We start from the raw sequence: 55577 nt of genomic DNA on the forward strand, positions 1-55577 counted from the left end.
CGACATTGAATGTCATCAGACGTTGGGCACTGCGAGAACAGATGTCCATCCGTGAGATTTCCAGGCGTACAGGCCTGGCTCGCAACACCGTGAAGAAGTACCTGCGATCCGACGAGAGTGAGCCTAAGTACGCAAGCCAAACCCGGTCCAGCAAGCTCGATCCCTACGCCGAGAAGCTGGCTTTGTGGCTAGGAATGGAGGTCACGAAATCGCGGAAACAGCGGCGCAATTTGAAGCAACTCCACACAAGTAACAGTTTTTTGGATTGATCTTTACGATTTGGATGAGTCTCAATTTGTCTGTCTAGAGGCACAGATTTGACGGATAGGTCACTATGAGATGCAGCAATTCGGGCGTGACTTCGGATTTCGACGTGTTTCCCTAATGAACGGCCTCAGGTGTTGCCAGTAAAAGCCATCAAAGTGCCGGGGAACAAGCCGGGGAACGTTCTCCCTTGCCTTGCGTTAAAATGACGGATTTGTGCGGGTTTTAACGCATCATTCGTGCGCTTTCACACCATAAGAAATGTCAAAAGCCTCTAAGTAGCGATACTTAGAGGCTTTTTTCATTGTCCGGCATGTATTCGAAAGAGGCCTGAAGCGAGAGTTTCCATGATCACCTTCTACAACCACCTCCACGCCCAGCACCACGGCAAAGTTGAAATGTTCCGTGGCGCGCTGGTGCCGTGTTTTGAAGTGCCGGCGCGTGCCGACCACGTGTTGGCCGAGCTGCAGCGGCGTACGCTGGGCGTGGTGCAGAACCCGCGCGCGTTTGACGACAACGCTCTTACCGGCATCCACAGCCCGCGCTACCTGAACTTCTTGGCCACGGCGTGGGACCAGTGGGTGGCGCTGGATCCCGCGAATGCCGAGAAGGACATCCTGCCGTCGGTCTGGCCCACACGCACTTTCCGGACGGATGTGGAGCCCGACAACTTTGCCGCCAAGGTGGGGCTGTATTCGTACGACGCCGGCTCACCGTTTACCAGCGGCACCTGGGTGGCAGCGCGGGCCGGCGCGCATTGTGCGCTAAGCGCCGCACAGCAAATCGTCAACGGCGACCGCGCGTCATTCGCGCTGAGCCGCCCACCTGGACATCACGCGGGCATGGACTTCTTTGGCGGCTACTGCTTCCTGAACAACGCCGCACTGGCCGCGCAGCACCTGCGCAATGCGGGCATGAAGAGGGTCGCTGTGCTGGACGTGGACTACCACCACGGCAACGGCACACAGGCCATCTTTTACGACCGACCCGATGTGTTCTTTGCCAGCGTCCACGGCGACCCGCGCACCGAGTACCCGTTCTACTTGGGTCATGCCGATGAGCAAGGGCAAGGCGCGGGGCTGGGTGCCAACCTGAACTTGCCGCTGCCGCGCGGCACGGACTATGCCACCTGGGCGCAGGCGCTGGAGACGGCGTTGGCAGCGATCCAGAAATTTGGCGCCGAGGCGCTGGTGGTGTCGCTGGGCATGGATACCTTTGAAGGCGACCCGATCTCCGGTTTCACGCTGAAGAGCGACGATTACCTGCGTGTCGGTGAGCGGCTGGCCAAGGCAGGCCTGCCCACCGTATTTGTGTTTGAGGGCGGCTACGCGGTCGAAGAGGTCGGTATCAATGCCGTCAATGTGCTGCAGGCGTTTGCCTGACTCACGGCAATTCGCCATTCGGTAAGGCACTTTGTTAGCGATGGATTGCTACTCTTTTAGTAGCTGCTTACGCACATTCCGCGGGCGTTACAGGCCTATTGAGCCCATAAAACCTGCTGCGCCCATTCCGGCAGCGGCTGCACCAGCTCTTTCGTCCAGGTTCCTTTGCACATCGCTACTGCCGTATTGGTACCCGGTGTGACGTCGTGCGAGTCGTACAGGACTGCGGCATCGGCCAGTCGCACGGCCTGGATCAGGTTGACCAGCGTACGAGGGTAGCGCGCCAATATGCGTTCTGCGGGCACCGCGTGTCCACCCTCGGCCACGCGCTGGGCGACGCGCGCTAATAGGCGATCGGGTTGGTCCAGCGCCACGACCAGCAGCATCACAAAGAAGCCCTTCGCTTGCGCGTCTTCAATCAACTTCAGTTTGGATGCGTGAGAAAACACGGTTTCGCTGACAAAGGACTGGCCGGCGTTCAGCAGCTCGGCGCGGCGTGCGTCTGCCCATAGGCGGGCCTGTTCGGAGCGGGCTTGTCTCTCGGCGATGTGTTGCAGGTGCTGTGCCTCATACACATCTGCATTCACAAACTCTGCGGCCTTGGGAATGGTGCCATTCAGAACCAGCGCTTGGTACAGCGTGGATTTGCCAGCGCCATTGGGCCCGGCCAGCAGGTAGAAGACCGGTTTGTCCGCCATGTCAGGCGGCTGCGCCTTTTCCTACGTCCATGGCCTTGTTGCGGTTGCTGGCCACGACCTCCCGCACGCGCTGTGCCAGGCTGCCGTCGATCTCTGCGGACATGAACTGTTGGAGCAAGGCGTCTGCTTGCGTAAGCGCAGGGCGGGCGCTTCGGGCTGTGGCCTCGTAGTTGGCGATGGCGGTTTGGGCCTCTTGGGCGGTCAGGCCGCTGTGTTCCACGATGCGGCCCAGCGTGGCCCAATACTCGACTTGGCCTGCTACGGAGCGGCGCATGGGCTGTGCGGCCTCACGGGCTTGGGCTACCAAGGTCGAGGGGAGCTTGACGGAGGCAAAGGCTGCGCTGGATGGGGGCATGGTATTTCTCCTTTATGGCGCATTTTGCGCCATTTTGGTTGTTTGTGGCAATACAGGGGCATTGTCGCCGGGTTGCTATTGTTTCTATAGCTGCTTACGCAATACCTGTGCGCGCTAGCGGCTGGTTTTATAGCGGGTGGGCCTAGGCCCTGATTCTGGATTTGGCTTCCGCCAGCAGCCCCGCACATCCGTCTTCCACCAAGTCCAGTACCCGCTCAAACCCCTGTACGCCGCCGTAGTAGGGGTCGGGCACGACGTCGCTCTTGTGCACGCTGCAAAACTCGGTCAGACGGCGTAGCTTGGACAGGTGCTGCGGCGGGCAGCGCTCTTTGACTTCTTCCAGGTTGTCCCAGTCCATCACGACGATCAGGTCGTGGGCGTCGAAGTCATGATCGCGGATCTGGCGGGCGCGCAGGTCGTGTAGCGCATAGCCACGTTTCTTGGCATGCTCCTGCGAGCGTTCATCCGGCGGGCTATTGGGATGGTAGTTGTGGGTTCCGGCCGAGTCGACGCGGATGGAGCGTTCCAGGCCTTGCGTTTTGACCATGTGCCTGAACACGCCGTGCGCCGTAGGGCTGCGGCAGATGTTGCCCATGCAGACAAAAAGAACAGAGAAAGTGCCTGGTCGCACCGGGGCCTGGCTCACAGGTCGAGCGACACGTGCTCCGAGTCCATGTTTTCCTCGGCGTCGTGCTCCTGGCCCTGGGAGGTCTGGAAGTGGATCAGGCCATGCAACATGACCAGGTCGCGAAATGCGGCGAGGTCAAAGCGCGCCGCATTCTTCTCGCCCGGTGTGATCAACACGCAGGCTTCGATCACGTCCATGACCTGCGGCGTGGGCCACAGTTGTCGGATGTGCGATAGCACGCCAGGGTAGGCCTCCAGGTTGCGGCCTTCGTCCCGGAACAGTGCGAACTCGGGGACGTTGACGTTGAAGACCTGCATCATCTCGTCGCGGAACTGCCGGAAGTCGGTTTTGAGGCTGTGCTGGTTCGCCACCCGGAGCAACTCCAGATACACAAGCGGGCAATCCTTGCTGTTTTCGCGGATGCGTTTTTCCAGCGCTTCAATGGCTTCGTCCAACTTGCCCAGCTTGGTGAAGAACTCGGCCTGCTGGCGCAGGTCGAACATCTTGCTGGTGTTGAAGTCAGGGTGGTCGAAGTTGGAATCGCCGCCAAAAGCCATGATGTCCGAGTCGGAGGCCATCAGCGGCGCATTCACCGTGACGTAGCTCTCGAACGGCCGTGCACCCAGATCCAACGGATGGCGCCCTTGCTGCTTCAGGCGCACTGGCTGAGGTTGCGCATGGGTGTCTGGGCCGGTTTCTTCAACGAACTGATCTTCCGCCACCGCGGCCATCCGCTGTGTACGCGCTGGAGCCGCGTTGTCAGAGTTAGCGAGACCAGAGCGCCATGCCGACGGGTCGCGCCGGTTCCACAGCACTGCAATGGCCGCAGCACATGCGGCCACCACAGCCAACAGCGCGTACACCAGCCAGGCGGGTACGCGGTCAGACTCGGCCCGGTCCATGCGTTCGCGCATGGCGATCAGGCTGGCTTCATTCTTGGTAGCCTGATCAAGCAGTGCTTTCACGCTGCTCTGCAACTGCTGGATGCGTTGTGAGTCGCGCACCATGTCTTCCAGCGGTGCGGCGGAGGTGGTGGCCTCCAGTGTCTTGATGCGTTCGGCCAGGTTTTCCAGCGGGTCAAGCCTTAGCCGCGCTTTGGGGGCTTTCGGCTCGGCGGAAGGTGCGGGCTTGCTCGACTTTGAGGGCTCGCGCACAACCGGCGGTTTGCTCTCGGGCCGTATCGGAGGGATGGGCTGGCTACGGGGCAGGGTGGCTTTGGGCGCAGCACTAGCGGCGAGCGATGGTTGACTGATGGTGGCGGGAACGGGTGTAGCTGTGGGCACCACTGTGGGAACAGGGGGCGGCTCCGGCGCGCGCTGGGGTGGGGATACGTTATCGGTGGGGAAATCCGCCAGCATCACATAGCGGCGTGTGGTCTTGGTGGCGCAACCGGCGCGCACATAGACGGTGACCACAGGCTCGTCGATCAGGGCGGAGGCGCTGATACGGATGATGGCGGTATCCGCCTGGGCGCTGGGCTCGGACGAAACCTGGACACGGCCACCGTCCAGTTTGCTGTCGGCGTAAAAAACATCGGCGTCCGCGCACAGGCCATTGGCGGCCTGGCCGGGCTCCATTTGCACGGTGACGGTCAACTCCAGAGGCTGGCCAATCAACGCCGCACCACGGGCGCGGCCCAATGTCAGCGCAGCACTCCCCAGGGTCACACCCGCTAGCGCCAGGCCAATGGTTGCTGTTCTTAGTCTCATCGACGCCTTTAACAATTCCTTACATTTTGCATGCAGGATTGAAAAAGGGCTACTGCTTCTAGGGCTTAGGGCGGGTTTTCGGCATAAAAGCAGCGTGCGCAGACCTGTTGGTAGCGGTTGTTGCCGCCAATTTCGACCTGCTCGCCTTCGCGCACGCGCTGGCCAGCGTCGTTGACGCGGATGTTCATCGTCGCTTTGCGACCACAGGCGCAGATGGTCTTGATCTCTTCCAGGTCATCCGCCAGCGTGAGCAGGTAGGCCGAGCCGTCAAAGGGCTTGCCCTGGAAGTCGGATCGCAGGCCAAAGCAGATAACGGGGATGTTGCGCGTGTGGGCGATCTGGTGCAACTGGCGCACCTGCGCCGCGGTCAAAAACTGCGATTCGTCGATCAAAACACAGGCCAGTCCGCTCTGGTCTTGCAGCAGGCTCCAGAAATCGGTGCTGGCGTCAAAGATGCTGGCGGGGCGTTGCAACCCCAGGCGAGAAGCAATTACGCCCACGCCTTCGCGGTCATCAATGCCCGCCGTATAGAGCTGCACGCGCTGGCCCTGTTCCTCGTAGTTGTAGGCAATCTGCAGCAGCGATGTGGATTTCCCGGCGTTCATCGCTGAGTAACGGAAGAAAAGCTTGGCCAAAAAATGCTCCTGTTTTGATAGCTGCCTACGCACGCTCTTCGGGCGTTGGAGGCACTTTTATTGTTGAATTCTGAGCGAACAGTTCGTTTGCGGTCTTGGCAACCTGCAGCGTATCGAAGTACGCATAGGCGCCAACGCCCACAGCGCCCAGCAGCGGCACAAAGCGCGCTGCGCCTTTGCTCAATACCTTTTGCGTGACTTTGACGCCCAGTGCCTGCGCGATGGATTGCAGCACCTTGGTCGTGGCCTCGCGCACGACCACCCGCTGTCCGATGCGCACGGCCACGTCGCGAAACAGCTGGGCCGATACGTGCTTGAACAGGCAATACAGCATCTCTTCGCGTTTGAGCGACTTTTGTTTGCCATAGACCGCCGCGATGTCCGACACCATTTGCGCCTGAATGCGCCACACACCAATCAGCTCCGGCAAAACGGTGAGCCAACCCAACACGCCCGGCGGCAATGCCAGCGAACTGGCCAGCATCGTGGCCTGGCGCGCGGCGGTGCGGCCAATGGCATGTGCGCGAGCGGCGGGGTGAAGCAGCGCCTGTTCCTTGCTGTCTGGCACATGCAAAACCAGATCGAGGATGGCGTTGCTGGCCTGGTCGCGCACAGTGAGGGCGTTCTTAGCCATGGATGGCCTCCGGCAGATGAAAGACCGATGGATCGCGCCCCGCAGGCTGGCCCAGACGCTTGGTCAGCAGGCGGTAGGTGTCCAGATCAAACGCCAGTGCAGAGCTGGATTGCACGGCGTCTTCAAGGTCGCTGTCGTCGTGCACCGTCGCCAAGTGGCACCACTGGTCAAACACATGGATATCGGTGCGTTGCGTGGCCGGGTGGTATTCGCGGATAGCGACTTTGCCCTTGTGGGGCCAGGCTTTCAGGCGGTGCTCCGCCAGCGCCATTTGCAGCCGCACCCGGTGCAACGCAGCCGTTTCGCGTCCGGCACACAGGCCTTTGCATTTGCCGATTTGGTGGGCGAAGCAAGGCCCCTTGCTGGATTCCAGACCGAGCGCCTGCAGACACAGGCCATGGGCATCGGCCAACGCACGCAGCGCATCATGGGCCTGGCGCTTGCTGCGGTAGGCGCCAAACAATTGAGGCAAAGCTTCCGGCTGCACATCGTCAATCTGTACCAGCTTGAGCACAGGGTATTGCGTAGGGTCCGTCGCCAATTGCCAGGCGCTCAGGTTGCGCTCGCGGCGCAATTGGCGGTTGTAGACCGGCTGCAGCTCCTTGACCAGACGCGACTCCAGCAACAGCGCGCCCAGTTCGCCCGCGGTTTCGCGCCATTCGACGCGGCGAATCTCCTGCAGGATGCGCATTTCGCGTGCGACTTTGCTGGCCGATTGAAAGTGCGACATCACCCGCGTGCGCATGTTGACGCTCTTGCCCACATACAACGGCAGCGGGCCTTCGCCAAAAAACAGATAAACACCGGGCGAGTCGGGGATATCCGTGATCGCCGTTTCCAGCAGTGGCGGCAGGCTGGCACTGCTTTGCAGCAAGGCCTGCGCTTCGCGCTCAATGGCGGGTATACCCAGTTCGGCCTCGGCAATCTTGAGCCAGGCCAGCACCATGTCCACATCGCCCATTGCGCGGTGGCGCGCCAGTGTGGTCAGGCCATGGCGACGCATGATCGCGTCCAGCCCGTGGCCTTTGTGTTGCGGGTACAGCTTGCGTGACAGGCGCACGGTGCACAGCGTCTTGACCTTGACCTTGAGCTTGAGCTTGGTGTCCAGGCGCTCAAACTCGTTGACTACAAAGCCGTGGTCAAAGCGCACGTTGTGCGCAACGAAGACCGCGCCTTCCAGCAACTGGCTGATGATCGGGGCCAGTTCTTCAAACGTAGGCGCGTCTTTCACCATCTCGTTGGTGATACCGGTTAGTTGCTGAATGAAAGGCGGAATGCTGACGCCGGGATTGACCAGGCTGCTCCAACGCCGTGTCTCCACACCGTTTTCAATGCGCACCGCGGCAATTTCGGTAATGCGGTCATGAACCGCATTACCCCCGGTGGTCTCCAGGTCCAGCATCACATAGCAAGGCAGCATGGCTCAGGTGATGTCTATGGTGTGGAAACCAAATCGGCCTGCGCGGCGGTCGGCAAAGTAGCGTTCGAGCGTTTCCTTGACCGTGCGAAAGGCGAGTTCGTCCCACGGGATCTCGGCTTCTGTAAACAACCGTGCCTCTACGGTTTCCGGCCCCGGATCAAACTGGTCGCTGAGCAGCTTGGCCCGGTAAAACATATGCACCTGGCCAACGCGGGGGACGTTCAGCAGGCTGAAAATTTCCTGCATTTCAAACTGGGCGCCGGCTTCTTCCACCGTCTCGCGCGCTGCGCCTTCCGCCGTGGTTTCGTTCAGCTCCATGAAACCAGCGGGAAGAGTCCACTTGTTGCGGCGCGGCTCGATATTGCGCATGCACAGCAGCACTTTGTCTTCCCAAATCGGTACGGTGCCCACCACGTTCAGCGGGTTCTCGTAGTGCACCGTATTGCAAGCCGTGCAGACAGCGCGTTCTTTGGTATCCCCGTCGTCCGGCAAGCGGTACACCACGGCGGTGCCGCATTGTTTGCAGTGTTGTATGGGGGTGCGCAGCATGAGATTTTTCAGGCGCGCTTGGCGTGCTTTGCGATCAGGTCGCGTGCGGCGTCGCGCAGCAGCTTGCCGTCGAGGTTGCGTTTGTTCAACTCTTCGATCCACTCGACTTCTACTACCGCCGCCTTGCGCTTGAACTCCTGCGCATCAGTGGGCGTAATCATCGTGACCGTGTTGCCGCGGTCGGTGGCGCTCTTCTTGCCTAGCGGATCGTTGCCCTGTTGTGTCTTGCCCAGCCAGCCAGAGGTTGCCAGGCCGGAGTTGTTGTCGATCACCTTGCGCAGATCGGCAGGCAAGGACTCGTAGCGCTTCTTGTTCATCGCCATCACAAAGGCTGAGGTGTACATCGCGCCGACGCTGGGGTCGAACTCGCTGTGAAAACGGGTGAGTTCCTGCACCTTGACCGAGGGGATGACTTCCCATGGCAGCACACAGCCTTCTATCGTGCCTTTGGACAGCGCATCGGGAATGCTCGGCAGCGGCATGCCCACCGGAATGGCGCCCAGGTAACCTAGCATCTTGGTCACCGGACGCGACGGGCCACGCAGTTTCATGCCACGCAGATCGGCCACGGTTTTGACCAGCTTGTCCTTGGTGTGCAAAACGCCCGGGCCATGCACGTTGACCGCCAGCAGGTGCGTCTCCTTGTAATCGTCGGTGGCGACCGTGTTCAGGTATTCCCACAGCGCCTTGCTGGTGGCCTCGGCGTTGTTCATCATGAACGGCAGCTCGAAGGCCTCCGTGCGCGGGAAGCGGCCTGCGGTGTAGCCGGGGAGTGTCCAGACAATGTCGACCACGCCATCGCGTGCCTGGTCATACAACTGGGCCGACGTGCCGCCCAGTTGCATCGCTGGGTAAGCCTCGAACTTGATGCGCCCGCCGGATTCCTTTTCTACCTTGTCCATCCACGGCTTGTGCATGGTCAGCCACACATTGGACAACGGTGCCATGAAGGTGTGGAATTTGAGTGTGATGCTCTGCTGCGCAAAGCCAACCAGGGCTGGCGCGCCAAGGGCTGCAGCAGCGCCGGTTTTCAGGAGAGTGCGTCTTTGAAACATGGAGGCAATTGGGGGGTAAAGACGAACTGTACTGCAAGACAAAGGTGCTTCCGTGCAGGGGTAAGAGGACTAGAAATTCCCGCATCTTCAGCCCCGAGACCTTAGTCCTGAAAATCGCACCAATCAGGTGCCAATCTGTGTAATCATTTGTAGCGGCAAATCGGCACCCAGGAAAGGCAATAGAACATCATGCAGTTTTTGAGCAATATGAAGATTGGGGCGCGACTTACTACGGCTTTCGTCACTTTGGTCTTGTTGATGATTGGCATCGCGTACGTGGGCGTCAACGGCATTGGCAAAACCTTCAAGGTCGTGGAGAGTATGTACGCTGACAGGCTGATCCCGGTGAACGACTTGGCCGACGTGCAGTATCTGTCCATGCGCAACCGCGTTCTGATCATGGACATGATCATTAATCCTGACCCTGCCAATGTGACAAAGCGTGCGGCTGAAACGGTGAAGAATGGCGAAAAAATCGATGCCTTGTGGGCCAAGTACAAGGCCACTGAGCTGGCGCCGGAAGAAAAAGTGCTTATTGCAGAGATTGAGCCAGCTTTGAAGGCGTACCGCTCAGAGGGACTGGCACCTACGCGCGAAGCCAGTCTGGCCGGCAAGACCGAAGAAGCCAAGACGCTTTACGCCACCGCAATCAGCAAGACCGCATCCAAATTCTTTGAACCCATGGAAAAGCTGATGAACTTGCAGGTGTCACTGTCCAAGGTTGAGTTTGACAATTCAGTCAAAGTGAATGATTCGGTTCGTACCACGTCAATCGTCGCTACCCTGATTGCGGTGGCTATTGCCGCTTTTCTGGCTTGGACGATTACCGGCTCCATCACCGGCCCCATCGGCAAGGCGTTGCGATTCTCTCAAGAGGTCGCGCAAGGGGATCTCACTGCACATCTGAACCACGACGGCAAAGACGAAGTGGGCGCCTTGCTGAAATCCCTCCAAGCCATGCAGGCTAGTTTGGTCAAGGTGGTGTCGAACGTGCGGTCAGGCTCTGAATCGGTGGCAACGGCCAGCGCCGAGATTGCGCAGGGCAATAACGATTTGAGTGCCCGTACCGAGCAACAGGCCAGTGCTTTGGAAGAAACTGCGGCGAGCATGGAAGAGCTGAGCGCGACCGTCAAGCAAAACGCAGATTCCGCGCGCCAGGCCAACCAGCTGGCCAACAGTGCATCTACCGTAGCAGTGCAGGGCGGCAATGTGGTCGGCCAGGTGGTCGAAACCATGAAGGGCATCAACGAGTCGTCACGCCGCATCTCCGACATCATCAGCGTCATTGATGGCATCGCCTTTCAGACGAATATTCTGGCGCTCAATGCGGCGGTGGAAGCCGCACGCGCTGGTGAGCAGGGCCGCGGCTTTGCGGTGGTGGCCTCTGAAGTGCGCTCGCTGGCCGGGCGTTCCGCCGAAGCTGCCAAGGAGATCAAGAGTCTGATCAACGCCAGCGTGGAGCGCGTGGAGCAGGGCACCGTGTTGGTGGACAAGGCGGGTGTCACGATGACCGAGGTGGTCAGCAGCATCCGGCGCGTGACCGACATCATGGCCGAGATCAGTGCCGCCAGCAACGAGCAGGCGACGGGTGTTGCGCAAGTGGGTGAAGCGGTAGTGCAGATGGACCAGGCCACCCAGCAAAACGCGGCATTGGTGGAAGAAATGGCCGCTGCCGCCAGCAGCCTGAAGGGACAGGCACAGGACTTGGTGCAAGTGGTCGCAGCCTTCAAACTGGATTCTGCAGACTACTCACCGAAGAGCATGGTGCGCTCCGCAGCGCCCGCGGCCAAGCCGTTCAAGGGTGATGAGCGCCGCACCGGCCCCGCGGCGGGCAGCGGCTTCAAGCCTGCGCCGTCCAAGTCATTTGCGCCTAAGCCTGCTGTCTCGATGAAGCCAGCCTCACTGCCCAAGCCGGCGCCCGCGCCAGCAAAGTCGGCCGGTGGTGATGACGATTGGGAAACCTTTTGATCCAGCTCAGCGCACAAACTGTACCAGCCACAGGCATACGCCCGGGCAGAACAGCAGCAGCAAAATCCGCAGCGTGTCGCTCACTAAAAATGGCAACACGCCGCGGTAACTCTCGGCGATGGGCACATCCTTGGCCATCGCGTTGACCACGTAGACGTTCAGGGCCACTGGCGGGCACAGCATGCCAAAGCCCACGGTCATCAGCACCATGATGCCGAACCAGATCGCGGTGTATTCCTTGGACATGCCGAAGTCCAGCCCCATCACAATGGGGAAGAAGATCGGGATGGTCAGCAGCATCATGGACAGCTCGTCCATCACCGAGCCCAACAGGTTGTAGAACACCACGATCAGCGCCATCAACACCAACGGAGACAATCCCCAGCTCTGCACCAATCCCGGCAACTGGCTTGGCAATTGCGTCAGCGCCAGTGAAGAATTCATCACGTCTGCGCCGATGAAAATCAGGAAGATCATGCCGGTGCTCTCGGCGGTGGCGTAGAAGCATTCGGCCAGTTTCGCGCGTGTCAGCTCGCGTTTGAACAGGGCTGCAATCAGTGTGGACGCTGCGCCAACGGCTGCGCCTTCCGTGGGTGTGAACAGCCCTCCGTAGATGCCGCCAAACACGACAACGAAGATGCAGGCAATCGGCAGCACACCGCTGAGCGTGGCCCAGCTGAATGCGGATACGCCGTCCTTAGTCGGCAGCGGTGCCTGGCCCGGCACACGGCGCACATAAATGGCAATCACCAGCATGTAACCCAGCATCGCAATGATGCCGGGCACCATCGCCGCGGCAAACAGCTTGGCAATGTTTTGCTCGGCCAGGATGGCGTAAATCACCAAGGGCACGGATGGGGGAATCAGGATGCCCAGCGTGCCACCCGCCGCCAGCGTGGCCGTGGCCAGGCGGCCTGAATAGCCCTGGCGGCGCAGTTCAGGCAATGCGACGGAGGTGATCGTCGCAGCCGTCGCCACCGACGAACCGCAGATCGCGCCAAACCCGGCGCTGGCGAGTACGGAGGCCATTGCCAGCCCGCCATGAAAGCGCCCCATCAGCGCGCTGGCAAATGCAAACAGCGCTTTGGAAATGCCGCCCTGGGTTGCAAAGTGGCCCATCAGGATGAACAGCGGGATCACCGACAGGTCGTAGTTCGCAAAGCGCGCGAACGCCTGGTTGGTCAGAAAGTTGACGAGCGGATCACAGCCCGCTTGCCACACATAGCCCGCTGCGCCAGCTGCAAACATGCTCACCGCAATCGGCACACGCAGCGCCATCAAAAGCAGCATCAGGCCAAAGATCAATCCTGCAATCGCGATAGGCGTCATGGCTTCACCGCCCGCGTGTTGCCGGTCGTGCATTGATACAGGCCAATGCAGGCGGTCAGTACAAACGGCGGCACCATGGCTGCATAAACCACCCAATCGGGAAAGCCCATCAGCATGCTGGCGGAATGGTTGTCCCAGGCGCTCAATGCGCCCACCGCTGTGCGCCATGCGAGCAGCGCCATCAGCAGTGCGATCGTGAACGCGCCAACGCGGTCCAGCACAGCGTTGGTCTTCAGCGAGGTGCGCGTCGTAAATGCATCCACCAGGATATTGCCGCCCCGCAAGTGGCACATGGGCATGAACAGCGCGATGGCTGCACCGGCCGCTGCGGCAGACAACTCGAAATCACCCGCCACCGTGGCGCCAAAAAATTCGCGCCCGATGATGCCAGTGCAAGTCAGTAGCGCAATGCCGGTCAACAACACACCAGCGAGCACGGCGCACCAGCGTGCGAATGTTTCCAACAACGCCAAGCTATTTCCCTAGGTAATTTTGACGGTCAGCGGCGTCAGGCCCGTGACGCTGGCAGCGAGCACATCGCCGCGCACCACAGCGCCCACGCCTTCCGGCGTGCCGGTAAAGATCAGGTCGCCGGGTTGCAGTGCCCACGCGGCGGAGAGTTGCTCAATGGTCTCGGCGATGTTCCAGATCATTTTGGAAATCACGCTTTTCTGCTTGTCCTGGCCATTGACTTGCAGCGCAATGCTGGCCGCGCTCAGGTCACCAGCGGCGTCCACAGGGGTGATAGGCCCAATCGGCGCGGAGTCATCAAAGCCTTTGCCAATGCACCAGGGTCGGCCCTGTTTCTTCATGTCGTTTTGCAAGTCGCGTCGGGTCATGTCCAAACCCACGGCGTAGCCATAAATGTGTTTGTGTGCGTCGGCCGCGGCAATGTTCGAGCCGCCCACACCAATCGCAACCACCAGCTCCACTTCGTGGTGCAGATTGCTTGTGAGCGTGGGGTAGGGCATTGCCACCGTTTCGCCCACGTTCGCGCTCAACACCGCGTCGGCCGGTTTCATGAAAAAGAAGGGCGGCTCGCGGCCCGTGTGGCCCATCTCCTTGGCGTGGTCTTCGTAATTGCGGCCTACGCAGTAGATGCGGTGGACCGCAAAGCGCTGGGTCGTACCGATAACAGCAACGCTGGCAACGGCGGGAGGTTTGAGGACATAGGACATGTCGGGTTTCCTTAGGTCAGTTGGACTTGGAGACCAGCTCAAAGTGTTCTACCACCGGCGGTGCCGCAAAGAATGGCCCGACGATGGCGCGCCATTCGGTAAACAGCTCGGATTGGCGAAAGCCGATGGTGTGGTCTTCCAAGGTGTCCCACCAGATTTGCAGCACATAGCGTTCGGCACTTTCGATGCCGCGGTGCACCTTGTAGCCCTGGAAGCCCTTGGCGCGGTTGATGACGGTCGTTGCGCCACGGCCAATGGCCTCTTCAAAAGCGGCGTTCTGGCCTGGCGGGATGCGGATGTCGGCGAGTTCAAGAATCATGATTTGTTCCGGTTGAAGAATGCAGAGCATCCTTTATGCTGCGCGGGATGAAACTGTACAACTACTTTCGTTCCTCAGCCTCGTTTCGCGTGCGCATCGCGTTGGGGCTCAAGGATTTGCCTTATGACTATGTCTCGGTGCATCTGGCGAAGGGTGAACACAAACAGGCGTCATATACCGACAAAGCGCCCGATGGGCTGGTGCCTTTGCTGGAAATCGACGAAGCCAGCCTGTCGCAGAGCATGGCCATCATCGAATACCTGGACGAAACGCGACCCCTGCCGCCGCTGCTGCCGCCCGACGCATTGTGCCGTGCCCAGGTGCGCGCCTTGGCGCAGTCGATTGCCTGCGAGATCCACCCGATCAACAACCTGCGGGTTCTGAAATACCTGCAAAAGGAATTGCATCTGGACGATGAGGCCAAGAACACCTGGTATCGCCATTGGGTGCGCACCGGGATGGAAGCGTTTGAACGACAGTTGCAGGTATTGGAGGCGCAGCGCGCAGCGCAAAGACGCCCGGCTTCTGTGTACTGTTATGGCGATACGCCGACACTGGCCGACTGTCTGTTGGTGCCGCAAATCTTCAATGGCCAGCGCTTCAATGTGAGCTTTGATGGTTTGCCGCGCAGCATGGCGGCGTTTGATGCCTGCATGCAATTGCCTGCGTTTATCAACGCGCAGCCTTCGCATTGCCCTGATTTCGAACCATGACACAGGCGCCCCATGCAGACTGGCTGGTACCGCGATGGCCAGCGCCGGCGCACGTGCGCGCGCTGTGCACGACGCGTGCGGGTGGCGTGTCGGCGCCGCCCTATGACAGCCTGAACCTTGGCCGCGCGGTGGGCGATGTGCCCGCGCATGTGGCCCACAACCGAGCTGTGCTGCAGGCCCGTGCCGCCGGTCCGCTGGTTTTCCTGAACCAGGTGCACGGCACGCAAGTACTGGAACTTGGTACGTTGGACGAAGAAGAGGCTGGCAGACTGCCAGCTGACGGCGCGTGGAGCGGCCAGAGGGGCCGGGTCTGCACGGTGATGGTGGCGGATTGCTTGCCGATTCTGCTGACGGACCGCGCGGGCAGCTTTGTGGCTGCGCTGCATGCGGGTTGGCGCGGGCTGGCGGGCGCCGGTGCGATGCAGGGCCGCGGCATTCTGGAAGCATTTTTCCAGGAAAAAGTGCCTGCAGAGCCCGCAGAACGTGCGCAAGCAGCTACTGATTTGATAGCATGGCTGGGGCCGTGCATTGGACCTACGGCATTCGAAGTGGGCGACGAAGTGCGCGAAGCCTTTGTGCAGACCTCGGCGCAAGCGGCGGATTGCTTTGCTGCGCTGGGGCAAGGCAAGTGGCTGGCCGATTTGGCGGGTCTGGCGCGTCAGCGTTTGGCGGTGTTGGGTGTGACTGCCGTATTTGGCAATGACAGCAGTACCGAATGGTGCACCGTCAGCCAGCCTTCACGGTTCTTTTCCCACCGGCGCGACCGGATCAGCGGGCGCTTCGCTGCCTGCATCTGGCTGGACTGAGGCCTGTGCTGCCACGAATTGCCGGCGCTGCTCTGCGTCTTTGGCTCGCAACGCGCGCTTACGGCTTGGCGTACCAATGAAATACAGGATCAGACCTACAGGCAGCAGGCCATAAAAAGTGAAGGTGACGATGGCGCCCAGTACCGTGCCGTTCGTGTTCGTGGCTTCGGCTACGGCCATCATCAGGGCCACATAAATCCAGGCGATAGGGATCAGGTACATAACGGTTTCATTTTGTTCTGTGTCAGGATACCGTAGCGCAAGCCTGACATACTAGAGCCATCTTTCAAACCCAACCCAACAAGGTGATGGCGTGACACAGAACTCTCCCGAATTCTGGACCCAGACCGCTGACCAATTTCAGCAAGCCATGGCGGACAGCTGGGCCAAGGCGCTGCAGTCGTTTCAGGGTATGGACCTGGGTGCTGCCGGTGCGGGTATGCCCGGCTTGGGTGAGAAGCCGCCTGCGATTGCGTTTGCACCTGTAAAACTGCAAGTGCTGCAACAGCAATATCTGAAAGAGGCTTTGGATTTGTTCAGCCATGGCATTCAAACGCCTGACACCTCAGGTGATCGCCGTTTTTCCAACGCCGCTTGGCACGACAACCCCATCGCCGCCTATTCCGCAGCCGTTTACCTTCTGAACGCCCGCACCCTGATGGGCCTGGCTGAGGCGGTTGAAGCCGATGCCAAAACGCGCAGCCGCATCCGCTTTGCGGTAGAGCAATGGGTGGCAGCATCCGCACCCAGCAACTTCATGGCCTTCAATGCCGAAGCCCAGAAGATGGCCATCGAGACCAAGGGCGAGAGCATCGCCAAAGGGATGAAGAACCTGATGCATGACCTGCAACAGGGCCATGTGTCTATGACCGATGAAAGCCTGTTTGAAGTCGGCAAGAACGTGGCGACGTCCGAAGGCGCGGTGGTGTTCGAAAACGAGCTGCTGCAGCTGATCGAATACAAGCCGCTGACCACCAAGGTCTACGAAAAGCCCTTCCTGCTGGTGCCACCCTGCATCAACAAGTTCTATATCCTGGATCTGCAACCCGAAAACTCGCTGGTGCGCTATGCCGTGTCACAAGGTCATCGCACGTTCGTCGTGAGCTGGCGCAACCCGGATGCTTCGCTGTCGCACAAGACCTGGGACGATTACATCGGAGGCGCGGTGATCAAGGCGATCAGCGTGGTGCAGGAGATCACCGGTGCGCCGGCCATCAACGCATTGGGCTTTTGCGTGGGCGGCACGATGCTGGGTACTGCATTGGCAGTGCTTGCGGCCCGCGGCGAGAAGCCCGTCGCCAGCGCCACACTGCTGACCACCTTCCTGGACTTCACTGACACCGGCATTCTCGATGTCTTCATCGATGAAGCGTTTGTTAAATACCGCGAGCAGGAACTGGGCAAGGGCGGCATGATGAAGGGCCAGGATCTGGCCAGTACGTTCAGCTTTTTGCGCCCCAACGATCTAGTGTGGAACTACGTGGTGGGTAATTACCTGAAGGGTGAAACGCCGCCACCATTCGATTTGCTGTACTGGAACAGCGACAGCACCAATCTGCCCGGCCCGTACTACGCCTGGTACCTTCGCAATACCTATTTTGAAAACAACCTGGTCAAACCCGGCAAAGTCACCGTGTGCGGCGAGAAGCTGGATCTGCGCAAGGTCGACATCCCGGTTTACATCTATGGCTCGCGTGAAGACCACATCGTGCCGATTGGCGGGGCCTACGCGTCTACGCAGGTGCTGACAGGTAAAAAGCGGTTTGTGCAGGGTGCCTCCGGCCATATTGCCGGCGTGATCAACCCGCCCGCCAAGAACAAACGTAGCCATTGGATTCGTGCTGATGGAAAATTACCCAAAACGCACGCCGAATGGCTGGCTGGCGCGAAGGAGCACCCGGGTAGCTGGTGGACCGACTGGTCCACTTGGCTCAAAAGTCATGCTGGCAAGCAAATTGCTGCACCCAAGACGTACGGCAAAGGCAAATACAAAGCCACGATGCCTGCGCCAGGGAGCTATGTGAAGGCAAAATCGTGATCCCCCACGCTTGTCACTTCGTGTACTGCGCTGCCCCCCGAGGGGGCCGTGATCGCCTTGGGGCGGCCCGGCGGCGCCCCTAATTTCTAGGAGAAGAAAAATGGAAGATATCGTTATCGTTGCAGCCACCCGCACCGCGGTCGGCAAGTTCGGCGGCACGCTCGCCAAGACACCGGCGACCGAACTAGGAGCCCACGTCATCAAGGACCTGTTGGCGCGCACCAAGCTCGGTACTGACCAGATAGGCGAAGTCATCATGGGCCAAGTGCTTGCTGCTGGCGCAGGCCAGAACCCGGCGCGCCAGGCGCTGATCAAGAGCGGCGTCGCCAAGGAAACGCCGGCATTGACCATCAACGCGGTCTGCGGCTCCGGTCTGAAGGCTGTGATGCTGGCGGCGCAGGCGATTGCCTATGGCGACAGCGAAATCGTGATCGCCGGTGGACAGGAATGCATGAGCGCATCGCCGCATGTGCTGCTGGGTTCCAGAGACGGCCAGCGCATGGGTGACTGGAAGATGATCGATTCGATGATCGTGGACGGCCTGTGGGATGTCTATAACCAGTACCACATGGGGATCACGGCTGAAAACGTGGCAAAGCAATATGGCATCAGCCGCGACATGCAGGACGCGCTCGCGCTGGCCAGCCAGCAAAAGGCGGCTGCGGCGCAAGACGCGGGCAAGTTTGCCGACGAGATCACGCCGTTCAGCATTGCGCAAAAGAAGGGCGACGCTATTGTTTTTGCCGCCGACGAGTTCATCAACCGCAAGTCCAACGCCGAAGCGCTGGCAGGCCTGAAGCCCGCGTTTGACAAGGCCGGTGGTGTGACCGCGGGCAATGCCTCTGGTATCAACGACGGTGCCGCGGCTGTGATGGTGATGACGGCCAAGAAGGCCGCCGCGCTGGGTCTGACTCCCATGGGCCGCATTGCCAGCTTTGCGACGAGTGGTCTGGACCCGGCCATCATGGGCATGGGCCCGGTGTCGGCATCACAAAAGGCCTTGGCCCGTGCCGGCTGGAGCGCGCAGGATCTGGATTTGCTGGAAATCAATGAGGCGTTTGCTGCACAAGCCTGCGCTGTCAATCAGCAAATGGGCTGGGACACGTCCAAGGTCAACGTCAACGGCGGCGCGATTGCGATCGGTCACCCGATTGGCGCGTCCGGCTGCCGCATTCTGGTGACGTTGCTGCATGAGATGGGCCGCCGCAATGCCAAGAAGGGCATTGCCAGCCTGTGCATCGGTGGTGGCATGGGTGTTGCTTTGACCATCGAGCGTTAATTTTTCCAGTGAAATAGGCCGCAAGCGCCCGTGGAGACGGCGTAAGCAGCTCCTGTATTTATAGCAAGTAAAACCAAGAAGGAGACAACAATGAGTCAAAAAGTAGCGTATGTGACCGGTGGCATGGGTGGCATCGGTACCGCCATCTGCCAGCGTCTGCACAAAGAGGGTTTCAAGGTTATCGCCGGTTGCGGCCCGACACGCGACCACGCCAAGTGGATCGCTGAACAAAAGGCGCAGGGTTACACCTTCTATGCATCGGTTGGCAATGTCGGCGCCTGGGACTCCACGGTCGAAGCCTTCAGCAAGACCAAGGCCGAGCACGGCAGCATCGATGTGCTGGTCAACAACGCAGGTATCACCAAGGACCGCATGTTCCTGAAGATGACGCGCGAAGACTGGGACTCGGTGATCGAAACCAACCTGAACTCCATGTTCAACGTGACCAAGCAGGTGGTTGCGGACATGGTCGAAAAAGGCTGGGGCCGCATCATCAACATCTCGTCGGTCAACGGCGAAAAAGGCCAGGCCGGTCAGACCAACTATTCGGCAGCCAAGGCCGGCATGCACGGCTTCTCGATGGCGTTGGCGCAAGAGCTGGCGACCAAGGGCGTGACCGTCAACACAGTAAGCCCCGGCTACATCGGTACCGACATGGTCAAGGCCATCCGTGAAGACGTGTTGGCCAAGATCGTGGCGACTGTGCCGGTCAAACGCCTGGGTGAGCCCAGCGAGATTGCGTCCATCATCGCGTGGCTCGCGTCCGACGAAGGCGGCTACGCCACCGGTGCTGACTTCTCGGTCAATGGTGGTCTGCACATGGGCTGATGAGAGGTTGGGGCCGCGCTGTGCAGCGCGGTCCGCAGTGTGATCCATTCCAAAGATGCGCACATGTATGACTTTGAAGCATCGCAAAGTCATAATGTGTTGCATCAACAATACACACAAGGCCTGACAGAGGGGACCGGATAGGTATATTCGGTTGCAGGAGGGCAAATGGAGAACAAGGGATCAGATTACGTCGACGTTGGCGACTTGCGGGTCGGCTTGTTCGTGGAACTGGAGCTGGGATGGATGGCCCATCCGTTTCCCACCGGTAGTTTCAAAATCACAAGCACCCGGCAGATCGACACCATCCGTGGGCTGGGCGTTGAGCGTGTCCGTTGTGTTCTCTCCAAAAGCGATCCTGAAACCGAAGCGTCCGCCGAGCACGGCGTGGACGTACAAAAATCCGCGTCGAACGTGGTGTCGGAAAAGGTCTTGGCCGCGCAGCGTGAAAAGGTCTTGCGACAGCAACGCGCGGACCAGTTAGGCGCACAACAGCGCAGCCTGGTGGTTTGCGAGCGTCGTTTCGGTGAAGCCACCCGCTTGTACCGCAAGACCATGGAGCAGGTGAAGCTCCAGCCCAAATCCGTGACCCAGGAATGCCACGAGATGGTGCAAGGCCTGGTAGGCGAAATGCTGGGCGAGGGCGAGACGGCAATTCGCCTGCTCACCGAAGTGTCCGGCGACAAGTCTGCGATGCATCCGGTCAATGTGACGGTGGTTTCCCTGCTGCTGGGCAAGGCCATGGGGCTGCAGGAAGCGGAGTTGATGGATCTGGGGATGGCGGCCTTTCTGCACGACATGGGCAAATCCCAGATGCCGGACCGCGTGCGCTATCCGGAAGAAAATTTCACCACCGCTGAATTCAAGCAGTACCAGGGGCATGTGGCGCACAGCCTGAGTCTGGGCAAGGATATGGAACTGTCGCTGCCCATCATGACGGCGATTGCCGAGCACCATGAACTGGCCGATGGCAGCGGCTATCCCATGCACATGAAGGGCGATGAGATGACGCAGGCGGCGCAAATCCTGGCGCTGGTCAACCGCTACGACAACCTGTGCAACCCGGGGCGTTCCCCCATTACGCTGACGCCGCACGAAGCGCTGTCACTGATATTTACCCAACTCAAAACCCGCTTTGACAACGTTGCCTTGAGCGCGTTTATCCGCATGATGGGCGTCTATCCGCCGGGCTCGGTCGTTCAGCTGTCGGATGACCGCTATGCGATGGTGGTGTCGGTCAACTCAGCCAGGCCACTCAAGCCCCGCGTGATCGTGCATGACGCAGACATCCCCAAGCATGAAGCCCTCATTCTGGATCTGGAGCGCAACCCGCAATTCAGCATCAAGCGCAGCCTCAAACCCAGCAGCTTGCCCGCTGCTGCGCAGGATTACCTGTCGCCGCGCGCGCGGGTGTGCTATTTCTTCGAGAAGGTGACGGAGCCGCCGTTGCCCGAGTCCGAAGCATGACCACAAACGCACGTTTCGCGCTGCTGGAGGGGTTGCTCGAGGCCGTCTGTGTGGTGGACGCGCGCACGCTGTGCATCGTGGCGGTCAATCAAAATGCGTGTGATCTGGTCGGACTGCTGTCTGAAGAACTGGTCGGGCGGCCCGTGCTGGAATTGACGGCTACGCCGGAAGATATGTATTTCTGGGAAGACGTGGCGGCTGGGCTGGAAAACAGCATCCATTCGCAGACCCTGCTGCGCCATTCCGATGGTGAGCCCGTGCCGGTAGAACGCCGCGTCAGCCAGATTTGGCTGGCGCAGGACGAGCTGGTCTACCTGATGGGCTTGCGCGATCTGCGTGCGCAGCGCTTGGTAGAAGCTGCGCTGGAGCAACGACTGGCAGAACTGCGCGCCACGCTGGAATCCACTGGCGACGGCATTCTGGTGGCTGACACCCAGGGCCGGGTAAATCACTACAACCGCATGTTCGTGGATCTGTGGGATGTGCCGGATACCGTGCTTCGCTCGACGGACGACGCGGCCCTGTGGGCCCATATGTCGGGCAGTGTGCAGGATTTTGCGGCGTATCAGCAGCGGCTGGACACCATCCTGGCCGATCCGCGGGCACTGGGTCGCGATGTAATCCTGTTGCGCTCGGGGAAGCTGTTGGAGCGCCATGTCTGCATGCAGGTGCATGGCGAACGCAACCTGGGACGGGTGTTTGCTTTTCGCGATCTGACCGAGCGGCTCGAAGCACAGCGGCAGATAGAAACCCTGGCCCATACCGATGCGCTGACCGGTCTGCCCAATCGCCTGATGCTGGCACAGCGCGCCGATCTGGCGCTGCACCTGGCGTACCGTCACGGCGGCAAATGCGCGGTACTGTTCATCGACCTGGATCGCTTCAAGAACATCAACGATTCGCTGGGGCACCACCATGGCGACCAGCTGTTGCAGGAAGTGGCACGGCGTGTCGCGGTCTGTTTGCGCGAGGTGGATACGCTGAGCCGCGTGGGAGCCGATGAGTTTGTTGTGTTTTTGCAGGACGCCGATGCGCTTGGCGCAGAGGTCGCTGCGCGTCGCATTATGGGTGCGTTGTCACAGGCTTTTCTGCTGGATGGCGTCAATCTGTCCCAGGGCTGCAGCATGGGCATTGCGCTGTACCCGGGTGACGGCGGTACGTTGGAGGATTTGATCCGTTGTGCTGAAACGGCCATGCACAGCGTCAAGGAGCGCGGTCGCGGCAATTTCCGGTTTTACCAGCCTCAGATGAATGTGGATCTGCTGTCCCGCATGAAGCTGGACCATGCGATGCGCAATGCGATGGAGCAGGGCTTGTTCCGCTTGCACTACCAGCCGCAAATCGCTTTGCAGGACGGCAGCTTGCTGGGCGTCGAAGCGCTGGTGCGCTGGACCGATCCGGAGTTGGGCCATGTGCCGCCCTCGACCTTCATCCCGCTGGCAGAAGAATCCGGTTTCATCATCACGCTGGGCAACTGGGTGCTGGAAGAAGCCGTCGCACAGGCCCGTCGCTGGCATGAGGCCGGCACACCGGTCATCGTCTCGGTCAACGTGTCGGCCTTGCAATTCCAGCAAACCGGTTTCGTGGAGCGTGTCGCGCAGACTATCCGCAATGCGGACCTGCCTGCCAGCCTGCTGGAACTGGAGCTGACCGAATCCATCCTGCTACAGGACGCCAATGAGGCCCTGGCGCGCCTGCATGCGTTGGCGCATCTGGGCTTGAGCATGGCGATTGACGATTTCGGCACCGGCTATTCCAGCCTGGCCTATCTGAAGAAATTCCCGATTGGCAAACTGAAGATCGACCGCGCCTTTGTAATGGGTCTGCCTGATGATGAAAGCGACCGTGCCATTGTGAGCGCCACCATCGCCATGGCCAGGGCGCTGAAGCTGGCAGTAGTCGCGGAAGGCGTGGAAACCCTGGCCCAACGGGATTATTTGAGTGGCCTGGGCTGCGAAGCGTTTCAGGGCTACCTGTGTTCACCCGCTGTCGCAGCGGAGGAGTTGAGTGCGAAGCTCACACGGGGTGAGCCGATTTGTCAGCAGCAGCGCGCTGCCTGAATTTGCATCAGGCCGACAGGCCCTTGTAGAGCATGTAGGCGGCCAGCGCATACAGGATGACCGCAAAAATCCGCTTGAGTTGGGCCACCGGCAAGCGATGCGCCATACGCGCACCCAATGGCGCAGTGATCACGCTGCAACTGGCAATCACCAGCAAGCCGGGCAACCAGATATAGCCCAGTGACCATTCGGGCAGGTTCGCAACGCCTTGGCCCGCGACTGCGTAGCCCACGGCGTTGGCCAACGCAATCGGAAAGCCCAGCGCTGCGCTGGTGGCCACTGCGTTGAGCATCACGATGTTGTGCGCCACCATGTAGGGCACGCTGATAAATCCGCCGCCTGCGCCCACCAGACCTGACACCAGACCGATCACGCCGCCTGCGGTCCACAGACCTGCCGCCTTGGGCAATTCGCGGCCGGGCTTGGGCTTCTTGTCCAGAAACATCTGCGTGGCAGAGAAACCAATGAAGGTCGCAAAGATCAGCGCGAGGGTGCTGCCCTTGAGCACGGCAAAAATGCCCATGCTGCCAATCGCGCCGCCAATCACAATGCCCGGCGCCAGGCCGCGCACAATGTCCCAGCGCACGGCTCCGCGTTGATGATGGGCGCGCACGCTGGAGATGGAGGTGAAGATGATCGTGGCCATCGAGGTTGCAATCGCCATCTTGACCGACAGATCGGCCGCAATGCCGCGGTGCGACAGGATCAGCGTCATGAACGGGCCAATCATCATGCCGCCACCGACGCCCAGAAGTCCGGCAAGAAAGCCGGTGCACAGGCCCAATACCGCCAGTTCAACAATCAATGAGGGTTCGAGCATGCGGGCTTTCGGGCGGGGCGGGGTGAGCGACGGGGAGGAATAGGTGTCTACGGTGTGATCCACCGGACCGTCACCCTAAACCGAAGTTTAGGTGGGCGAGGTCAGCGCAAGCTTTGGGTCCATCTAACGCGAGATGATCACGCTAGCGAGGCAATGTTCCAAGCCCTGGCTCAAAGAGCATTGGTTCAGGAAATATAAAGCCCGGCAGCACCGTAGACAAGTAATTGTAGCCCCCACGCTCCGCCGCTGCGCGGGTCGCTGCCCCCTCAAGGGGCTAATTTGCCTTGGGACGGCCCGGCGGCAAATTGCACTTCGCCAAGTGGCGTTATTGCTGGGTGCGAAACTGGTTAGAGCAGTCGGCCGTCTTCACCCAGCGCTTCGTCCAGCCGTTCCAGCAGTGAAGTCAACAGCAGATCGGGGTCACCGGCAGTCTCTGAAGAACGTGCCACATTGGCAACGCTACCGCCTGTCGTATCACCGGCTGGGCGTGAACCCAGATCAAAGGCCAGATTCAGCGCGGCCAGTACCGCAATGCGGTCGCGTGCGCGGACCTTGCCGGCATCGCGGATCTTGCACATGGCGGAGTCCACGCGTTCGACGGCTTCCAGCAATTGGGCGTCGCCGCCTTCTGGGCAACCCAGCAGATAACTCTGCCCCATGATTTGCACTTCGAGCTGTTTCATGATGCTTCTTTGGTGTCGGTGGTGGTCCCTGGCAGTCGCTCCAGCAGGGCATCCACACGGGCCCTCGCAGCGCTCAACCGGGACTTCAGGGAATCGCGCTCCTGAGCCAGTGTTTCCACTTGCGTGGTCAACAAGGCGTTGGTGCGTTGCAGTTCCTCGTAGCGCAGCAGAAGGCGCTCTACGCGGTCGGCGATCTGGTCGATTTGTGTCTGGTTCGACATAAGTTCTGCATTGTAGGGTTTGGCGGCACCAGTCCCGCGTAAAATGAAAGGGTTGGTGCTCGCGGTGTGGTTCTCATGCCGCAGTTCAACGGGAAGCAGGGGGGCATGTCACCAAAGCATGCCTAACCTGCGCTGCCCCCGCAACGGTAAGTGGACGCGGTCTTCAACCGCGCTTTCATCAACGCCACTGAGTGTGACACCACACTTGGGAAGGCGATGGGAGTTGTTCCACCAGCCCGGATACCGGCCAATACGGTGGCTGCGCCTGGAAACACGTTTTCATGTGCAGCCGATACGCCCATGCACTGTCGGGGAAGACGGTGAGGGTTTTTTGTCAGGTATTTCCATTCATGAAAACTGGTATTTCCCGCGCGCGCTTGTCCGTGCTGTCCCTTGCCGTGTCCGCTGCATTTCCTGTGTTCGCACAAACTGAGGCGCCGTCTGCTTTGAAGGAGGTCGTAGTCACTGCGACACGCTCCGAAACCCTGGCTGATGCCGTAATCAGTGACGTTACCGTGATTACCCGTGAAGACATTGAGCGTGGTACGGGCCGTACGGTCACCGAACTGATCGCCCGTCTGGCGGGGGTACGTACTGCCTCCAACGGTGGGCTTGGAAAAACGTCCAGCCTGTTTGTGCGGGGCACAGAAAGCCGCCATGTGCTGTTGCTGGTGGATGGCGTGCGCTATGGTTCGGCCACTGCGGGCACGCCAAGTTTTGACACCATCGCGCTGGAATCGATCGAGCGTATTGAAGTGCTCAAGGGACCCGCATCGGCGCTGTATGGCAGCGATGCCGTGGGCGGTGTCATTCAGATTTTTACCCGCCAAGGAACATCCGGCTTTCACCCTTACGCCAGCGTAACGGCCGGTGAGGGCGACCGTGGCGAGCTGACCGCGGGCGTGACCGGTGGTGCGGCCGGGCTCAATTACGCCGTTGGCGTGCAGACCCTGTCTGAAAAGGGTTTTTCGGCAACCAATCCAAGGGTTTCGTCCAATGGCTTCAACCCCGACCGCGACGGGCTTTCGCAAAACAGCGCCAATGCGTCTGTGAACTGGAAGATGGCAGAGGGCTGGAAACTGGATGCACGGGTATTTCAGGCCGACGGTACCAGCCAATACGATGGCGGCCCCAGTGCTTTTGATGTGCGCAATGAATTTTCCACCAGCGTCTATGGCCTGGGACTGGATGGGCGGTTCACCTCCGACTGGAAATTCCGCCTGTCGCTGAGCAACAGTTCCGACAAGTCGAACAGTTTTACCAGCACAAGCTCCAGTACGTTTAACACCACGCAGGACCAGTGGACCTGGCAGAACGACATCACGACATCGCTGGGAACGGTGGTCGTCGGGGTCGACAGTCTGAAGGAAACGGTCAGCGGTACAACCGCCTACACCGTGGCAAGCCGCACTACCGATTCAGTGTTTGTCGGATTGAACGGCAATGCCGGTGCACACACATGGCAGGCCAACGCCCGTCAGGACCACAACTCCCAATTTGGCGATGTCACGACCGGCCTGCTCGGCTACGGTTTCAAAGTGACGCCGGAGTTCCGGGTGCATACCTCGTACGGCACCAGCTTCAAGGCGCCGAGTTTCAACACTCTGTATTTCCCGGGCTTTGGTAATCCAACTACGCAACCTGAAACGGGCAAGAACCTGGAGCTGGGTGCAGCCTACGCGCTGGGCTCCCAGCAGGTCAGCCTGACGTATTTTGCGAACCGCATTCAGGGCTTTATTACCCTGGCACCGGTGGTGGCGAATGTGCCGATGGCAGGCATCAAGGGCTGGACATTGGCCTACGAGGGTGAGGCTGGCGGATTTGATTACCGGGCCGCGTTGGACTTGCTGGATGCGCGCAACGAAATCAATGGCCTGAAGCTGCAGCGCCGGCCCGATACGCAGTTCACAGCCCAAGTGAACTACACCACCGGCCCCTGGGCATGGGGCGGCAGCCTGCTGGCAGTGACGGACACGTATGACAACGCCGCGAATACCCAGGTATTGGGTGGCTACGGCACGGTGGATGCCTACGCCCGCTACAAACTGCAAAAGGACTGGAGCGTGGAGGCGCGTGTGGTCAACCTGGGTGACAAGTTCTACCAGACCGCCTATGGTTACAACCAGTCGGGCCGCGCTGCCTACATTACCGTGCGCTACCAACCCAAGTGAGACTGTGAAAACACCCGCCATCCTGGTTGCAGCCCCGGCTTCCGGCCAGGGCAAGACCACTGTCACTGCTGCACTGGCGCGTTTGCACACGCGCCAGGGGCGGCGGGTACGGGTGTTCAAGTGCGGGCCGGATTTTCTGGACCCGTACTGGCATAGCCTGGCCAGCGGCGCGCCAGTGCACCAACTTGATCTGTGGATGACCGGCGAAGCCGATTGCCGTGAGCGCCTGTATGCAGCAGCGCAAGAGGCGGACCTGATCCTTGTCGAAGGCGTGATGGGGCTGTTTGATGGCGAGCCCAGTGCGGCCGATCTCGCGCAGCGCTTTGGTTTGTCGGTGCTCGCGGTGGTTGATGCGTCGGCGATGGCCGGTACCTTTGGTGCGCTGGCCTTTGGTCTGCAGCACTACCGTCCCAACTTGCCCTGGGCTGGCGTGCTGGCCAACCGCGTGGCCAGTGCGCGCCATGCAGACATGCTGCAAGCCAGTGTGGCAGCAGACCAATGGATGGGTGCTGTGATGCGCAATGCGGCCATGGGTTTGCCTGAGCGGCATCTGGGTCTGACGGTCGCAAGCGAAGTGGTGGATGCAATGGAGCGACTGGATGCAGCGGCGGATGCGTTAAGCACTACACCTTTGGGCCAGATGACGCTGGAGGACTTGCAGCGCTGGGCGGTGGAGTTTGCGGCTCCCTTGGTAGAGCCGGAAGGCCGGGCAGCAGACTGTTCTGCTCCGTGTCCCCCGCCCGCGTTGCGGGCTCCTCCTTTACCTGCGCAGAACAGCCTGCCACCCGACCTTCCTCCATTGCGCGGCAAGCATATTGCTGTGGCGCGCGATGCTGCATTCTGTTTTATTTACGCCGCAAACCTCGACACTCTGCGTGCGTTGGGCGCTGAACTGGTGTTCTTTTCGCCGCTGGTAGATGCGGCGTTGCCCCCTTGCGACGCGCTGTGGATTCCCGGTGGTTATCCCGAGCTGCATGCTCAAGCGATTGCGGGCAATACGGCGTTGCGTGACAGCCTTGCCGCGCACATCGCTGCGGGCAAGCCGGTGTGGGCAGAGTGCGGCGGCATGATGGCTTTGTTTGACACGCTGATCACTGTGGACGGCGAGCGGCATGCGCAGTGGGGATTGCTGCGAGGCGAGGTGACCATGCACAAGCGCCTTGCTGCGCTCGGGCCACAGCAGCTGGCCTTGGCCAGCGGTACGTTGCGGGGTCATACGTTTCATTACTCGACTACGGCCACTCCGATGCAGGCAATCACCCGAACCTCACGCCCAGACACTGCGCCCGCGTCCGATGCGGGCGAGGCCCTGTGGCAGCAGGGTGCCGTGCGCGCCAGTTACTTTCATGCGTGGTTTCCGTCGTGTCCCGAAGCGGTAGTGGAACTGTTCACCGCACCCATAGGAGCAAGGGCATGACCGATTTGCTTCACTTCCATCCCGGTCCGCAGCGCATCGTCTGCCTGACCGAAGAAACCACCGAGTGGTTGTACTTGCTAGGGCAAGAGCAGCGCATTGTGGGTATTTCTGGCTACACCGTGCGGCCCAAGCGTGCGCGGGACGAGAAGCCGCGCGTCAGTGCCTTCCTGAGCGCCAAGATCGACAAGATCATGACGTTGCAGCCTGACTGCGTGTTGGGCTTCTCGGACCTGCAGGCGGATATTGCGTCCGACCTGGTCAAGCGCGGCGTGCAGGTCACCATCTTCAACCAGCGCAGCGTGGCTGAGATTTTCTCTATGCTGTTCCAACTGGCGGCCATGGTGGGCGAAGCGGAGCAGGGCGCGCGGCGCATTGCACAGATGCAAGAGAACTTGCGTGCCATGCAAGCCATAGTTGCTGCCAAGGTAGCCGCCGGTGCGCGCCGCCCCAAGGTGTTTTTTGAAGAATGGGACAGCCCGCACATCAGCGCGATCCGCTGGGTGTCGGAGCTGATCGGCATTGCGGGTGGTGATGATTGCTTTCCCGAGCTGGCGCAAGAATCGCTGGGCAAGAACCGCATCATTGCCGACGGCGCGGAGATCGTGCGCCGCAACCCGGACATCATTCTGGGCTCCTGGTGCGGCAAGAAGTTTCGGCCCGAGAACGTGGCGGCGCGCGAGGGTTGGGGCGTAGTAAACGCGGTGCGCCACAAGCAGTTGTTTGAAATCAAGTCGCCCGACATCCTGCAGCCCGGCCCCGCCGCGCTCACCGATGGTGTGCAGAAGATGCACCAGATCATCCTGCAGTGGATGGACGCAGACCAGGCAGGAGCCTTCCCATCATGAGCACCTTGACGAATGCGAAAACGATTGCCACGACGATTGCCAAGAGCGAGCTGATCCTGGGCGGCCAAAGAAGCGGCAAGTCGCGCCGCGCGGAGATGCTGGCGCGCGATTGGCTTGCGCAGTCCAGTACCCACCGCGCGGTATTGATCGCCACCGGCCAGCCATGGGACGACGAGATGCGCGAGCGCATTGCGCGCCACCAGGCCGACCGCGCAGAGCGCGTGCCCGGCATGTCGACCGTGGAGGAGCCGCTGGCGCTGGCCGAGGCGATTCAGGCCAACAGCCGCGCCGACACGCTGGTGGTGGTGGATTGCCTGACGCTATGGCTCACGAACCTTTTGATGCCGCTGGATTCAGAGCAAAAAGTGCCTGCAGAGCGCATAGAACGTGCGCAAGCAGCTTCTCTTTTGATAGCAATTACGCAAGCCCCAGGTCCCGTGGTGCTGGTGGGGAACGAGATTGGGCTGGGTGTGATCCCCATGGGGCGCGAAGTGCGCGCCTTTGTAGACGCACTGGGCCATTTGAACCAACAGGTCGCTGCCACCTGTCAGCGCGTGACGCTGATGGCGGCGGGCCTGCCACTGACTTTGAAAGACTCCCTATGAGCAGATCGTATTTCGGACCTCTTCGTCAATCCTGGTCGGGGCGCAAAGGCGGGGTGCCCGTGCTTTTTGCGCAGGTCAAGGAGGAGACCGCGAAGCGGGCGGGGGACACGGAGCAAAAAGTATGGGTGCCTCGCCTCATGGTGGTGCTTGCGTTTGCATTTTCGTATTCGGGTGCTGCCCATGCGCTGCAGGTGACCGACGACCGTGGCGTGACCGTCACGCTGAACCAAGCGCCGCAGCGCATCGTGAGCATCTTGCCCTCGCTCACCGAGAGCGTCTGCGAGCTGGGCCACTGCGCGCGACTGGTGGGTGTGGACCGTTATTCCAACTTTCCGGCCAGTGTGCAAAAACTGCCCCAGGTCGGTGGCGGCATTGATCCGAATGTGGAGGCCATCGTCGCGTTGCGGCCCGACGTGGTGCTGATGGCCAAGTCCTCGCGCGTGGGTGACCGGCTTGAGGCGCTGGGCATCAAGGTCGTGGCGCTGGAACCCAGGAGCCATGCCGATGTGCAGCGCGTAATGCTCAAGCTGGGGCAGTTGCTGGAGGTGCCCGATGCCGCGCGCATCTGGCGCGCCATCGATGCCGGTGTGTCCGCGGCGGCCCAATCTATCCCGGCGAATGTGCGGGGCGCCCGGGTCTACTTTGAAGTGAACCAGGGACCGTATGCAGCAGGGGAATCGTCCTTCATCGGCGAGACGCTGACGCGCCTGGGTGCCAGGAATATCGTTCCGGCCAAGCTGGGGCCGTTCCCCAAGCTCAACCCCGAATTCATTGTCCGGGCCAACCCCGACCTGATCATGATTGGCCAGCGCAGCGCCGATGGCCTGCAGCAACGCCCGGGCTGGCAAAGCATCCGCGCGCTGCGCGAGCAACGCCTGTGCATCTTCCCGAGTGACGACGCCAACGTGCTGGTGCGTCCCGGCCCGCGCATGGCCGAGGGTGCGCGCCTGATGGCGGCATGCCTAGAAAGCAAGGCCCCCAAAGTGGCGGCCGCTGCTGTCCCGAACAAAGCCCCCAAGCCATGATGCAAACACGCTTTCGCTGGATGTTGTGGATATCGGTGGTCAGCGCGCTCGCGCTCACCGCTTTGGGCATCTGCGTGGGCAGCGTGGGGTTTGAGAATCTTCTGCAGCCGTTGTTGAACCCGGAGCTGGACCCCGAGCGCACGGCCATGGCCAAGCAAATCGTGTGGGAGATACGCCTGCCGCGCACGCTGGGTGCATGGGCCGCCGGCGCACTGTTAGGCCTGGCCGGTGCCGTGGCGCAGGGCCTGTTTCGCAATCCGCTGGCAGATCCCTATCTGCTGGGCAGTGCCTCGGGGGCCTCGCTCGGCGTGGCGCTGGCGTTGGCCGCGATGGGCGGCGGTGCTGGCATGCTGGGTGGCGGCAACATGATGAACGGCGGCACGGTGATAGGTGTGTTCTCCAGCAGCGTGTTGGTGCGCGTGGGGCTGACCGGTGCGGCCTTTGCCGGCGCGGTGCTGGCGATTGTGTTGACGCTGGTGCTATCCCGCGGAGTCAGTCATACGCTGCGCCTGTTGTTGGCTGGCGTCGTGGTCGGCGCGGTGCTGGGCGCAGTGACGCATCTGGTGCTGATGCTGTCGCCCGATTCGCTGCAGGCCATGTGGGCCTTCATGCTGGGCTCTACTGCCTTTGTCGGCTGGGTATCCGTTTCCATGATGGCAATTGCCTGGGTGGTGAGCGTATTGGCAGCCTGGTTGCTGGCCCGTGTGCTGGACGGGTTGAGCTTGGGCGACGCCACCGCGCAGAGCCTGGGCCTGGCTGTGGTGCCGATGCGCGCCGCGCTGGTGGCTGTGCTGGCGCTGGCCACCGGAACGGCGGTCGCGCAAACGGGTTTGATCGCCTTTGTCGGTCTGGCCGCGCCGCACCTGGTGCGCTCGGTGCTCAAGACCACGCATGGCCAGTTGATACTGCTGGCGAGTCTGGTCGGCGGTGTGTTGCTGATGGCCGCCGACACGCTGGCGCGCTGGCTGATTGCGCCGCAGGAATTGCCGGTGGGCGTGCTGACCGCCGTGCTGGGTGGTGGCTACCTGCTGTGGCTGATGCACCGCGGGCCAGCCAAGGTCGGGAGCGCACTATGACGACTCTGCGCAAGGCCGGAACCGTGGCGTTGAAGGCCGATGCCGTTTACGCTTCCATGGGCAGCGGGCCCGGCAAGACCGCTGTGTTGCATGGCCTGTCGCTGGAGCTAGCGGCCGGGCAATGGACCAGCATCGTCGGGCCGAACGGGGCCGGCAAATCTACCTTGCTCAAGACACTGGCCGGTGTGTTGCCACATACCGGCACCGTGTCGTTGTGGGGCGCGCCGCTGTCCGGCATTCCGCTGCGCGAACGCGCGCGGCAAATGGCCTGGTTGGGACAAAACGAAACTTCGGCCGATGATTTGACCGTGTGGGACGTGGCCATGCTGGGCCGCCTGCCACACCAAGCCTGGCTGGCAGCCGCCAGCGCGGCCGATGAAGCCGCTGTCGAGCAAGCCCTGCGCGCCACACAGGCTTGGGACTGGCGTTTCCGTGCGTTGGGCCAACTGTCGGGTGGCGAGCGCCAGCGCGTGCTGCTGGCCCGTGCGCTGGCCGTGCAGGCCCAGGTGCTGCTGATGGACGAGCCGCTGGCCAACCTGGACCCACCGCATCAGGCCGACTGGTTGGCCGTGGTGCAGGCGCTGGTGGCGCAAGGCAATACCGTGGTCAGCGTGTTGCATGAGATTGGCATGGCCTTGCACGCGGACCGCGTGGTGGTCATGGCCAACGGCCGCCTGCTGCACCATGGGGGCAGCGCCGATCCGGCCACGCACCAGGCACTGGTCGATGTATTTGACCAGCGCATCTCTATCCACGCCATAGAAGGCCAGTGGGTCGCGTTGCCCAAGAACAAATGAGAACACCGGTTTTTTCCGCGCCAGTTTCCCGCACCCCGCAGAGGAGGCCTGCGTGGGCGTTCTGCGCAGGTCAAGGAGGAGCTGACGGCCCTAGGCCGTCGCGGGGGACACGGAGCAGAACGCTCATGCAGGTCTCCTCGGAGCGCACACCACCAACTTTCCGTTGAGAAAACATGCAAATCGAAACACCACCCTCCACCAAACCGTACGAGAAGCCCGAAGGCGAGCGCCGCGGCATCGTCATCGTGAACACCGGTGATGGCAAGGGCAAAAGCACCGCCGCCTTTGGCCTGGCCCTGCGCGCGCACGGCCGCGGCAAGGCGGTCAAGATTTTCCAATTCATGAAGGTGCCTACAGCGCGCTTTGGCGAGCACCGCATGTTTGAGCAAATTGGCATACCCATTGAAGGGCTGGGCGACGGCTTCAGCTGGAAAAGCCAGGACTTGGAGCACTCCGCACAACTCGCACGCGATGGCTGGCAAAAGGCCAAGGCAGCTATTTTGAGCGGCGACTACTTCATGGTCACGCTGGATGAAATCACCTACCCGTTGATCTACGGCTGGATGCCGCTGGACGATGTGCTGGAAACGCTCAAGACCCGACCCAGCCATGTGCACGTGGTGTTGACCGGGCGGCGTTGCCCGCCCGAGATCATCGAACTCGCTAACACAGTGACCGAGATGCAAATGGTCAAGCACGCGTTCAAGGCCGGCATTCCGGCGCAGCGCGGCATTGAAGATTAAGACCGAACCTTCCGCGCCGATGTCCGATACCGAAATCATTGTCTGCACCACCTGCCGCCCGCAGGGTGCTTCGCGCGAATTGCCGGCCGCGGGCTTGGCGCTGTTCGAAGCCGTGCAGGACGCGCTGCTCACGTCTGAATGGGATGGCGCAGCGCATGGGCTGCAGGTGCGGGGCCTGGCTTGCATGAGCGGCTGTTCGCGCGCTTGCACCGTGACGCTGCAGGCCAAAGGCAAGTTCAGCTATTACTTTGGCGATCTGGCGGCAGACGCGGAAACCGCGGCGCAGGTCATTGCCTGCGCACAACTGCACAGACACAGCGAGGATGGCAACCTTGCCCGCAATGCACGGCCAGAGCGTTTGCGCAGCGGCATCCTCGCGCGCCTGCCACCGGTGGGCATCGCATGAGCATGCTGCCCGCTCTCACGATGGCGGTTGCCTTACCGGTTGCGCTGGCGGTCGACCGCTGGTGCGGTGAGCCGCCTGCACGCTTGCACCCCGTGGTGTGGATGGGAAACCTACTCGGTTGGGCTGGCGCATGGGTGCAGCGCCGCACTGTGCAGCAGCCTGGCACAGTGGATTACAAAGCATTTTGGCTTGCAGCCCTTGCGTGGTGTGCGAAAGCAGCTATTGTTTTGATAGTGACTAACGCGCTGCAATCGCAGCTGCTGGGTCTGCCATGGTGGTGTGCTGGGCTGCTGCTGGGCTTGCTGCTCAAGCCGCTACTAGCCTGGGCCATGCTTAAAAGCGAGGTGCAGGCCGTGGAAGACGCTCTGGGCGAATCGCTGGCTGCCGGGCGTGCGCGCCTGGCCATGTTGGTGAGCCGCGATGTGACGGAGCTCACCGATACCCAGGTGCGCGAGAGCGCCATCGAATCGCTGGCCGAAAACCTCAACGACTCCGTGGTGGCGCCGATCTTCTGGTTCGTGCTGCTGGGCCTGCCGGGAGCGGCGCTGTACCGCTTTGCCAATACGGCCGACGCCATGTGGGGCTACCGCGGCATCTACAAGGGCCAGAACTGGGAGTGGGCTGGCAAATGGGCGGCACGTGCCGACGATGTGCTGAGTTGGATGCCTGCGCGGATTACTGCAGTCCTGTTGCTACTGGTCGCAGGCAGCAAGGGCCGGGCACTGACGGCGCGACTGCCCGTTGAGGCGCGGCAAACCCCATCACCCAACAGCGGCTGGCCAATGGCGGCGATGGCGTTGAATCTGGACGTGGCACTGCACAAGCCCGGCGTTTACGTGCTCAATGCATCGGGGCGTTCTGCGTTGGCATCGGACACGGCTGCCGCTCTGGTGTATGCGTCAAAAGCGCTGCTAGCCCTCGTAGCGATTGCGCAAGCAGCTATTATTTTGATAGCCATCGGAGAAATGCTTTGACGCCGTCGCCACGCATCCACGGTGGGCCAGACGCCTTGGGCGCGCCGCTGCACGACTTCTCCACCAACAGCAATGCGTGCGGCCCGAGCCCGCAAGCGCTGGCTGCGGTGCAGGCAGCAGACGCCACGCGCTATCCAGACGCGGGTTACACCCAAGTACGCGCCGCGCTGGCGGCCCTCCACAGCGTGGAGCCTTGGCGCATTGTGTTGGCGGGCAGTGCCAGCGAGTTTATTTTTCGCATCACGGTGTGGGCAAAGCAGCAGGGCGGGCGCAGCGTCTGCCTGCCCACGCACGCCTATGGCGACTACGCACACGCCGCGCAGGCTTGGGGTCTGACCACGGTGTCCGATGCAGACGCTGCATCGCTGGTCTGGGCCTGTGAGCCATCCAGTCCGTTGGGCCAGGCGCATTCTGCATGGCCTGCGCGTTTGGGTAGCGTCGTGCTGGACAGCGCCTATGCGCCGCTGCGCCTGAGCGGCGCGCCCAGCCTGAGCGATGCGCAACGCAATGCGCTGTGGCAGCTGTTCTCTCCCAACAAGGCCTTGGGCTTGACCGGCGTGCGCGCGGCCTATGCCATTGCGCCGCAGAATGCCACGCAGGCTGTCCAGCAGCTCGATGCGCTCGCACCTTCGTGGGTGCTGGGCGCGCACGGCGTGGCGATGTTGCTTGCCTGGACGCAGGCTGACACACAGATTTGGTTGCAGCAGAGCTTGCAGACTCTTCGAGGTTGGAAGCAGCGGCAGGTTGCGTTGTTGCAAGACGCGGGCTGGACCGCGCAGCCCAGCGACACGCCGTTTTTCTGCGCGCGGCCGCCTGTAGATGCCGTTGCGCTTTGCGCCCAACTGCGCGCCCATGGCATCAAGCTGCGCGATGCCACTTCGTTTGGCCTGCCGGGCCAGGTGCGCCTGGGCGTGTTGCCTCCGCAGGCGCAAGATGCGCTGTTGGCTGCCATCACACTGAACACCGCTTCAACTATGGAAACGACCCCATGACCGCCCAATGCGTGATGGTGCTGGGCACCACCAGCGGTGCCGGCAAGAGCTGGCTTACGACGGCGCTGTGCCGCCATTACGCGCGCCAGGGGCTCAAGGTTGCGCCGTTCAAAGCGCAGAACATGAGCAATAACGCCCGTGTCGTGGCGTCTGCAAACGGGCAGGGCGAGATAGGCTCCGCCCAGTACTTTCAATCGCTCGCTGCCAATGCGGTGCCCGATGTGCGCATGAACCCGTTGCTCTTGAAGCCCGAGCGCGACACGCACAGCCAAGTGGTGTTGATGGGCCAGGTCAGCGCCGAGCTGAGCGCCATGCCCTGGCGCGGCCGCAGTGCACATGTCTGGCCGCAGATTGCTGCGGCGCTGGACGCGTTGCGGGCAGAGAACGACGTGGTGGTGATTGAAGGCGCAGGCTCACCGGCCGAGATCAACCTGCATGCCAGTGACATCGTCAACATGCGTGTGGCGCTTCATGCCCAGGCACGCTGCCTGCTGGTGACCGACATCGATCGTGGTGGCGCGTTTGCCCATCTGTATGGCACCTGGGCGCTGCTGCCTGAGGAAGAGCGTGCACTGATCAAAGGCTTTGTGCTCAACAAGTTTCGCGGTGATGCGGCGCTGTTGGCACCTGCGCCGCAGATGCTGCAGGACCTGACCGGCATTCCCACGGTGGCGACGTTGCCCATGTGGTGGCAACACGGTCTGCCAGAGGAGGACGGCGTGTTTGACGACCGCAGTGTTGCCAAAGGCGCGGTGAATCTGACGGTGGCCGTGATCGCCTATCCGCGCATCAGCAACCTCGACGAATTCCAGCCGCTGAAGAACATCCCGGGACTGCGCTTGCAGTGGGTGCGCAGTCCGTCCGAACTGGCGGGGCTCAAGCCTACCGACTGGATCATCCTGCCGGGCTCCAAGCACACCAGTGGTGACTTGGCCTGGCTGCGTTCGCAAGGGCTGGATGCAGCGATTGCAAAGCATGCGGGGCAGGGCGGAGTGGTGCTGGGTGTGTGCGGCGGTCTGCAGATGCTCGGCGAGGCCTTGATTGATCCGCATGGGATTGACGGCAATGCGCCTGGGCTTGGGTTGCTGCCTTTGGTGACGGTGTTTGCGGAAGACAAGACGGTGCGGCATACGCAAACCCGTTTTGACTCCAGCATTGCTTCAGGGGCCAGCAGGCCCCAAGTCGGGGGGCTCATGGTGCCAAACGCGCACAAATCGCCCCCCGACTCGGGTCCCACTGACGCCGGTCATGGTGTCGGTAAACCTGCAAGCCCCTGGGCAACTCTTGCCGGCGTGTCTGTTGCGGGCTACGAAATTCACCACGGACAGACGCAACAACACGTGGCGATGGCTGCTGCAGGTGATATCGCCCATGCGGTGCTGCCCGACGGCCTGGGCTGGTGCAACGCGCAGGGCAACGTGCTGGGGCTGTACCTGCACGGCATGTTTGAAGATGCGGCCGTACTGCAAGCCCTGTTTGGCGCGCAGCTCGGCGGCGCTGTGCCCACGCTGGAGACGGTGTTTGACGGACTGGCCGACTACATTGCTACGCACTTTGAGCCGGGTGTGTTGCAAGAATTATTGAACTGATTTTTTGGAAACGATTGCTATGACTACTGCCATGCCAACCCTTGCTGATATCTCCGATGCCACGGTGACCGACGCGCTGCAGCACACGTTGAACAACAAAACCAAACCGCTGGGGTCACTTGGCCGTCTGGAAGATGTGGCGCTGAAGATTGGTCAGATTTTGGGCAGATCCGCCCCGATGCTGGAGCAGCCGCAGATGGTGGTGTTTGCAGGAGACCATGGGCTGACGGCGCGCGGCATCTCGGCTTTCCCCAGCGACGTGACTTGGCAGATGGTGGAGAACTTCTTGGCAGGTGGCGCAGCGGTGAGCGTGTTAGCCAAGCAAAACGGCATTGCGTTGACGGTGGTGGATTGCGGCGTCAAGCGCGACTTCTTGGCGGGCCTGCCCGCTGGTGCCCAGCGCCCGGGCTTGCAGGTGCGCAAGGCGAAGGGTGCGGAGCTGGGTACGGCGGATTCGTCGGCACAAACTGCCATGACCGCAGCCCAGCGGGATGAAGCGCTGCAGCACGGTGTGGACTTGCTGAAGGGCCTCCCGGGCAACGCGTTGCTGCTGGGCGAGATGGGCATTGGCAATACCTCGGCCGCCTCCTTGCTGCTGTCGCGCCTGGCGGGTCTGGACATTGCGGTGTGCACGGGTGCGGGTACCGGGCTGGACGCGCCCGCGGTGCAGCGAAAGACCGAGGTGTTGCGTGAAGTGTTGGCGCTGCATGCCGAGGCAGAAGCGCCGCTGGACGCGTTGGCCGCATTCGGCGGGTTCGAGATTGCCACCATGGTCGGCGCCGTGCTGCAGGCCGCGCACGAACGCCGCGTGATTGTGGTGGACGGCTTTATCGCCACCTCGGCGGTATTGGTGGCACATGCGCTGCAGCCGCTGGTGCTGCAGCGTTGCGTGTTTGCCCATCGCTCGGGGGAGCGTGGTCATGAGTTCATGTTGCAGTACCTGGGTGTGCAGGCGCTGCTGGACCTGGGCCTGCGCTTGGGCGAAGGCTCGGGCGCGGCGCTGGCCTGGCCGCTGCTGCAATCTGCCTGCACTATCCTGCGCGATATGGCGAGTTTTGCGTCGGCCGGCGTGTCTGAAAAATCGGTGCCAGCCACCACTGTCTGATGATTCAGTTCATTCGCCACTACCTGCTCGCACTGCAGTTCTTCACCCGCATTCCGGTGACGGGACGGCTGGCGGACTGGGTGGGCTTTAGCCCGGCCATGCTGCGCGCTAGCGCGGCGCATTTGCCGGGTGTGGGTTGGTTGCTCGGCGGACTGCTGGCAGGGCTCACGGCGCTGCTGCTCAAGGGCTTGCCCGCCAATGCGTTTGCGCCGCTGGTGGCGGCCGTGCTGGGCACGCTGGTGGGCGTGTTGCTTACCGGTGCTTTTCACGAAGACGGGCTGGCCGATGTGGCCGATGGCCTGGGTGGCACGCTGGACCGGGAGCGTGCGTTGGTCATCATGAAGGACTCACGCGTCGGTGCATTCGGCGCGATCGCCATCACGCTGGTGTTGTTGACCAAGGTGTCTCTGTTGGCGTTGTTGGGCGCTGTGAACACCATGACACTGTGCAGCGCGTTGTTTCTGGCCCATGTGGTGTCGCGCACCTGGCCGCTGTTGGTGATCCGGTTGCTGCCGCATGTCGGCGACGTGGCGGGCTCCAAGTCCAAACTGCTGGCAGACCAGATCAGTGGGGTCAGCTTGTCCATTGGATTTTTATGGTGTTTTGGGGCGCTAGCCCTCGTAGTGATTGCGCAGCCAGCTATTCAATTTGTAGCAATTGGGGGCGCGGTGCTGGCCTCTGCGCTGGCCTTTGTCGTGCTGTGGCGCTGGTTTGCGCGGCGCTTGCAGGGCTTTACCGGCGACTGCCTGGGTGCTACGCAGCAGCTCTGTGAGCTGGCTTTTTACCTGGGCTGGGCGCTGTGTCTGTGAAGGCAGGGCGATGACGCTGTGGCTGGTGCGCCATGCCGTTCCGCTGATAGAAGCGGGCGTCTGTTACGGCGCGCTGGATGTGCCTGCCGATGCTGCAGAGACTGAGCAGGCGGCGCAGGCGCTGGCTACCGTGTTGCCGCAGGGTCTGACGGTTTATCACTCGCCGCTACAAAGATGTGAGCGGCTTACGCAATCCCTATGCGGCTTGCGGCCCGATTTAGTACCAAAACCCGATGTGCGGCTGGTGGAGATGGACTTTGGCGAATGGGAGGGTGTGCCCTGGGATCAGATTCCGCGTGCCGCGGTGGATGCATGGACGGCGGACTTTGGCGACCACCGTTTTGGCGGTGTGGAGAGTGCCAACGCTGTATTGGAGCGCGTAGCCGCGGCGTGGAACGAAGTGGGGCAAGGTGATGCGGTGTGGATCACCCACGCCGGGGTGATACGTGCCGCCATACTGATTGCACAGGGCGTAACAGCGGTGCAAGCGCCAGGTCAGTGGCCGCAGCTTGCTGTGGACTGGGGGCAGTGGACTACGCTGCCGGTGGGCCAATCAGGCGCGGCGCAGCGCTGATTTGATCGGTGGGTCTTCGGGCGGCAGGGGCGTGCCGCCGTCGGCGCTGGTTTCGCGCTCGACCTGATTGCGCCCGCGCGCCTTGGCGCGGTACAACGCCGTGTCCGCACGTTCCAGCAATGCTTCGATGCCGACGTCTGCAGGTGTCAAATGCGCCACGCCCATGCTCACCGTCACTGGACAAGGTTTCTCAAGAGCTTGCGCGGCTTTGCGTATGCGTTCGGCTACCAGCAACGCGTCCTCCAGCGAGGTTTCAGGCAGTAACAGCACAAACTCTTCACCGCCCATGCGGCCCAACTGATCGGCGCCGCGCAAATGCTTTCCCACCAGGGCCACAAAGTTGACCAGCACCTGATCGCCCACTGCATGGCCGTGCGCATCGTTGATCTGCTTGAAATGGTCCAGATCCATCGCGATCAGAGACAGCGCACGCTGGTGGCGGCGGCTGCGGTCGACTTCTGCATGCGCAGCAGCATTCCAGGCCCGGCGCATCAGCGCGCCCGTCAGCGAATCCTGGGCGGCCAGCATTTCAAAATCATGGCGAACCCCATCACTGGCCAGCAGTACAAATCCAACCAAAATCAATAAACCGGCCACGGTTTGCACCGAGTTGACCAGCATGTTGAAGCTGGAGGGCTCAAACAGGCCCGGGCTGATCAGGCCACTCAGAGCCCCGAACAAACGTAAGAGCCAGTCGCCCGCAGAGGCGATCAGCGCAATACTCAGAAACCGGCTTGCGTAGGTGTAGCGTTTTTGACGCAGCAAATTGCTGGCATGCACGGTCAGCAGGGCCACCATCACCGTACAAATGGCGACCGAGCGCATGACGAAGCTGGGCTGCACGGCGTAGAACCAGGCAATCGTGGCAATTGCGACGCCAACGGCGATCAGCCAGGCACGGCGGTGCGAACGCAGGCCCAAAAACTTGTTGGTGCCGACCAGCCAATGCCAGGTGCCAATGATGATTAGCGCGTTGCCAACGACGATGGACAGGCTGGCCGGAATCCAGTCCCGCAGGGTCACCAGAATTACGCCAAAAAAGACCCACCAGGTGCCCTGTGCCCACCAGCCCAGTCCGCGGATGGACGACGGATAGGTGCGCCGCAGGGAGAGCAGCACCATCGCCAGTACCGGCCCCATACAGGCCGTGACGAACATGATGGTGCGGGGGTCCAGCGTCATTGCATCGCAGGGTCTTAGCTTTGCAGCGTGGAGATGTCGCTGAAAGATTCGGCGTCTGGCATGTCAGCCGCCAGCTTGGGCAGGTCCAGCTTGAGTGCCAGTACCTCGGCCAAAGGCAGGTCGTCCAGCACATCCGGGCCGGGATGGTCGTGGTCTGCAATGTGCGCAGCGAGATGCACTACAGCTGCCAGGCGCGAGAAAGTGCCCTCGGCCATAGGCTGGCCCGCGCGGCGCAGACCTTCGAGCACTACATCGGGGAAGTCCCAGCGCGCGGCAATCTCGGCGGTGATTTCGCCTTCGCTAAAGCCGAGCAGGTCGCGCTCGCGCGTCCAGCGTTCGCCGGGCGCGCGCGGCAGTTGCTCGATCTGGTTCAGCATGTCCGGTTGGTGTTCGGCGATCGACAACTGGCCCAGGCGCAACATCATCGCCGTGAGCCAGGCCAGTTGCTCGTCCACGCCAATCGAATGGGCCAGCCATTTGGCGTAGCCCGCACAGACCATGCTGTTGCGCCAGAAATCCAGGCGATTCAGGTTGGGTGGAAATTTGAATACGTTGGACAGACAGACCGACAGGGCGCGGGCCCGGATTTGCGACATGCCCACGACGCTGACCGCGTTGTCCAGTGTTTCTACCGAACGGGACAGGCCAAAGATCGCGCTGTTGGCCATGCGCAAGAGCGTGGCCGTAAGCACCGGGTCTTTGGCAATGACATCGCGCACGGTAATGACGTCTGCGTTGTCGTCGTTCAGAGTGCGGATCAGAGCGTGCGCAACCTCCGGCATCACTGGCAGCTTGACCGATTGCAAAAACTTGGAGATTTCCGGCATGACTTCTTGTTGTGAAAGCGGTACCAATGGCGCCTGCGCTATTGTGGCGCAGTTTCCTTGGGTTGGAAGTCGCAGTAGGCGGCAACGCCACATTCCCAGCAGCGGGGCTTGCGGGCCTGGCAGACATAGCGCCCGTGCAGGATCAGCCAGTGGTGCGCGTCCACCAGGTAGGCCGGGGGCACCCGTTTCAGCAGTTTCAACTCCACTTCCAGCGGCGTAGCTCCCGGTGCCAGGCCGGTGCGGTTGCCCAAGCGAAACAAGTGGGTGTCGACTGCCATCGTCGGTTCGCCAAACGCCACATTGAGCACCACATTGGCGGTTTTGCGGCCCACGCCGGGCAGGGCCTCCAGTGCCGCGCGGGTGTTGGGCACTTCGCCGCCATGCAAATCGACCAGCATCTGGCAGGCTTGCAGCAAATGCTTGGCTTTGCTGCGGTACAAACCAATCGTCTTGATATAGCCCTCCAGCGCCGGCAAGCACAGCGCCAGCATGCGCTCTGGCGTGTTGGCTACCGCAAACAACCGCCGCGTGGCCTTGTTGACGCCTACGTCTGTGGCCTGTGCCGATAGCAGGACCGCGGCCATCAGCTCAAACACCGAGCTGAACTCCAGCTCCGTTTGCGGGCTGGGGTTGGCCGCTTTCAGGGTGGCGAAAAAGCCTTCTATCGCGGCAGCATTCATTCGGCGGCGATGTCCATGAAGCTGTCACAGGCAGGGAAGTTGGCAACCATCCATTCGCGCGGCAGGTCCAGCGCATCCAGCACGTCTTGCGGCAATCCGGCCACGGCGTCCGAAGTTGCGCCCGGGGTGTCGGCCAAAAGTGCGGCCAGATGCACGACGGCACCCAAGCGCGAGAAAGCCTGTTCGGTCAGTGGGTCGCTGGCGCGCTGCAGGGCTTGCGCCATCTGCATCGGAAACTGCCAGCGGTGTGCCAATTCACCCGTGATCTGGCCTTCAGTGAAGCCCACCAGATTCAACTCGCGGCTCCAGCGGTAGCCCGGTGCATGCGGTTTCGCTTCGATAGCCTGCAGTGTGGAGGGCTGTGTCTGCACGATCAGCAACTCTCCCAGGCGCAGCATCGTGCCGGTCAGCCAAGCTGTCTGGTTGTCAATACCAAGTTTGGTCGACATCCATTGCGTATAACCGCCACAGGCCATGCACCAGCCCCAGAATTCCTTGCGGGGCAAGCCGGGGAGTGTGGGGAAGGCATCGTTCAGGCAGGCACCTAATGCCAGCGCCCGGATTGGTGACATGCCAATCATCGTGATCGCTTCATCCAGCGTGCCCACGCCGCGCGGCAAGCCGAAATGTGCGCTGTTGGCCATGCGCAGCAACTTGGCGCTGAGCGCAGCGTCCTTCGCCAGAATGTTGCGCACGTCCGCTACGGTTACATCGTCCTGGTTGAATGTCTTGATCAGCGCGCGCGAGACTTCCGACATCGACGGCAATCGCACAGCGGTAAAGAAGGAATCTAGACTGGACATACGGCTCCCGCGAAAGACATTCAGGCAATCGGTGACAATTTAACCCATAGACATCCCTTAGTCCCCGTTTTGTCCCCGAAAGCCAGCCCATGCAATTTGCCGACCGTCTGAATTCCGTTGAAACCTCCGCCATCCGCGAACTGTTCAAGCTCTTGGGCAAGCCCGGCATCATCAGTTTCGCAGGCGGCTTTCCTGACCCGGCGCTGTTTGATGTGGAAGGTATCCGCCAATCGGCTGATGCCGTGCTGACCAATGCACCCGGCGCGGTGCTGCAATACGGCGCCACCGAGGGCTACCAGCCGCTGCGCGAAGCGCTGTCCGGCTTCATGGCAGGCAAGGGCGCTACCGTCGCGCCAGACGGCCTGATCGTCACCACCGGCAGCCAGCAGGCGCTGGACCTGATCGGCAAGACCATGATCTCGCCCGGTGACAAGGTCATCGTGGAAGCACCCACCTTTCTGGCGACGATCCAGTGCTTTCGCCTCTATGGCGCCGATCTGATTGGCGCACCGATTGACGCCAACGGCGTCGATGTGGACAAGCTGGAGCTATTGATTGAACAACACAAGCCCAAGTTGGTGTACCTGATTCCGACCTTCGGCAACCCCAGCGGCGCGACCTTGAGTCTGGAACGCCGCAAGCGAATTCTGGAGATTGCGGCGCGCACGCAAACGCTGATCGTGGAAGACGACCCGTACGGCGAGCTGTATTTCGACAAGGCGCCACCGCCCAGCCTGCTGGCTTTGAGCGACCAGGTGCCTGGTAGTCGCGATTGGTTGGTGCATTGCGGATCGTTCAGCAAGATCCTTTCTCCAGGCCTGCGCGTGGGCTGGCTGATCGCGCCGCCGGAGTTGCTGGCCAAGGCGACGATGTGCAAACAGTTCAGCGACGCGCATACCAGCAACCTGACCCAAGCCACTGCGGCCCACTACCTGGGCCTGAAGCGCCTGGACAAGGCGCTGGGCGTGGTGCGCAGCACCTACGCCGAGCGGGCCCGCGTGATGGCACAGGCGCTGCGCACGCACCTGGGCGACGCGGTGACCTTCACCGAGCCACTAGGCGGCATGTTCTTCTGGGCACAACTGCAGGGCGGACGCGACGCGGCAGAACTGGCCAAGCGCGCGATCGACAAGCTGGTGGCGTTTGTGCCGGGTGCGCCTTTTTATGCGCATGACCCGGATCGGTCCACATTCCGCTTGAGTTTTGCTACGGCCGATGTTGCGAAGATTGAAGAGGGCATGACCCGTCTGGGCCAGGCAATGTGATCCTTTTGCGGGTCAGACCACTCACGAAGTGATGTGCTCTGACCCCAACTGGAATTAAGCTTTCTGGACCTCGCTGGCGTGAATCAGGCCAGGCGTGCCGTTCAACGCTACGACGAGTTCACCACGGCGCAAGATGACGTATTTGACGGAGGAAGGACGCCCCCGGTAAAGCACCTGTTCGCCAGCTTCAAACTTCGGAAGTTTGGCGGCCAACGCAGGGGCCCGCGCTGCAATGCTTGCATTGCGCCTGGCTTTGAGGTGCGTCGACATTTTCGGGCTCTCCGCGGCCAGCAACTCCATCGCATTGGCGAGTGCCAGCCGCAGCTCCTGTGCGCTGCATGGCTTTTGCATCAGGAAAATCGCGCCGGCTTCCTGCGCCAGCTGCCGGTTGTTGTTCGATGCATCTGCGCTGAGCATCGCGAAGCGGCATTCCGGGTTGATTGCCTGAATCTTCTGGTGCAGTTCAATGCCTTGCAGCGACTCCTTGGCAAACCAATCTGTCAACAGGAAATCAGGTTGCAGTTCGTTCGCAACTTCGAGTGCCGCCACAGGGCCACTGACGCATTTGATGCCGCCCGACTCGAAGCCATAGTCCATCAACAACTGCTGCATGAACGTATGAAGGCTGGGGCTTGCGTCAACGATCAAAAAGCGAATGGCAGACATCAGTGCGGGCACGCAAGAAAAAAACAGGCTACGGGATTACCCCAAGTATATGGAGAGATATAACGGTGGCAGGATGGCGCACCCCAAATACCTGAGCTATTTCGCATGTCTTCTGTCCCCGCTGCACCATCCTTGAACACAACGTCAGGCCCGGCGTGGGTGCGCGCCATGCGCAGGTTCAGCGATTACGTCTCGCAGGACTTCCTGGGCGGCCCGCGGCCCTGGAAATTCGCCTGGGTGATCAATTTCCAGAAAACCGGGACCTTTGTGTTTCTGGGCCTGCTGATGTGGATTTACCAGAACAACTCACCCGCGGTCTGGGTTTATCTGGCACTGCACGGCAGCTACGGACTGGTGTGGTTCCTCAAGGACATGGCCTTCCCCGACCCCAACTGGCAAAAGCGCATCACGATTGGCGGTGGCATCAACGCCTTTCTGTTCGTACTGGGGCCGTACTGGCTGTTTGGCTGGTTGCTGATTTCCGGCACGTCAAAGCCCGTTTACCCCTTGCCCGATTTCGCGTGGTTTTGTCTGTGCATCAGCCTCTGCACACTGGGTAGTGTGCTGATGATTGCTGCCGATGCGCAAAAATACTTCACGCTGCGCGTCAAGCGCGGCCTGATCACCGACGGCGTGCACCGCTATGTCCGTCACCCCAATTACCTAGGTGAGATGATGATTTACGGCAGCTTCGCGCTGATGGCCTGGCACTGGCTGCCCGTGTTGGTGCTTGCCTGGGTGTGGTTGGGCCTGTTTGCGGTGAATATGGTTTTGAAAGAAGCCAGCATGTCGCGCTACCCCGAATGGGCGGCCTACAAGAAACGCAGCTGGTGGCTGATTCCCTTCGTACTCTAGTCTGCGAAAACCCTGCCGCTGCAAGGGCGCGAGGCGTCTGCTAGTCTTGCCGCCATGAAACCTCACCTGAAAATTGATATCGTTTCCGACGTGGTGTGCCCCTGGTGTGCCATCGGTCTGGAAGGCGTGCAACAAGCGCTGACCCAACTGGGCGACAGCGTCACCACCGAGCTGCACTTCAAGCCCTTCGAGCTGAACCCACAAATGGGTCCGGAAGGCCAGGACGTCACGGAGCATTTGGTCGAGAAATACGGCTCCACACCCGAGCAAATGGATGCCGCCCGCGAAGGCATACGCGCTCGCGGTGCCGCACTGGGCTTCACATTCAACATGCAACGCCGAGGCCGCATCTACAACACGTTTGATGCCCATCGCCTGTTGCATTGGGCTGCAGAAGTCGATGCCAGCGGCACACAGCAGATCGCGTTGAACCAGGCGTTGCTGAAAGCCTATTTCACGGATGGCGAAAACCCTTCAGACGTTGCAACGCTGGTGCGTTTGGCTGCCAGCGTAGGGCTGGATACGAAGGAAGCAGAAGAAATCCTGGGCAGCGACCGCTATGCCGATGCGGTGCGCGCGGAGGAACAGTTTTATCTGCAGCAGGGCATTCACTCGGTGCCGGCGGTCATCATCAATGACCGGCATCTGATTTCGGGTGGTCAGCCGCCTGAAGCGTTTGCGCAGGCGTTTCGGCAGATTGCTGCTGGAGTCGCCTGATTTCTGTTTTCGCTCGTACGTTGGTTGGGAGATCGAACGGCGTACCTGTTTTACTTCGTGTCCCCCGGACTTGCTGCGCAAGTCCTCCTCCTTGACCTACGTAAAACAGGCACCCCATCCGATCTTTGGTGATTTATCCGTGTTCTGAGGAAATCCTAAAACCTGAATACTCTCGACGTAGCTGCGTGGCTGGGGCGGGCCGTTTTGCGCAGGTCAAGGAGGAGGGCCGAAGGCCCGGGGGACACGGAGCAAAATAGTTCGCCCCAGTCGCGCAGCGGGCTCAGAAGTGCCTATGCCTTCAACACTTCCAGCAACCTGTCCAAGCCACCCGAGTTGATAGCCACCATAGCCTGCTCACGCACAGCGGGCTTGGCGTGATACGCCACGGAAAGGCCCGCGGCGCCCATCATCGGCAGATCGTTCGCTCCATCACCCATGGCGATGGCCTGCTCGGGCTTGATGCCGAGTTGAGTGCATGTTTCCAGCAGCGTCTTGCGCTTTTCGGCGCCATCGCAAATCTCGCCCCAGGCTTGTTGAACGAGGCCACCGGTCAACACACCATCCTTGATCTCCAGTTCGTTGGAGCGCATGAAGTCGATGCCCAGCAGTTGGCACACATGCTCGGCAAAAAACGTAAAGCCACCGCTGACCAACAACACCTTCATGCTCGCCTTCTTGCAGGCAGCCACCAGTTCGGCAGCGCCTGGGTTCAGGCGCAGACGATCAGTCTTCACCGCTTCCAGATCGGCGAGTGTTACGCCCTTGAGCAGCGCCAGACGGCGGCGCAGGCTGTCTTTGAAGTCTGTGATCTCGCCGCGCATCGCGGCTTCAGTGATCGCTGCAACCTCGGCCTTGCGCCCCACCGCGTCGGCGATCTCGTCTATGCATTCGATGTTGATCAGCGTCGAGTCCATGTCGAACGCGATCAGCTTGAAATTGGACAAAGGCAGGTAAGGCGTGACGACTTTTACGACCAGACCGGGAGAATTTTCGTTGGCGAGCATGTTGCGGTTGCTATTGGTTTTGGAGCTTCTTACGCACATTCTGCGGGCGTTTCAGGCACTTTTTCTTGGAATTTACGGGGCGGGGGCTGATTCCGCCATCGGCTGCCCCAGGCTCTTCAGGATGTCGCGCACCATCTGCGCGCGGTCCCGCGTTTCGGGTAGTTCGCGCTCAATGCGCAGCTTCTCATTGCCCGCCAGCTTGATGTGCTTGTTCTTCTGGATCAGCTGGATCACATTCATCTGGTCGATCGGCGGGTTCTTCTTGAACGTGATCGTGATCACGCCCGGCGCGGCGTCAACCTTGACGACACCGTAGGGTTTGGCGATCACGCGCAGGCGGTGCACGTCGATCAGCGTCTGGCCTTGCGGCGGCAACTTGCCAAAGCGATCCACAATTTCTTCCAACAGGCCGTCGATCTGGTCGGTGGTTTTGGCGGTTGCCAGCTTCTTGTAGAACGACAAGCGCAGATGCACATCGCCACAGTAATCATCCGGCAGCAGTGCCGGGGCGTGCAGGTTGATCTCGGTCGTGACGTTAAGCGGGCTCAACAGGTCGGGCTCGATACCGGCCTTGAGACAGCGCACGGCCTCAGACAGCATTTCGTTATACAGCTGGAAACCCACTTCCAGCATATTGCCGCTCTGGTTTTCGCCCAGCACTTCGCCGGCGCCGCGGATCTCCAGATCGTGCATCGCCAGGTAAAAGCCCGAGCCCAGTTCTTCCATTGCCTGGATCGCGTCCAGCCGCTGGCTTGCTTGCTTGGTCAGACCCTCAATGTCGGGCACCATCAGGTAGGCATAGGCCTGGTGGTGGCTGCGACCGACGCGGCCGCGCAACTGGTGCAACTGGGCCAGGCCGAACTTGTCGGCGCGGCTCATCACAATCGTGTTGGCCGTGGGCACGTCAATGCCGGTTTCGATGATGGTGGAGCACAGCAGCAGGTTGTAGCGCTGCGCAATGAAGTCGCGCATCACGGCCTCCAACTGGCGCTCCGGCATCTGGCCATGCGCCACCGCAATGCGGGCTTCGGGCAGCAGCTCTTCCAGCTTGGCGCGGCGGTTTTCAATCGTCTCGACCTCGTTGTGCAGGAAGTAAACCTGGCCGCCACGTTTGAGTTCACGCAATACCGCTTCGCGGATCACGCCGTTGCCCTCGGTGCGCACAAAAGTCTTGATCGCCAGACGGCGCTGTGGCGCAGTGGCGATCACCGAGAGGTCGCGCAAACCTTCCAGCGCCATGCCCAGCGTGCGCGGGATAGGTGTTGCGGTCAGCGTCAGCACATCCACTTCGGCGCGCAGCGCCTTCATCGCTTCCTTGTGGCGTACGCCGAAGCGGTGCTCTTCGTCGATGATCAGCAGGCCCAGGTTTTTGAACTTGGTGTCTTGGCTCAGTAGCTTGTGCGTGCCGACGACGATGTCGATGGTGCCGTCCGCCACGCCCTTGAGCGCAGCGGTAATTTCCTTGGCCGAACGAAAGCGGCTCATCTCGGCGACCTTGACCGGCCACTTGGCAAAGCGGTCCACCAGCGTCTGGTAATGCTGTTCAGCCAAGAGAGTCGTCGGTGCCAGGAAGGCCACCTGTTTGCCACCGGTGATCGCAATAAACGCGGCGCGCAGTGCGACCTCGGTCTTACCAAAGCCCACATCGCCGCAGACCAGCCGGTCCATCGGACGTGGGCTGATCATGTCTTGGATCACGCAGTGGATCGCGGCACGCTGGTCGGCGGTTTCTTCAAAGCCGAAATCATTGGCAAAGGTTTCGTAGTCGTTGGCTGAATAGCGGAAGGCATGGCCTTCGCGCGCGGCGCGGCGGGCGTAGATGTTCAGCAGCTCGGCAGCCGAGTCGCGCACCTGTTCGGCGGCGCGGCGCTTTGCCTTTTCCCACTGACCGCTGCCCAGCTTGTGCAGCGGCGCTTCGTCGGCGCTGACACCGGTGTAACGGCTGATCAGTTGCAACTGGCTGACCGGCACATAGAGCGTGGCCTTGTCGGCATATTCCAGATGCAGGAACTCCTGCACCTCGGGCTCTCCGGCGGCATTCTTGTTGCCCAGGTCCAGATTGATCAGGCCACGGTACCGGCCAATGCCGTGTGCGCTGTGCACCACCGGGTCGCCAATGTTCAGCTCGGCCAGATCCTTGATCAGCGCCTCAACATCGCTGACCTGTTCCTGTTTCTTGCGGCGGCGCGTGGTCGGCCCTGCGGCAAACAGCTCGGTTTCGGTGACGAAATCGATACCGGCTTCGAGCCAACCAAAGCCGGAGGTCAGTCCAGCGCTGGCAATGCCGACGCGTTCGTCGCTGGCGCGGAATTCGGCCAGGCTGTCGAACGACGGCGGGTTGATATGCGAGGCGCGCAGAAAGTCCAGCAGGCTTTCGCGGCGGCCATCGCTCTCGGCCAGCACCAGCACGCGCTGTTGCGTATTGCGCAAATGGGCCTTGAGCTTGAGCAAAGGGTCGTCCGTGCCGCGCTGTGCGTCCAGTGCGGGAAGCATCGCAATGTCGGCAAAGTCTTCAGGCGTGCCGCTGGCTTTGATCGCCAACTGCGCATGTTCATTGGCGCGGGCAAAGAACTGCTCGGTGCCCAAGAACAGCGATTCGGGTGGCAGCGCAGGCCGCTCGGGGTCGCCCTGTACCAAACGGTAGCGGTCCTTGGTGTCTTGCCAGAAGCGCTGGAATGCGGGCTCCAAGTCGCCATGCAGGACCACGGTGGCGTCCTTGCCCACGTAGTCAAACACGGTGGCGGTGTCGTCAAAGAACAGCGGCAGGTAGTACTCGATGCCGGCGGTGGCAACGCCTGCGCCGATGTCCTTGTAGATACGGCTCTTGGTCGGGTCGCCGTCCAGCAGTTCGCGCCAGCGGCTGCGGAATTTGGCGCGGGCCGCGTCGTCCATCGGAAACTCGCGCCCGGGCAGCAGGCGCACTTCGGGCACCGGGTACAGGCTGCGCTGGCTGTCGGGGTCGAACGTGCGGATGCTGTCGATTTCGTCGTCAAACAGGTCGACGCGGTAGGGCACGGCGCTGCCCATGGGGAACAGGTCAATTAAGCCGCCGCGTACTGCGTATTCACCGGGGCTCACCACTTGCGTCACATGGCTGTAGCCCGCCAGCGTCAGTTGCGCCTTCAGCTTGGCTTCGTCGAGCTGCTGTTTGACCTTGAACTGGAAGGTGTAGCCCGCCAGAAAGCTCGGGGGTGCCAGGCGGTACAGCGCGGTAGTGGCGGGCACGATCACCACATCGGCCCCGTTGTCCTTGTCGCGCTGGCTGATGCGCCAAAGTGTCGCCAGCCGCTCGCTGATCAGGTCCTGGTGCGGCGAGAAGGTGTCGTAGGGCAGGGTTTCCCAGTCAGGGAACAGCGCGCAGCGCAGATCGGGTGCAAAGAACGCGATTTCTTCCAGCAAGCGCTGTGCGTCATTGGCATCCGCCGTGACGATAACCAGCGGCAATCCCGCCTTTTTTTCGCGTTCACCGAGTTGCGCCAGCAACAGCGCATCGGCAGATCCAACGGGGCGGGGGAGGGTGAAGCGTTTGCCGCTTTGTAGTTTGGGGAGGTCCATGAATGGCTTGATTTTAGAATGCGCTCACCCTATGGCCGTTTCCACCCCCCATTCCATCCCCGCGCAAAGCGGCAGCGCACGCTTTTGGGCGCTGATCCCTTGTGCTGGTTCCGGCGCGCGTTCCGGCGCTGAAGGCCCCAAGCAGTACCAGCCCATCGCAGGCAAACCCATGGTGATGCATACGTTGTCGGCCTTTGCCAAAGTGTCGCGGCTCGCCGGTACGTTGGTGGTTGTATCTGCGGGAGACAGCTTCTTTGCGAATCATGATGCTACAGTTTTGGTAGCTGCTTGTGGCGGTTCTACGCGCGCTGCAAGCGTTTTTAATGGTTTATCCGCTCTGCTTGAACAGGGGGCAACACCTGCCGACTGGGTGCTGGTGCACGACGCGGCGCGCTGCCTGATCGAAGCGAAGCAGATCGATGCGCTGATTGATGTCTGCGCCATCGACAAGGTCGGCGGGCTGCTGGCCTTGAAGCTGCCAGACACGCTGAAGAGCGAAGTCTCAGGCCGGGTTTCGGCCACGGTGGAGCGTGCCGACAAGTGGCTGGCGCAAACGCCGCAGATGTTTCGGATCGGCGACTTGCAAGCGGCGTTGCTGGCCGTGGGCGACAAAGTGACCGACGATGCCAGCGCGATGGAGGCCATGGGCCACGCGCCGCTCTTGGTCGAAGGCAGCGCGCAGAACTTCAAGGTGACCTACCCGCAGGACTTCGCGATGGCCGAAGCACTGCTGCTGGCGCGCACCAAAATATGACTGACGCTTTTCTGACAGGGGGGGTTTGCCCTAGCTAGTGGTGCTTGCAATCAAAGCAAGAATGCGAGGATGAGTAGCGACTTCATTTTGCAGACACAGCAGTTGACCAAAGAGTTCAAGGGCTTTGTTGCCGTTGACAAGGTCAACCTGCAGGTGCGTCGTGGCACCATCCACGCGCTGATTGGCCCCAACGGCGCGGGCAAGACGACCTGCTTCAACCTGCTCACCAAATTCATCCGCCCCACCTCGGGCACCATCCTGTTCAATGGGCAGGACATCACCAATGAAGCCCCGGCCCAGACGGCACGGCGCGGCATCATCCGCTCGTTCCAGATTTCGGCCGTGTTCCCGCACCTGAGCGTTCTGGAGAACGTGCGCGTTGCGCTGCAACGCAAGCTGGGAACTTCCTTTCACTTCTGGCGTTCCGAGAAATCGCTGGACACACTGAACGAGCGTGCGCTGGAGCTGCTGCGCTCGGTGGATCTGGAGGCGTATGCCTACCTCCCGACTGTAGAACTGAGCTACGGCCGCAAGCGTGCGCTGGAGATAGCCACGACGCTGGCGATGGAGCCCGAGCTGATGCTGCTGGACGAACCCACGCAAGGCATGGGCCTGGAGGACGTGGATCGCATCCGTCAACTGATCAAGAAGGTTGCTGCCAACCGCACGGTGCTTATGGTGGAACACAACATGAGCGTGGTCTCCAGCATTGCCGACACCATCACCGTGCTGCAACGCGGCGCCACGTTGGCCGAGGGCCCTTACGCGGAAGTGTCCAAGAACCCGGCGGTAATTGAGGCCTACATGGGCAGCGCAGACACCGAACTGGTGGGAGCACACTGATGGCTTCGACGTTTCTCGAAATCCGCGATCTGCACGCCTGGTACGGCGAGTCGCACATTCTTCATGGCGTCAATTTCGACGTCAAAGAAGGCGAAGTGGTCACGCTGCTGGGCCGCAATGGCGCGGGGCGCACTAGCACCATGCGCGCCATCATGGGTCTGACCGGCAGCCGCAAAGGCTCGATCAAGGTGATGGGCACCGAGACGATTGGCTTGGCCACGCACAAGATTGCGCGGCTGGGCATCGGCTATTGCCCGGAAGAGCGCGGCATCTTCTCCAGCCTGTCGGCCGAAGAAAACCTGATGCTGCCGCCCGAGCTGTCCAAAGGCGGCATGAGCGTGGACGAGATTTATGCGATGTTCCCCAACCTGAAAGAACGCGCCAATAGCCAGGGCACGCGCCTCTCCGGCGGCGAGCAGCAGATGCTGGCCGTCGCGCGCATTCTGCGCACCGGCGCGCGGCTGTTGCTGTTGGATGAAATTTCCGAAGGCCTGGCGCCGGTGATCGTGCAAAAGCTGGCCGAAATGGTCAAGATGCTGCGCGCCAAGGGCTACACCATCGTGATGGTGGAGCAAAACTTCCGCTTTGCTGCGCCGCTGGCCGACCGCTTTTTGGTCATGGAGCACGGCGAGATTCAGCAGGAATTCACGCAGGCCGAATTGCCTTCGCGTTTGGCCAAGTTGCACGAGTACCTTGGCGTTTAATTTTTTCCCTGACCCATCCCTATAAGGAGACAACGATGAAACTGAAGAAACTGGTAGTTGCATGCGCATTGACAGGCACCGCTGCATTGACATTCGGCACTTCCGCGCAAGCGCAGGTCTCCGGTGACGTGATCAAGATTGGCTTTATCTCTGACCTGTCTGGCCTGTACGCCGACATCGACGGCCCTGCCGGCGCAGAAATGATCAAGATGGCGATTGCCGATCTGGGTGGCGCGGTCAATGGCAAGAAGATTGAAGTGCTGGTGGCCGATCACCAGAACAAGCCCGATGTCGCCGCCTCCAAGGCGCGCGAATGGTTTGACCAGCAAGGTCTGGACATGCTGGTCGGCGGTACCAACTCCGGTACCAGCTTGGCAATGGCCAAGGTCGCTTTGGAAAAGAAGAAGCCTTTCATCGCCATTGGCGCTGGCTCTTCCGCACTGACCAATGACCAGTGCACACCCTACACGATTCACTACGCCTACGACACCGTGGCGCTGGCCAAGGGCACTGCGCCTGCGGTCGTGAAGTCTGGCGGCAAGAGCTGGTATTTCCTGACGGCGGATTACGCCTTCGGTACTGCGCTGCAAGCGGATGCCACGGCAGCCGTGAACAAGGCAGGCGGTAGCGTGGTGGGTTCGGTGCGCGCACCGCTGGCCTCCAGCGACTTCTCGTCCTTCCTGTTGCAAGCCCAAGCTAGCAAGGCGCAGATTCTGGGTCTGGCCAACGCTGGCGGCGACACCATCAACTCGATCAAGGCCGCGAACGAATTCGGCCTGACCAAGACCATGAAGATGGCAGGTCTGTTGATGTTCATCAACGACGTGCACTCGCTGGGCCTGAAAGCCACGCAAGGCATGTACCTGACCGACAGCTGGTACTGGAACCAGAGCGCCGAAACGCGCACCTGGAGCAAGCGCTTCTTCGACAAGTTCAAGCGCATGCCTTCCAGTCTGCAAGCCGCTGACTACTCCGCGACCCAGTTCTACCTGGCTGCTGTGAAGGCAGCGGGTACGGACGACGGCGAAAAGGTCATGGCCCAGATGCGCAAGTCCAAGGTCAACGACATGTACGCCAAGGGCGGCTGGATTCGCGAAGACGGCACGATGATGCACGACATGTACCTGATGCAAGTGAAGACGCCCGAAACGTCGAACACGCCTTGGGATTACTACAACGTCGTCGCCACCACCAAGGCCGAAGACGCGTTCCTGACCAAGGCCGAGTCCAAGTGCTCGCTGTGGAAGTAATCTGAACCGCGACTGAATACACGATCCCCATGGAAATCTTCGGCATCCCGATACAGGCCTTTCTGGGCCAACTCCTGCTTGGCCTGGTCAACGGCTCGTTTTACGCGATGCTGAGTCTGGGCCTGGCGGTCATCTTCGGGCTGCTGGGGATCGTGAATTTCGCGCACGGCGCGCTGTACATGATTGGCGCCTACGTGGCGTTTGTCTTGCTGGACCAGTTTGGTATCAACTTCTGGTTTGCGCTGGTCATTTCTCCGCTGGTAGTGGGCACGCTCGGTGTGGTCATCGAGCGCACGCTGCTCAAGC

At 61.1% G+C, this 55577-nt stretch carries 56 protein-coding genes, 1 pseudogene and 1 riboswitch (1 of these 58 running past the window's edge); of the genes and pseudogenes, 33 read left to right on the forward strand and 24 right to left on the reverse strand.

Features of this window, described 5'->3' with window-relative positions; all coding sequences use genetic code 11:
• Positions 1-245 (forward strand): annotated as a pseudogene (locus AC1DV6_RS11955) (IS21 family transposase); the annotation flags it as partial.
• Positions 246-611: 366 nt separating this feature from the next.
• The gene (locus AC1DV6_RS11960) at positions 612-1646 is read left to right on the forward strand and encodes a histone deacetylase family protein (protein WP_477977694.1); all 1035 of its coding nucleotides are present in this window, start codon (positions 612-614) and stop codon (positions 1644-1646) included.
• Between the two features lie 95 nt (positions 1647-1741).
• Here AC1DV6_RS11960 and AC1DV6_RS11965 read toward each other — a convergent pair whose 3' ends face one another.
• The 9 genes from AC1DV6_RS11965 to AC1DV6_RS12005 form a co-directional block, all read right to left on the reverse strand.
• Positions 1742-2344 (reverse strand): ATPase, encoded by a 603-nt coding sequence (locus tag AC1DV6_RS11965; RefSeq protein WP_477977695.1) that lies wholly within the window; start codon positions 2342-2344, stop codon positions 1742-1744.
• Between the two features lies 1 nt (position 2345).
• Entirely contained in the window at positions 2346-2699 is a 354-nt protein-coding gene (locus AC1DV6_RS11970) for a TA system antitoxin ParD family protein (RefSeq protein ID WP_477977696.1), read from the reverse strand.
• A gap of 142 nt (positions 2700-2841) precedes the next feature.
• Positions 2842-3345, reverse strand: coding sequence for a low molecular weight protein-tyrosine-phosphatase (locus tag AC1DV6_RS11975; RefSeq protein ID WP_477977697.1), 504 nt, complete (start codon positions 3343-3345; stop codon positions 2842-2844).
• A complete protein-coding gene (locus tag AC1DV6_RS11980; RefSeq protein WP_477977698.1) occupies positions 3342-5036 on the reverse strand; it encodes a hypothetical protein in 1695 nt (564 codons plus the stop codon). Before AC1DV6_RS11980 ends, AC1DV6_RS11975 begins: the two co-directional genes overlap by 4 nt.
• A gap of 65 nt (positions 5037-5101) precedes the next feature.
• Positions 5102-5671, reverse strand: a complete 570-nt coding sequence (locus AC1DV6_RS11985) for a thymidine kinase (protein WP_477977699.1) — start codon at positions 5669-5671, stop codon at positions 5102-5104.
• A 25-nt stretch (positions 5672-5696) separates the two neighbouring features.
• Positions 5697-6305 carry a hypothetical protein gene (locus AC1DV6_RS11990; RefSeq protein WP_477977700.1) on the reverse strand — a complete coding sequence of 203 codons (609 nt, stop codon included), beginning with the start codon at positions 6303-6305 and terminating at the stop codon, positions 5697-5699.
• A complete protein-coding gene (locus AC1DV6_RS11995) occupies positions 6298-7725 on the reverse strand; it encodes an exonuclease domain-containing protein (RefSeq protein ID WP_477977701.1) in 1428 nt (475 codons plus the stop codon). The genes AC1DV6_RS11990 and AC1DV6_RS11995 overlap by 8 nt, the downstream gene beginning before the upstream one ends.
• Before the next feature lie 3 nt (positions 7726-7728).
• Positions 7729-8274 (reverse strand): NUDIX hydrolase, encoded by a 546-nt coding sequence (locus AC1DV6_RS12000; protein WP_477977702.1) that lies wholly within the window; start codon positions 8272-8274, stop codon positions 7729-7731.
• An 8-nt stretch (positions 8275-8282) separates the two neighbouring features.
• Entirely contained in the window at positions 8283-9329 is a 1047-nt protein-coding gene (locus AC1DV6_RS12005) for a TRAP transporter substrate-binding protein (protein ID WP_477977703.1), read from the reverse strand.
• Between the two features lie 189 nt (positions 9330-9518).
• Here AC1DV6_RS12005 and AC1DV6_RS12010 point away from each other — a divergent pair, with 189 nt between their 5' ends.
• Positions 9519-11297 carry a methyl-accepting chemotaxis protein gene (locus AC1DV6_RS12010; RefSeq protein WP_477977704.1) on the forward strand — a complete coding sequence of 593 codons (1779 nt, stop codon included), beginning with the start codon at positions 9519-9521 and terminating at the stop codon, positions 11295-11297.
• Between the two features lie 6 nt (positions 11298-11303).
• On the opposite strand, the gene AC1DV6_RS12015 is transcribed toward AC1DV6_RS12010, so the two are convergent.
• The 4 genes from AC1DV6_RS12015 to AC1DV6_RS12030 are packed head-to-tail and all read right to left on the reverse strand — an operon-like array spanning position 11304 to position 14123.
• Positions 11304-12626 (reverse strand): TRAP transporter large permease, encoded by a 1323-nt coding sequence (locus AC1DV6_RS12015; RefSeq protein WP_477978000.1) that lies wholly within the window; start codon positions 12624-12626, stop codon positions 11304-11306.
• Positions 12623-13099, reverse strand: a complete 477-nt coding sequence (locus AC1DV6_RS12020; RefSeq protein WP_477977705.1) for a TRAP transporter small permease — start codon at positions 13097-13099, stop codon at positions 12623-12625. Before AC1DV6_RS12020 ends, AC1DV6_RS12015 begins: the two co-directional genes overlap by 4 nt.
• Positions 13100-13108: 9 nt before the next feature.
• Entirely contained in the window at positions 13109-13804 is a 696-nt protein-coding gene (locus AC1DV6_RS12025; protein ID WP_477977706.1) for a fumarylacetoacetate hydrolase family protein, read from the reverse strand.
• A gap of 16 nt (positions 13805-13820) precedes the next feature.
• Positions 13821-14123, reverse strand: a complete 303-nt coding sequence (locus AC1DV6_RS12030; RefSeq protein WP_477977707.1) for an antibiotic biosynthesis monooxygenase family protein — start codon at positions 14121-14123, stop codon at positions 13821-13823.
• Positions 14124-14170: 47 nt separating this feature from the next.
• Here AC1DV6_RS12030 and maiA point away from each other — a divergent pair, with 47 nt between their 5' ends.
• Together maiA and pgeF are read left to right on the forward strand one after the other, a co-directional pair.
• Complete coding sequence (maiA, locus tag AC1DV6_RS12035; protein WP_477977708.1) at positions 14171-14836, forward strand: maleylacetoacetate isomerase; 666 nt, start codon at positions 14171-14173, stop codon at positions 14834-14836.
• Positions 14833-15642 (forward strand): peptidoglycan editing factor PgeF, encoded by an 810-nt coding sequence (gene pgeF / locus AC1DV6_RS12040; RefSeq protein ID WP_477977709.1) that lies wholly within the window; start codon positions 14833-14835, stop codon positions 15640-15642. Before maiA ends, pgeF begins: the two co-directional genes overlap by 4 nt.
• Here the strand turns inward: pgeF and AC1DV6_RS12045 are convergent.
• The gene (locus AC1DV6_RS12045; protein ID WP_477977710.1) at positions 15574-15864 is read right to left on the reverse strand and encodes a hypothetical protein; all 291 of its coding nucleotides are present in this window, start codon (positions 15862-15864) and stop codon (positions 15574-15576) included. The genes pgeF and AC1DV6_RS12045 overlap by 69 nt on opposite strands.
• 148 nt (positions 15865-16012) lie before the next feature.
• Here AC1DV6_RS12045 and AC1DV6_RS12050 point away from each other — a divergent pair, with 148 nt between their 5' ends.
• From AC1DV6_RS12050 to AC1DV6_RS12070, 5 genes are all read left to right on the forward strand, one after another.
• A complete protein-coding gene (locus tag AC1DV6_RS12050; RefSeq protein WP_477978002.1) occupies positions 16013-17680 on the forward strand; it encodes a PHA/PHB synthase family protein in 1668 nt (555 codons plus the stop codon).
• Between the two features lie 100 nt (positions 17681-17780).
• Positions 17781-18959, forward strand: coding sequence for an acetyl-CoA C-acetyltransferase (locus tag AC1DV6_RS12055; protein ID WP_477977711.1), 1179 nt, complete (start codon positions 17781-17783; stop codon positions 18957-18959).
• 90 nt (positions 18960-19049) lie between these two features.
• Positions 19050-19787, forward strand: a complete 738-nt coding sequence (phbB, locus tag AC1DV6_RS12060) for an acetoacetyl-CoA reductase (protein WP_477977712.1) — start codon at positions 19050-19052, stop codon at positions 19785-19787.
• A 168-nt stretch (positions 19788-19955) separates the two neighbouring features.
• On the forward strand, positions 19956-21254 hold the full coding sequence (locus AC1DV6_RS12065; RefSeq protein ID WP_477977713.1) for an HD-GYP domain-containing protein: 1299 nt from the start codon (positions 19956-19958) through the stop codon (positions 21252-21254).
• The gene (locus tag AC1DV6_RS12070) at positions 21251-23314 is read left to right on the forward strand and encodes a putative bifunctional diguanylate cyclase/phosphodiesterase (RefSeq protein ID WP_477977714.1); all 2064 of its coding nucleotides are present in this window, start codon (positions 21251-21253) and stop codon (positions 23312-23314) included. The genes AC1DV6_RS12065 and AC1DV6_RS12070 overlap by 4 nt, the downstream gene beginning before the upstream one ends.
• Positions 23315-23321: 7 nt before the next feature.
• Here AC1DV6_RS12070 and AC1DV6_RS12075 read toward each other — a convergent pair whose 3' ends face one another.
• The 3 genes from AC1DV6_RS12075 to AC1DV6_RS12085 form a co-directional block, all read right to left on the reverse strand.
• A complete protein-coding gene (locus AC1DV6_RS12075) occupies positions 23322-24134 on the reverse strand; it encodes a sulfite exporter TauE/SafE family protein (RefSeq protein ID WP_477977715.1) in 813 nt (270 codons plus the stop codon).
• Positions 24135-24481: 347 nt separating this feature from the next.
• Complete coding sequence (locus AC1DV6_RS12080; protein WP_477977716.1) at positions 24482-24817, reverse strand: cell division protein ZapA; 336 nt, start codon at positions 24815-24817, stop codon at positions 24482-24484.
• Positions 24814-25038 (reverse strand): DUF904 domain-containing protein, encoded by a 225-nt coding sequence (locus AC1DV6_RS12085; RefSeq protein ID WP_477977717.1) that lies wholly within the window; start codon positions 25036-25038, stop codon positions 24814-24816. The genes AC1DV6_RS12080 and AC1DV6_RS12085 overlap by 4 nt, the downstream gene beginning before the upstream one ends.
• A gap of 36 nt (positions 25039-25074) precedes the next feature.
• A riboswitch (cobalamin riboswitch) is annotated at positions 25075-25304 on the forward strand.
• An 84-nt stretch (positions 25305-25388) separates the two neighbouring features.
• On the opposite strand from AC1DV6_RS12085, the gene AC1DV6_RS12090 reads away from it, so the two are divergent.
• The 15 genes from AC1DV6_RS12090 (at position 25389) to AC1DV6_RS12160 (ending at position 40166) form a co-directional block, all read left to right on the forward strand.
• Positions 25389-27209, forward strand: coding sequence for a TonB-dependent receptor domain-containing protein (locus AC1DV6_RS12090; protein ID WP_477977718.1), 1821 nt, complete (start codon positions 25389-25391; stop codon positions 27207-27209).
• Positions 27151-28626: a cobyrinate a,c-diamide synthase gene (locus AC1DV6_RS12095; protein WP_477977719.1), complete on the forward strand. Its 1476-nt coding sequence runs from the start codon at positions 27151-27153 to the stop codon at positions 28624-28626. The genes AC1DV6_RS12090 and AC1DV6_RS12095 overlap by 59 nt, the downstream gene beginning before the upstream one ends.
• Complete coding sequence (locus AC1DV6_RS12100) at positions 28623-29471, forward strand: ABC transporter substrate-binding protein (protein ID WP_477977720.1); 849 nt, start codon at positions 28623-28625, stop codon at positions 29469-29471. Before AC1DV6_RS12095 ends, AC1DV6_RS12100 begins: the two co-directional genes overlap by 4 nt.
• On the forward strand, positions 29468-30076 hold the full coding sequence (gene cobU, locus AC1DV6_RS12105; protein WP_477977721.1) for a bifunctional adenosylcobinamide kinase/adenosylcobinamide-phosphate guanylyltransferase: 609 nt from the start codon (positions 29468-29470) through the stop codon (positions 30074-30076). The genes AC1DV6_RS12100 and cobU overlap by 4 nt, the downstream gene beginning before the upstream one ends.
• Positions 30077-30213: 137 nt before the next feature.
• A complete protein-coding gene (locus AC1DV6_RS12110; RefSeq protein WP_477978004.1) occupies positions 30214-31101 on the forward strand; it encodes an ABC transporter substrate-binding protein in 888 nt (295 codons plus the stop codon).
• Positions 31098-32177 carry a FecCD family ABC transporter permease gene (locus AC1DV6_RS12115; protein ID WP_477977722.1) on the forward strand — a complete coding sequence of 360 codons (1080 nt, stop codon included), beginning with the start codon at positions 31098-31100 and terminating at the stop codon, positions 32175-32177. The genes AC1DV6_RS12110 and AC1DV6_RS12115 overlap by 4 nt, the downstream gene beginning before the upstream one ends.
• Positions 32174-32974, forward strand: a complete 801-nt coding sequence (locus tag AC1DV6_RS12120) for an ABC transporter ATP-binding protein (protein ID WP_477977723.1) — start codon at positions 32174-32176, stop codon at positions 32972-32974. The genes AC1DV6_RS12115 and AC1DV6_RS12120 overlap by 4 nt, the downstream gene beginning before the upstream one ends.
• Before the next feature lie 173 nt (positions 32975-33147).
• A complete protein-coding gene (gene cobO / locus AC1DV6_RS12125; RefSeq protein ID WP_477977724.1) occupies positions 33148-33717 on the forward strand; it encodes a cob(I)yrinic acid a,c-diamide adenosyltransferase in 570 nt (189 codons plus the stop codon).
• Between the two features lie 19 nt (positions 33718-33736).
• Positions 33737-34123, forward strand: a complete 387-nt coding sequence (locus AC1DV6_RS12130) for a DUF1636 family protein (protein WP_477977725.1) — start codon at positions 33737-33739, stop codon at positions 34121-34123.
• Positions 34120-35097, forward strand: a complete 978-nt coding sequence (gene cbiB, locus AC1DV6_RS12135) for an adenosylcobinamide-phosphate synthase CbiB (RefSeq protein ID WP_477977726.1) — start codon at positions 34120-34122, stop codon at positions 35095-35097. The genes AC1DV6_RS12130 and cbiB overlap by 4 nt, the downstream gene beginning before the upstream one ends.
• A complete protein-coding gene (locus AC1DV6_RS12140; RefSeq protein WP_477977727.1) occupies positions 35094-36089 on the forward strand; it encodes an aminotransferase class I/II-fold pyridoxal phosphate-dependent enzyme in 996 nt (331 codons plus the stop codon). Before cbiB ends, AC1DV6_RS12140 begins: the two co-directional genes overlap by 4 nt.
• Positions 36086-37678: a cobyric acid synthase gene (locus tag AC1DV6_RS12145; RefSeq protein WP_477977728.1), complete on the forward strand. Its 1593-nt coding sequence runs from the start codon at positions 36086-36088 to the stop codon at positions 37676-37678. The genes AC1DV6_RS12140 and AC1DV6_RS12145 overlap by 4 nt, the downstream gene beginning before the upstream one ends.
• A 19-nt stretch (positions 37679-37697) precedes the next feature.
• The gene (gene cobT / locus AC1DV6_RS12150; protein ID WP_477977729.1) at positions 37698-38783 is read left to right on the forward strand and encodes a nicotinate-nucleotide--dimethylbenzimidazole phosphoribosyltransferase; all 1086 of its coding nucleotides are present in this window, start codon (positions 37698-37700) and stop codon (positions 38781-38783) included.
• Positions 38783-39592 carry an adenosylcobinamide-GDP ribazoletransferase gene (locus AC1DV6_RS12155; RefSeq protein WP_477977730.1) on the forward strand — a complete coding sequence of 270 codons (810 nt, stop codon included), beginning with the start codon at positions 38783-38785 and terminating at the stop codon, positions 39590-39592. Before cobT ends, AC1DV6_RS12155 begins: the two co-directional genes overlap by 1 nt.
• A 10-nt stretch (positions 39593-39602) precedes the next feature.
• Positions 39603-40166: a histidine phosphatase family protein gene (locus AC1DV6_RS12160; protein WP_477977731.1), complete on the forward strand. Its 564-nt coding sequence runs from the start codon at positions 39603-39605 to the stop codon at positions 40164-40166.
• On the opposite strand, the gene AC1DV6_RS12165 is transcribed toward AC1DV6_RS12160, so the two are convergent.
• Genes AC1DV6_RS12165 through AC1DV6_RS12180 form a run of 4 tightly spaced genes read right to left on the reverse strand, consistent with a single transcriptional unit; the run spans position 40146 to position 43658 of the window.
• Entirely contained in the window at positions 40146-41348 is a 1203-nt protein-coding gene (locus tag AC1DV6_RS12165; RefSeq protein ID WP_477977732.1) for a GGDEF domain-containing protein, read from the reverse strand. The genes AC1DV6_RS12160 and AC1DV6_RS12165 overlap by 21 nt on opposite strands.
• Positions 41349-41362: 14 nt before the next feature.
• A complete protein-coding gene (locus AC1DV6_RS12170) occupies positions 41363-42175 on the reverse strand; it encodes an HDOD domain-containing protein (RefSeq protein WP_477977733.1) in 813 nt (270 codons plus the stop codon).
• Between the two features lie 38 nt (positions 42176-42213).
• Positions 42214-42855 carry an endonuclease III gene (gene nth, locus AC1DV6_RS12175; protein ID WP_477977734.1) on the reverse strand — a complete coding sequence of 214 codons (642 nt, stop codon included), beginning with the start codon at positions 42853-42855 and terminating at the stop codon, positions 42214-42216.
• Complete coding sequence (locus AC1DV6_RS12180) at positions 42852-43658, reverse strand: HDOD domain-containing protein (RefSeq protein ID WP_477977735.1); 807 nt, start codon at positions 43656-43658, stop codon at positions 42852-42854. The genes nth and AC1DV6_RS12180 overlap by 4 nt, the downstream gene beginning before the upstream one ends.
• Positions 43659-43747: 89 nt before the next feature.
• Between AC1DV6_RS12180 and AC1DV6_RS12185 the strand changes: the two genes are divergently transcribed.
• Positions 43748-44923, forward strand: a complete 1176-nt coding sequence (locus AC1DV6_RS12185; RefSeq protein ID WP_477977736.1) for an aminotransferase-like domain-containing protein — start codon at positions 43748-43750, stop codon at positions 44921-44923.
• 54 nt (positions 44924-44977) lie between these two features.
• Here the strand turns inward: AC1DV6_RS12185 and AC1DV6_RS12190 are convergent, their stop codons facing one another.
• Positions 44978-45589: a response regulator gene (locus AC1DV6_RS12190; RefSeq protein WP_477977737.1), complete on the reverse strand. Its 612-nt coding sequence runs from the start codon at positions 45587-45589 to the stop codon at positions 44978-44980.
• Between the two features lie 105 nt (positions 45590-45694).
• Here AC1DV6_RS12190 and AC1DV6_RS12195 point away from each other — a divergent pair, with 105 nt between their 5' ends.
• Entirely contained in the window at positions 45695-46444 is a 750-nt protein-coding gene (locus AC1DV6_RS12195) for a DUF1295 domain-containing protein (RefSeq protein WP_477977738.1), read from the forward strand.
• A gap of 54 nt (positions 46445-46498) precedes the next feature.
• Entirely contained in the window at positions 46499-47161 is a 663-nt protein-coding gene (locus AC1DV6_RS12200; RefSeq protein ID WP_477977739.1) for a DsbA family oxidoreductase, read from the forward strand.
• A gap of 290 nt (positions 47162-47451) precedes the next feature.
• Here the strand turns inward: AC1DV6_RS12200 and serB are convergent, their stop codons facing one another.
• Positions 47452-48165: a phosphoserine phosphatase SerB gene (gene serB / locus AC1DV6_RS12205; protein ID WP_477977740.1), complete on the reverse strand. Its 714-nt coding sequence runs from the start codon at positions 48163-48165 to the stop codon at positions 47452-47454.
• A 72-nt stretch (positions 48166-48237) separates the two neighbouring features.
• Positions 48238-51720: a transcription-repair coupling factor gene (mfd, locus tag AC1DV6_RS12210; RefSeq protein WP_477977741.1), complete on the reverse strand. Its 3483-nt coding sequence runs from the start codon at positions 51718-51720 to the stop codon at positions 48238-48240.
• A gap of 31 nt (positions 51721-51751) precedes the next feature.
• Here mfd and ispD point away from each other — a divergent pair, with 31 nt between their 5' ends.
• The 5 genes from ispD to AC1DV6_RS12235 form a co-directional block, all read left to right on the forward strand.
• Positions 51752-52474 (forward strand): 2-C-methyl-D-erythritol 4-phosphate cytidylyltransferase, encoded by a 723-nt coding sequence (gene ispD / locus AC1DV6_RS12215; RefSeq protein WP_477977742.1) that lies wholly within the window; start codon positions 51752-51754, stop codon positions 52472-52474.
• 69 nt (positions 52475-52543) lie between these two features.
• Positions 52544-53317, forward strand: a complete 774-nt coding sequence (locus AC1DV6_RS12220) for an ABC transporter ATP-binding protein (protein ID WP_477977743.1) — start codon at positions 52544-52546, stop codon at positions 53315-53317.
• The gene (locus AC1DV6_RS12225) at positions 53317-54021 is read left to right on the forward strand and encodes an ABC transporter ATP-binding protein (RefSeq protein WP_477977744.1); all 705 of its coding nucleotides are present in this window, start codon (positions 53317-53319) and stop codon (positions 54019-54021) included. Before AC1DV6_RS12220 ends, AC1DV6_RS12225 begins: the two co-directional genes overlap by 1 nt.
• 35 nt (positions 54022-54056) lie before the next feature.
• Positions 54057-55271 (forward strand): ABC transporter substrate-binding protein, encoded by a 1215-nt coding sequence (locus tag AC1DV6_RS12230; RefSeq protein ID WP_477977745.1) that lies wholly within the window; start codon positions 54057-54059, stop codon positions 55269-55271.
• A 29-nt stretch (positions 55272-55300) separates the two neighbouring features.
• Positions 55301-55577, forward strand: the start of a protein-coding gene (locus AC1DV6_RS12235) for a branched-chain amino acid ABC transporter permease (protein ID WP_477977746.1). 608 nt of this gene lie beyond the right edge of the window; 277 of the gene's 885 nt are visible here — the first part of the coding sequence; the start codon lies at positions 55301-55303; its stop codon lies beyond the right edge, outside the window.

It is taken from the genome of Rhodoferax sp. P2_H8_2 (assembly GCF_056403235.1).

Coding starts and splice junctions, on each gene's coding strand:
- AC1DV6_RS12010 (WP_477977704.1), top strand. CDS start 9,519: ATGCAGTTTTTGAGCAATATGAAGATTGGGGCGCGACTTACTACGGCT.
- cobO (WP_477977724.1), top strand. CDS start 33,148: ATGCAAATCGAAACACCACCCTCCACCAAACCGTACGAGAAGCCCGAA.
- AC1DV6_RS12155 (WP_477977730.1), top strand. CDS start 38,783: ATGATTCAGTTCATTCGCCACTACCTGCTCGCACTGCAGTTCTTCACC.
- AC1DV6_RS12170 (WP_477977733.1), bottom strand. CDS start 42,175: ATGCCGGAAATCTCCAAGTTTTTGCAATCGGTCAAGCTGCCAGTGATG.
- AC1DV6_RS12080 (WP_477977716.1), bottom strand. CDS start 24,817: ATGAAACAGCTCGAAGTGCAAATCATGGGGCAGAGTTATCTGCTGGGT.
- cobT (WP_477977729.1), top strand. CDS start 37,698: ATGACTACTGCCATGCCAACCCTTGCTGATATCTCCGATGCCACGGTG.
- AC1DV6_RS12200 (WP_477977739.1), top strand. CDS start 46,499: ATGAAACCTCACCTGAAAATTGATATCGTTTCCGACGTGGTGTGCCCC.
- AC1DV6_RS12110 (WP_477978004.1), top strand. CDS start 30,214: ATGGTGGTGCTTGCGTTTGCATTTTCGTATTCGGGTGCTGCCCATGCG.
- AC1DV6_RS12160 (WP_477977731.1), top strand. CDS start 39,603: ATGACGCTGTGGCTGGTGCGCCATGCCGTTCCGCTGATAGAAGCGGGC.
- AC1DV6_RS12095 (WP_477977719.1), top strand. CDS start 27,151: ATGGTTACAACCAGTCGGGCCGCGCTGCCTACATTACCGTGCGCTACC.
- AC1DV6_RS12065 (WP_477977713.1), top strand. CDS start 19,956: ATGGAGAACAAGGGATCAGATTACGTCGACGTTGGCGACTTGCGGGTC.
- AC1DV6_RS12070 (WP_477977714.1), top strand. CDS start 21,251: ATGACCACAAACGCACGTTTCGCGCTGCTGGAGGGGTTGCTCGAGGCC.
- AC1DV6_RS12050 (WP_477978002.1), top strand. CDS start 16,013: ATGGCGGACAGCTGGGCCAAGGCGCTGCAGTCGTTTCAGGGTATGGAC.
- AC1DV6_RS12055 (WP_477977711.1), top strand. CDS start 17,781: ATGGAAGATATCGTTATCGTTGCAGCCACCCGCACCGCGGTCGGCAAG.
- AC1DV6_RS12030 (WP_477977707.1), bottom strand. CDS start 14,123: ATGATTCTTGAACTCGCCGACATCCGCATCCCGCCAGGCCAGAACGCC.
- AC1DV6_RS12145 (WP_477977728.1), top strand. CDS start 36,086: ATGACCGCCCAATGCGTGATGGTGCTGGGCACCACCAGCGGTGCCGGC.
- AC1DV6_RS11990 (WP_477977700.1), bottom strand. CDS start 6,305: ATGGCTAAGAACGCCCTCACTGTGCGCGACCAGGCCAGCAACGCCATC.
- AC1DV6_RS12000 (WP_477977702.1), bottom strand. CDS start 8,274: ATGCTGCGCACCCCCATACAACACTGCAAACAATGCGGCACCGCCGTG.
- AC1DV6_RS12195 (WP_477977738.1), top strand. CDS start 45,695: ATGTCTTCTGTCCCCGCTGCACCATCCTTGAACACAACGTCAGGCCCG.
- AC1DV6_RS12120 (WP_477977723.1), top strand. CDS start 32,174: ATGACGACTCTGCGCAAGGCCGGAACCGTGGCGTTGAAGGCCGATGCC.
- AC1DV6_RS12085 (WP_477977717.1), bottom strand. CDS start 25,038: ATGTCGAACCAGACACAAATCGACCAGATCGCCGACCGCGTAGAGCGC.
- pgeF (WP_477977709.1), top strand. CDS start 14,833: ATGACACAGGCGCCCCATGCAGACTGGCTGGTACCGCGATGGCCAGCG.
- ispD (WP_477977742.1), top strand. CDS start 51,752: ATGGCCGTTTCCACCCCCCATTCCATCCCCGCGCAAAGCGGCAGCGCA.
- AC1DV6_RS12190 (WP_477977737.1), bottom strand. CDS start 45,589: ATGTCTGCCATTCGCTTTTTGATCGTTGACGCAAGCCCCAGCCTTCAT.
- AC1DV6_RS12115 (WP_477977722.1), top strand. CDS start 31,098: ATGATGCAAACACGCTTTCGCTGGATGTTGTGGATATCGGTGGTCAGC.
- AC1DV6_RS12090 (WP_477977718.1), top strand. CDS start 25,389: ATGAAAACTGGTATTTCCCGCGCGCGCTTGTCCGTGCTGTCCCTTGCC.
- AC1DV6_RS12045 (WP_477977710.1), bottom strand. CDS start 15,864: ATGTACCTGATCCCTATCGCCTGGATTTATGTGGCCCTGATGATGGCC.
- AC1DV6_RS12005 (WP_477977703.1), bottom strand. CDS start 9,329: ATGTTTCAAAGACGCACTCTCCTGAAAACCGGCGCTGCTGCAGCCCTT.
- mfd (WP_477977741.1), bottom strand. CDS start 51,720: ATGGACCTCCCCAAACTACAAAGCGGCAAACGCTTCACCCTCCCCCGC.
- AC1DV6_RS11960 (WP_477977694.1), top strand. CDS start 612: ATGATCACCTTCTACAACCACCTCCACGCCCAGCACCACGGCAAAGTT.
- AC1DV6_RS12075 (WP_477977715.1), bottom strand. CDS start 24,134: ATGCTCGAACCCTCATTGATTGTTGAACTGGCGGTATTGGGCCTGTGC.
- nth (WP_477977734.1), bottom strand. CDS start 42,855: ATGAATGCTGCCGCGATAGAAGGCTTTTTCGCCACCCTGAAAGCGGCC.
- AC1DV6_RS12225 (WP_477977744.1), top strand. CDS start 53,317: ATGGCTTCGACGTTTCTCGAAATCCGCGATCTGCACGCCTGGTACGGC.
- AC1DV6_RS12100 (WP_477977720.1), top strand. CDS start 28,623: ATGACCGATTTGCTTCACTTCCATCCCGGTCCGCAGCGCATCGTCTGC.
- cobU (WP_477977721.1), top strand. CDS start 29,468: ATGAGCACCTTGACGAATGCGAAAACGATTGCCACGACGATTGCCAAG.
- AC1DV6_RS12220 (WP_477977743.1), top strand. CDS start 52,544: ATGAGTAGCGACTTCATTTTGCAGACACAGCAGTTGACCAAAGAGTTC.
- AC1DV6_RS12165 (WP_477977732.1), bottom strand. CDS start 41,348: ATGACGCTGGACCCCCGCACCATCATGTTCGTCACGGCCTGTATGGGG.
- phbB (WP_477977712.1), top strand. CDS start 19,050: ATGAGTCAAAAAGTAGCGTATGTGACCGGTGGCATGGGTGGCATCGGT.
- serB (WP_477977740.1), bottom strand. CDS start 48,165: ATGCTCGCCAACGAAAATTCTCCCGGTCTGGTCGTAAAAGTCGTCACG.
- AC1DV6_RS12180 (WP_477977735.1), bottom strand. CDS start 43,658: ATGTCCAGTCTAGATTCCTTCTTTACCGCTGTGCGATTGCCGTCGATG.
- AC1DV6_RS11965 (WP_477977695.1), bottom strand. CDS start 2,344: ATGGCGGACAAACCGGTCTTCTACCTGCTGGCCGGGCCCAATGGCGCT.
- AC1DV6_RS12015 (WP_477978000.1), bottom strand. CDS start 12,626: ATGACGCCTATCGCGATTGCAGGATTGATCTTTGGCCTGATGCTGCTT.
- cbiB (WP_477977726.1), top strand. CDS start 34,120: ATGAGCATGCTGCCCGCTCTCACGATGGCGGTTGCCTTACCGGTTGCG.
- AC1DV6_RS11995 (WP_477977701.1), bottom strand. CDS start 7,725: ATGCTGCCTTGCTATGTGATGCTGGACCTGGAGACCACCGGGGGTAAT.
- maiA (WP_477977708.1), top strand. CDS start 14,171: ATGAAACTGTACAACTACTTTCGTTCCTCAGCCTCGTTTCGCGTGCGC.
- AC1DV6_RS11970 (WP_477977696.1), bottom strand. CDS start 2,699: ATGCCCCCATCCAGCGCAGCCTTTGCCTCCGTCAAGCTCCCCTCGACC.
- AC1DV6_RS12185 (WP_477977736.1), top strand. CDS start 43,748: ATGCAATTTGCCGACCGTCTGAATTCCGTTGAAACCTCCGCCATCCGC.
- AC1DV6_RS12130 (WP_477977725.1), top strand. CDS start 33,737: ATGTCCGATACCGAAATCATTGTCTGCACCACCTGCCGCCCGCAGGGT.
- AC1DV6_RS12025 (WP_477977706.1), bottom strand. CDS start 13,804: ATGTCCTATGTCCTCAAACCTCCCGCCGTTGCCAGCGTTGCTGTTATC.
- AC1DV6_RS11980 (WP_477977698.1), bottom strand. CDS start 5,036: ATGAGACTAAGAACAGCAACCATTGGCCTGGCGCTAGCGGGTGTGACC.
- AC1DV6_RS12230 (WP_477977745.1), top strand. CDS start 54,057: ATGAAACTGAAGAAACTGGTAGTTGCATGCGCATTGACAGGCACCGCT.